The organism is Lysinibacillus sp. OL1, assembly GCF_004332175.1.
GTDB classification, from domain to species: Bacteria; Bacillota; Bacilli; order Bacillales_A; family Planococcaceae; genus Lysinibacillus; species Lysinibacillus capsici.
In genome coordinates this window covers 115,343-173,013 of record NZ_SJDS01000002.1, presented here as the reverse complement: position 1 = coordinate 173,013, position 57,671 = coordinate 115,343, and the positions used below count along the sequence as shown (strand labels likewise).

The 57,671-nt window shown below is 39.2% G+C and carries 54 protein-coding genes, 2 riboswitches and 1 other annotated feature (2 of these 57 running past the window's edge); of the genes, 15 read left to right on the top strand and 39 right to left on the bottom strand.

The genetic code is table 11. From position 1 onward, the window contains the following. From EW028_RS05230 to parE, 5 genes are all read right to left on the bottom strand, one after another. On the bottom strand, positions 1–689 hold the 5' portion of the coding sequence (locus EW028_RS05230) for an ABC transporter permease (RefSeq protein ID WP_131520155.1). 85 nt of this gene lie to the left of the window's left edge; 689 of the gene's 774 nt are visible here — the first part of the coding sequence; the start codon lies at positions 687–689; the stop codon falls past the left edge of the window. After that, a complete protein-coding gene (locus tag EW028_RS05225; protein ID WP_131520154.1) occupies positions 689–979 on the bottom strand; it encodes a thiamine-binding protein in 291 nt (96 codons plus the stop codon). The genes EW028_RS05230 and EW028_RS05225 overlap by 1 nt, the downstream gene beginning before the upstream one ends. 1 nt (position 980) lies before the next feature. Continuing rightward, complete coding sequence (locus EW028_RS05220; protein WP_131520153.1) at positions 981–1,976, bottom strand: ABC transporter substrate-binding protein; 996 nt, start codon at positions 1,974–1,976, stop codon at positions 981–983. Positions 1,977–2,128: 152 nt separating this feature from the next. Beyond that, positions 2,129–2,239: riboswitch (TPP riboswitch) on the bottom strand. Positions 2,240–2,347: 108 nt separating this feature from the next. Then, positions 2,348–4,786 carry a DNA topoisomerase IV subunit A gene (parC, locus tag EW028_RS05215; RefSeq protein WP_131520152.1) on the bottom strand — a complete coding sequence of 813 codons (2,439 nt, stop codon included), beginning with the start codon at positions 4,784–4,786 and terminating at the stop codon, positions 2,348–2,350. Continuing rightward, complete coding sequence (gene parE / locus EW028_RS05210) at positions 4,783–6,759, bottom strand: DNA topoisomerase IV subunit B (protein WP_131520151.1); 1,977 nt, start codon at positions 6,757–6,759, stop codon at positions 4,783–4,785. The genes parC and parE overlap by 4 nt, the downstream gene beginning before the upstream one ends. A gap of 551 nt (positions 6,760–7,310) precedes the next feature. Between parE and plsY the strand changes: the two genes are divergently transcribed. The 6 genes from plsY (at position 7,311) to EW028_RS05180 (ending at position 12,599) form a co-directional block, all read left to right on the top strand. Beyond that, entirely contained in the window at positions 7,311–7,913 is a 603-nt protein-coding gene (gene plsY / locus EW028_RS05205) for a glycerol-3-phosphate 1-O-acyltransferase PlsY (RefSeq protein WP_131520150.1), read from the top strand. A 19-nt stretch (positions 7,914–7,932) separates the two neighbouring features. Beyond that, positions 7,933–8,223 (top strand): HesB/YadR/YfhF family protein, encoded by a 291-nt coding sequence (locus EW028_RS05200; protein ID WP_004227919.1) that lies wholly within the window; start codon positions 7,933–7,935, stop codon positions 8,221–8,223. A gap of 188 nt (positions 8,224–8,411) precedes the next feature. Continuing rightward, positions 8,412–9,956: a spore germination protein gene (locus EW028_RS05195; RefSeq protein WP_131520149.1), complete on the top strand. Its 1,545-nt coding sequence runs from the start codon at positions 8,412–8,414 to the stop codon at positions 9,954–9,956. A gap of 25 nt (positions 9,957–9,981) precedes the next feature. Beyond that, on the top strand, positions 9,982–11,181 hold the full coding sequence (locus tag EW028_RS05190; protein ID WP_131520148.1) for a Ger(x)C family spore germination protein: 1,200 nt from the start codon (positions 9,982–9,984) through the stop codon (positions 11,179–11,181). A 4-nt stretch (positions 11,182–11,185) separates the two neighbouring features. Beyond that, the gene (locus tag EW028_RS05185; protein WP_131520147.1) at positions 11,186–11,419 is read left to right on the top strand and encodes a hypothetical protein; all 234 of its coding nucleotides are present in this window, start codon (positions 11,186–11,188) and stop codon (positions 11,417–11,419) included. 31 nt (positions 11,420–11,450) lie between these two features. Then, the gene (locus EW028_RS05180) at positions 11,451–12,599 is read left to right on the top strand and encodes a GerAB/ArcD/ProY family transporter (protein WP_131520146.1); all 1,149 of its coding nucleotides are present in this window, start codon (positions 11,451–11,453) and stop codon (positions 12,597–12,599) included. A gap of 39 nt (positions 12,600–12,638) precedes the next feature. Here the strand turns inward: EW028_RS05180 and metA are convergent, their stop codons facing one another. Further along, on the bottom strand, positions 12,639–13,574 hold the full coding sequence (gene metA, locus EW028_RS05175; protein WP_004227915.1) for a homoserine O-acetyltransferase MetA: 936 nt from the start codon (positions 13,572–13,574) through the stop codon (positions 12,639–12,641). Between the two features lie 123 nt (positions 13,575–13,697). Then, positions 13,698–13,809: riboswitch (SAM riboswitch) on the bottom strand. A gap of 203 nt (positions 13,810–14,012) precedes the next feature. Between metA and EW028_RS05170 the strand changes: the two genes are divergently transcribed. Further along, complete coding sequence (locus tag EW028_RS05170) at positions 14,013–14,384, top strand: nucleotide excision repair endonuclease (RefSeq protein WP_004227912.1); 372 nt, start codon at positions 14,013–14,015, stop codon at positions 14,382–14,384. A gap of 54 nt (positions 14,385–14,438) precedes the next feature. On the opposite strand, the gene EW028_RS05165 is transcribed toward EW028_RS05170, so the two are convergent. Together EW028_RS05165 and EW028_RS05160 are read right to left on the bottom strand one after the other, a co-directional pair. After that, positions 14,439–14,825: a hypothetical protein gene (locus tag EW028_RS05165; protein ID WP_112118567.1), complete on the bottom strand. Its 387-nt coding sequence runs from the start codon at positions 14,823–14,825 to the stop codon at positions 14,439–14,441. Between the two features lie 22 nt (positions 14,826–14,847). Then, positions 14,848–15,630 (bottom strand): TrmB family transcriptional regulator, encoded by a 783-nt coding sequence (locus tag EW028_RS05160; protein ID WP_054550238.1) that lies wholly within the window; start codon positions 15,628–15,630, stop codon positions 14,848–14,850. A 125-nt stretch (positions 15,631–15,755) separates the two neighbouring features. Between EW028_RS05160 and EW028_RS05155 the strand changes: the two genes are divergently transcribed. Continuing rightward, positions 15,756–16,526: a TSUP family transporter gene (locus EW028_RS05155; protein WP_048393079.1), complete on the top strand. Its 771-nt coding sequence runs from the start codon at positions 15,756–15,758 to the stop codon at positions 16,524–16,526. A gap of 40 nt (positions 16,527–16,566) precedes the next feature. Here the strand turns inward: EW028_RS05155 and panF are convergent, their stop codons facing one another. The 15 genes from panF to EW028_RS05080 all read right to left on the bottom strand — a co-directional run bounded on the left by panF (position 16,567) and on the right by EW028_RS05080 (position 33,043). Then, positions 16,567–18,012, bottom strand: coding sequence for a sodium/pantothenate symporter (gene panF, locus EW028_RS05150; RefSeq protein WP_131520145.1), 1,446 nt, complete (start codon positions 18,010–18,012; stop codon positions 16,567–16,569). Continuing rightward, positions 18,012–18,275 (bottom strand): YhdT family protein, encoded by a 264-nt coding sequence (locus EW028_RS05145; RefSeq protein WP_131520144.1) that lies wholly within the window; start codon positions 18,273–18,275, stop codon positions 18,012–18,014. The genes panF and EW028_RS05145 overlap by 1 nt, the downstream gene beginning before the upstream one ends. Positions 18,276–18,529: 254 nt before the next feature. Beyond that, positions 18,530–19,084 carry a short-chain dehydrogenase gene (locus EW028_RS05140; protein WP_131520143.1) on the bottom strand — a complete coding sequence of 185 codons (555 nt, stop codon included), beginning with the start codon at positions 19,082–19,084 and terminating at the stop codon, positions 18,530–18,532. Between the two features lie 61 nt (positions 19,085–19,145). After that, positions 19,146–20,627: a class I adenylate-forming enzyme family protein gene (locus EW028_RS05135; RefSeq protein WP_131520142.1), complete on the bottom strand. Its 1,482-nt coding sequence runs from the start codon at positions 20,625–20,627 to the stop codon at positions 19,146–19,148. Between the two features lie 15 nt (positions 20,628–20,642). Next, entirely contained in the window at positions 20,643–21,374 is a 732-nt protein-coding gene (gene fabG, locus EW028_RS05130) for a 3-oxoacyl-ACP reductase FabG (protein WP_131520141.1), read from the bottom strand. Next, the gene (phaZ, locus tag EW028_RS05125) at positions 21,358–22,269 is read right to left on the bottom strand and encodes an intracellular short-chain-length polyhydroxyalkanoate depolymerase (protein ID WP_131520140.1); all 912 of its coding nucleotides are present in this window, start codon (positions 22,267–22,269) and stop codon (positions 21,358–21,360) included. The genes fabG and phaZ overlap by 17 nt, the downstream gene beginning before the upstream one ends. Positions 22,270–22,281: 12 nt before the next feature. Continuing rightward, the gene (locus tag EW028_RS05120) at positions 22,282–23,286 is read right to left on the bottom strand and encodes a 3-oxoacyl-ACP synthase (protein WP_131520139.1); all 1,005 of its coding nucleotides are present in this window, start codon (positions 23,284–23,286) and stop codon (positions 22,282–22,284) included. After that, a complete protein-coding gene (locus EW028_RS05115; RefSeq protein WP_131520138.1) occupies positions 23,283–24,299 on the bottom strand; it encodes a branched-chain amino acid ABC transporter permease in 1,017 nt (338 codons plus the stop codon). The genes EW028_RS05120 and EW028_RS05115 overlap by 4 nt, the downstream gene beginning before the upstream one ends. Next, a complete protein-coding gene (locus EW028_RS05110; RefSeq protein ID WP_004227888.1) occupies positions 24,296–25,168 on the bottom strand; it encodes a branched-chain amino acid ABC transporter permease in 873 nt (290 codons plus the stop codon). The genes EW028_RS05115 and EW028_RS05110 overlap by 4 nt, the downstream gene beginning before the upstream one ends. 16 nt (positions 25,169–25,184) lie before the next feature. Then, complete coding sequence (locus EW028_RS05105) at positions 25,185–25,892, bottom strand: ABC transporter ATP-binding protein (RefSeq protein ID WP_131520137.1); 708 nt, start codon at positions 25,890–25,892, stop codon at positions 25,185–25,187. Next, complete coding sequence (locus EW028_RS05100) at positions 25,867–26,643, bottom strand: ABC transporter ATP-binding protein (protein ID WP_131520136.1); 777 nt, start codon at positions 26,641–26,643, stop codon at positions 25,867–25,869. The genes EW028_RS05105 and EW028_RS05100 overlap by 26 nt, the downstream gene beginning before the upstream one ends. A 60-nt stretch (positions 26,644–26,703) precedes the next feature. Then, positions 26,704–27,939 (bottom strand): substrate-binding domain-containing protein, encoded by a 1,236-nt coding sequence (locus EW028_RS05095; RefSeq protein WP_131520135.1) that lies wholly within the window; start codon positions 27,937–27,939, stop codon positions 26,704–26,706. A gap of 356 nt (positions 27,940–28,295) precedes the next feature. Next, positions 28,296–28,829, bottom strand: a complete 534-nt coding sequence (locus EW028_RS05090; RefSeq protein ID WP_131520134.1) for a GNAT family N-acetyltransferase — start codon at positions 28,827–28,829, stop codon at positions 28,296–28,298. 1 nt (position 28,830) lies between these two features. After that, complete coding sequence (locus EW028_RS05085; protein ID WP_131520133.1) at positions 28,831–29,649, bottom strand: alpha/beta fold hydrolase; 819 nt, start codon at positions 29,647–29,649, stop codon at positions 28,831–28,833. A gap of 205 nt (positions 29,650–29,854) precedes the next feature. Beyond that, positions 29,855–33,043, bottom strand: coding sequence for a winged helix-turn-helix domain-containing protein (locus EW028_RS05080; RefSeq protein WP_131520132.1), 3,189 nt, complete (start codon positions 33,041–33,043; stop codon positions 29,855–29,857). Positions 33,044–33,329: 286 nt separating this feature from the next. Here EW028_RS05080 and EW028_RS05075 point away from each other — a divergent pair, with 286 nt between their 5' ends. After that, on the top strand, positions 33,330–33,554 hold the full coding sequence (locus EW028_RS05075) for a hypothetical protein (protein ID WP_131520131.1): 225 nt from the start codon (positions 33,330–33,332) through the stop codon (positions 33,552–33,554). 55 nt (positions 33,555–33,609) lie between these two features. On the opposite strand, the gene EW028_RS05070 is transcribed toward EW028_RS05075, so the two are convergent. Continuing rightward, positions 33,610–34,590: a diaminopimelate dehydrogenase gene (locus tag EW028_RS05070; RefSeq protein ID WP_009371727.1), complete on the bottom strand. Its 981-nt coding sequence runs from the start codon at positions 34,588–34,590 to the stop codon at positions 33,610–33,612. Positions 34,591–34,873: 283 nt separating this feature from the next. Between EW028_RS05070 and EW028_RS05065 the strand changes: the two genes are divergently transcribed. Then, the gene (locus EW028_RS05065) at positions 34,874–35,185 is read left to right on the top strand and encodes a hypothetical protein (RefSeq protein WP_131520130.1); all 312 of its coding nucleotides are present in this window, start codon (positions 34,874–34,876) and stop codon (positions 35,183–35,185) included. 95 nt (positions 35,186–35,280) lie between these two features. Here the strand turns inward: EW028_RS05065 and yeiL are convergent, their stop codons facing one another. Next, positions 35,281–35,943, bottom strand: coding sequence for a transcriptional regulator YeiL (gene yeiL, locus EW028_RS05060; RefSeq protein WP_131520129.1), 663 nt, complete (start codon positions 35,941–35,943; stop codon positions 35,281–35,283). A gap of 97 nt (positions 35,944–36,040) precedes the next feature. Here yeiL and EW028_RS05055 point away from each other — a divergent pair, with 97 nt between their 5' ends. Beyond that, a complete protein-coding gene (locus EW028_RS05055; protein ID WP_131520128.1) occupies positions 36,041–37,192 on the top strand; it encodes an MFS transporter in 1,152 nt (383 codons plus the stop codon). A 36-nt stretch (positions 37,193–37,228) separates the two neighbouring features. Here the strand turns inward: EW028_RS05055 and EW028_RS05050 are convergent, their stop codons facing one another. Next, positions 37,229–38,413 (bottom strand): oxalate decarboxylase family bicupin, encoded by a 1,185-nt coding sequence (locus EW028_RS05050; protein ID WP_131520127.1) that lies wholly within the window; start codon positions 38,411–38,413, stop codon positions 37,229–37,231. Positions 38,414–38,667: 254 nt separating this feature from the next. Then, positions 38,668–40,110: an aminotransferase-like domain-containing protein gene (locus EW028_RS05045; protein ID WP_131520126.1), complete on the bottom strand. Its 1,443-nt coding sequence runs from the start codon at positions 40,108–40,110 to the stop codon at positions 38,668–38,670. A gap of 110 nt (positions 40,111–40,220) precedes the next feature. Between EW028_RS05045 and EW028_RS05040 the strand changes: the two genes are divergently transcribed. Beyond that, entirely contained in the window at positions 40,221–40,823 is a 603-nt protein-coding gene (locus EW028_RS05040; RefSeq protein WP_054550253.1) for a LysE/ArgO family amino acid transporter, read from the top strand. A 42-nt stretch (positions 40,824–40,865) separates the two neighbouring features. On the opposite strand, the gene ileS is transcribed toward EW028_RS05040, so the two are convergent. The 4 genes from ileS to EW028_RS05020 form a co-directional block, all read right to left on the bottom strand. Continuing rightward, the gene (gene ileS / locus EW028_RS05035) at positions 40,866–43,958 is read right to left on the bottom strand and encodes an isoleucine--tRNA ligase (protein ID WP_131520125.1); all 3,093 of its coding nucleotides are present in this window, start codon (positions 43,956–43,958) and stop codon (positions 40,866–40,868) included. A 61-nt stretch (positions 43,959–44,019) separates the two neighbouring features. Then, positions 44,020–44,258, bottom strand: a binding site (T-box leader). A gap of 165 nt (positions 44,259–44,423) precedes the next feature. Next, positions 44,424–45,398 carry a DUF3221 domain-containing protein gene (locus tag EW028_RS05030; RefSeq protein ID WP_131520124.1) on the bottom strand — a complete coding sequence of 325 codons (975 nt, stop codon included), beginning with the start codon at positions 45,396–45,398 and terminating at the stop codon, positions 44,424–44,426. Continuing rightward, the gene (locus tag EW028_RS05025) at positions 45,391–45,909 is read right to left on the bottom strand and encodes a sigma-70 family RNA polymerase sigma factor (RefSeq protein ID WP_227744868.1); all 519 of its coding nucleotides are present in this window, start codon (positions 45,907–45,909) and stop codon (positions 45,391–45,393) included. Before EW028_RS05025 ends, EW028_RS05030 begins: the two co-directional genes overlap by 8 nt. 61 nt (positions 45,910–45,970) lie before the next feature. Next, the gene (locus EW028_RS05020) at positions 45,971–46,414 is read right to left on the bottom strand and encodes an Lrp/AsnC family transcriptional regulator (RefSeq protein WP_004227844.1); all 444 of its coding nucleotides are present in this window, start codon (positions 46,412–46,414) and stop codon (positions 45,971–45,973) included. A gap of 141 nt (positions 46,415–46,555) precedes the next feature. On the opposite strand from EW028_RS05020, the gene EW028_RS05015 reads away from it, so the two are divergent. Continuing rightward, positions 46,556–47,140 carry a DJ-1/PfpI family protein gene (locus tag EW028_RS05015; RefSeq protein ID WP_131520122.1) on the top strand — a complete coding sequence of 195 codons (585 nt, stop codon included), beginning with the start codon at positions 46,556–46,558 and terminating at the stop codon, positions 47,138–47,140. A 55-nt stretch (positions 47,141–47,195) separates the two neighbouring features. Here EW028_RS05015 and EW028_RS05010 read toward each other — a convergent pair whose 3' ends face one another. From EW028_RS05010 to EW028_RS05000, 3 genes are all read right to left on the bottom strand, one after another. After that, entirely contained in the window at positions 47,196–48,686 is a 1,491-nt protein-coding gene (locus EW028_RS05010; protein WP_131520121.1) for an S-layer homology domain-containing protein, read from the bottom strand. A 214-nt stretch (positions 48,687–48,900) separates the two neighbouring features. After that, positions 48,901–51,606 (bottom strand): aconitate hydratase AcnA, encoded by a 2,706-nt coding sequence (gene acnA / locus EW028_RS05005; RefSeq protein WP_048393126.1) that lies wholly within the window; start codon positions 51,604–51,606, stop codon positions 48,901–48,903. Positions 51,607–52,180: 574 nt separating this feature from the next. Next, the gene (locus tag EW028_RS05000; RefSeq protein ID WP_131520120.1) at positions 52,181–52,774 is read right to left on the bottom strand and encodes a hypothetical protein; all 594 of its coding nucleotides are present in this window, start codon (positions 52,772–52,774) and stop codon (positions 52,181–52,183) included. A 244-nt stretch (positions 52,775–53,018) separates the two neighbouring features. Between EW028_RS05000 and EW028_RS04995 the strand changes: the two genes are divergently transcribed. Then, entirely contained in the window at positions 53,019–53,918 is a 900-nt protein-coding gene (locus tag EW028_RS04995) for an AlbA family DNA-binding domain-containing protein (RefSeq protein WP_193767323.1), read from the top strand. 544 nt (positions 53,919–54,462) lie between these two features. On the opposite strand, the gene EW028_RS04990 is transcribed toward EW028_RS04995, so the two are convergent. Then, on the bottom strand, positions 54,463–54,696 hold the full coding sequence (locus EW028_RS04990; RefSeq protein WP_131520118.1) for a hypothetical protein: 234 nt from the start codon (positions 54,694–54,696) through the stop codon (positions 54,463–54,465). Between the two features lie 640 nt (positions 54,697–55,336). On the opposite strand from EW028_RS04990, the gene EW028_RS04980 reads away from it, so the two are divergent. Next, a complete protein-coding gene (locus tag EW028_RS04980) occupies positions 55,337–55,666 on the top strand; it encodes a hypothetical protein (RefSeq protein WP_131520117.1) in 330 nt (109 codons plus the stop codon). Between the two features lie 40 nt (positions 55,667–55,706). Here EW028_RS04980 and EW028_RS04975 read toward each other — a convergent pair whose 3' ends face one another. The 4 genes from EW028_RS04975 to EW028_RS04960 form a co-directional block, all read right to left on the bottom strand. Next, complete coding sequence (locus tag EW028_RS04975; protein ID WP_131520396.1) at positions 55,707–55,844, bottom strand: XkdX family protein; 138 nt, start codon at positions 55,842–55,844, stop codon at positions 55,707–55,709. Positions 55,845–56,437: 593 nt separating this feature from the next. Further along, positions 56,438–56,617 carry a DUF2213 domain-containing protein gene (locus tag EW028_RS26040; protein WP_373565028.1) on the bottom strand — a complete coding sequence of 60 codons (180 nt, stop codon included), beginning with the start codon at positions 56,615–56,617 and terminating at the stop codon, positions 56,438–56,440. A gap of 293 nt (positions 56,618–56,910) precedes the next feature. Further along, complete coding sequence (locus EW028_RS04965; RefSeq protein WP_131520116.1) at positions 56,911–57,378, bottom strand: hypothetical protein; 468 nt, start codon at positions 57,376–57,378, stop codon at positions 56,911–56,913. Positions 57,379–57,425: 47 nt separating this feature from the next. Then, positions 57,426–57,671, bottom strand: partial view of a minor capsid protein gene (locus EW028_RS04960; protein WP_131520115.1) — the end only. 549 nt of this gene lie beyond the right edge of the window; 246 of the gene's 795 nt are visible here — the last part of the coding sequence; the start codon falls outside the window, past its right edge — the gene reads right to left on this strand; its stop codon occupies positions 57,426–57,428.

Sequence of the window (57,671 nt, the reverse complement as noted above, 5' to 3'; positions counted from 1 at the left end):
AAGCTCAAGAGAACAATCGCAAAAATTGCCACAAATACGCGATCCGTACGGAAGGAGGATTGGGCTAGGGTCATGTAAACACCAATACCCTTTTTTGCACCAAGCCACTCCGCAATCACAGCCCCCATCACACTATATGTAGCCGCAATTTTAATGCCTGAAAAAATAGCAGGATAGGCATAAGGCCATTCCAGCTTCCAAAAGGTTTGTGCCCTTGTAGCACCAACCATGGCAAAATAATGCTTTAATTCTGGAGCTGTTTGTCTAAATCCATCCATCGCTGCAATGACAATCGGGAAAAAGCACACAAGACAGATAATGATAAGCTTCGGTAATAAGCCAAAGCCAAACCAAATAATAAGGAGCGGTGCCAAGACTAGAATAGGAACATTCTGCGACATAATAAGAATTGGATAAAACAGTTCTCGAATAAATGTAAATCGATGCAACACTATTGCCACCGTTAGCCCACAAGCGATGCCAATGGCCAAACCTAGTAGAGCTAATTGTACTGTAGCGAATGCATGTGGTAGAAAGGTTTGATACGACTGGATGGCTTCTGACAAAATACTACTTGGTGTGGGTACTAACCAATGAGGAACTTCAGCAAACCGCACGATTAGTTCCCATATGAACAAGAGGAAGGCGATAAAAATTATCGTCCTTCCCTTCTGTAATGCACGTTTCATTACTGATATTTCTCCGTTAATGTATCCATCGTAATACCTGTTGGCTGATATAAAATTTTCACTTGTGTAATGACATTAATGGCACCAAGTTCAATCATTTTCTCATTCATTTTTTCAATGATTTGGAGCAATGTTGAAAGCTCACCCTCCAGCGTTGTTTCCAATGGATGTACCTCATATTTCACCCCAGAAGCATCGATCACCGCAATTGCTGCATCGACATATGGTATAACATCTTCATATTTCTCTGTCTTCGGAATGATTTGTACACTGATTAATGAATTTGCCATCTTATTTGGCCTCCTTTTTAGGTAAGAAATCATTAGTAAAGGCTTTTTTCGCATCAAATTCGCCCTCTAGTACTTGATTGCTTGACATCCATTTCGCATAATTTTCCCACACAGAAAGCTTTTGCTCTCCCCATTGCTTGGCATCATCCTGATATTTATCAGCCAGCCATTCCTGACTTTTATGCACTAACGCTTTATCTAAATCAGGAGCCGCTTCGATTAAAATATCAGCCGCTTCACTTGGGTTTTTAATTGCGTATTCATAGCCCTTCGATGCAGCTGCCACAAAGGCTTTGACTACATCGGGGTTGTCCTGTATCATTTTTTCATTTGTAGCTAAAACCGGCGTATAATAATCCAATTGATCACTATAGTCTGTAAGATATAGCATATTAATCTTTTCCCCACGCAGCTCAGCCTCAATACCAGTCCATGCATAATAAATCCAAGCAAAATCTATATCTTTTTCCATCATTGTGAAGAAATCTAAATCCCCTGCATTGACGATATCTAGCTTATTAATATCTGCCTTTTCTTTTTGCATGAGTGATTGTAAAACGGCTTGCTCTAATGGCGCGCCCCAACCACCATAGGTTTTACCTTCAAAATCCTTTGGCGATGTAATGCCCTTCGAAGCAATAGAAGCAAAGCCAGATGTATTATGCTGTATAATTGCTGCGATGGAGACCAGCGGCACACCCTGTACTCGTGCCTGTGTTATGCCTTCCTGATAGCTCACGCCAAAATCCGCCTTTCCAGAAGCAACAAGCTGATCTGCGCCCGCCTCGCCAGGCATAATAATATCAACATCTAAGCCCTGTTCCTCAAAATAACCGAGTTTTTTTGCAGCATATAGTCCTGTATGATTTGTATTCGGCGTCCAATCCAGTACCACAGACACCTTTTTCAGCTTGTCAGCAGCCTGCTTGTCATCCTTGTCACTACAGCCTACTAATGTCAATAGTGCTGCCAATAAAATAAAAAACCATTTTTTCATGCGAAAGCCTCCCAGTTTGTAATATGAAAGTGTTCATGCATGAATGTTGTCACCAGAAGAAAGCGTATACAATGTTGGCAAGCTGTTGCTTGAAAACATAAAAAACGCCTAGGATTCCTCCCAGACGTATTGCAATCAATCTTCAAAACTTTGCTTTTTGATTAGATGTTCCCTACGCTGGTACGAGCCAAATCAGGTTCAAAGGGTCAGCGTCTACCGGACACAATCTCAGCTAGCAATTACTAGCCCCCCTACATTCTTTCGCTATGAACTTTTCGATGATTATTATACCCATAGTTTCACTTAAATGACAAGGTGCTATTTTTGAATAGAGCTTAAAGCCCAGCGCTCCTAAGAGGCTGGGCATGCTTTTAGCTTGGTTTCTGTTCTTTTTTGGCTGTTACAACATGAGAAATTGCTCCATCTGTTGCAATATCCACTTTAAATGAACCATTGGAATGTCGATCCGCACGAGACAATGCTTGTACGTCAATCATCTCTTGAACACCTTTTTCAGTTTCAATCACAACCTGCTCCTCGTCTGTTGCTTGAACAACTGCCACAATTCGGTGAGGGTTTGCTTTTAACTCTGTTAATACTTTTAGTCCACGTTTTGCACGACTTGCTACTTCAACTTCAGCAACATTCATTTTCTTCACGGCCCCACGCTGTGTCACAATCACTACATAGTTGGTAACATCAGGCTGTAACACATTGACTCCAACTAAGGCTTCTCCATCTTTTAGTGTGATCCCTTTCACACCGCCTGTTTTCACACCTGTAACTGGTAACTCCTCCATAGGGAAACGAATCGCATAGGCTGTATCCGTTGTGAGCATCAGCTCCACGTCATCTGTTACAAATGATGCATAGATCATCGCATCACCAGCCTTGACGTTCATCGTTTTAATTGGCTTTGAATAACGTGTTACCGCATAGTCTGCGAGTGGTGAGCGCTTAATTTGGCCATCTTTTGTGGCTGTGAAGACATACGTATTTGGCTGGTCAAAGGTTTCGAAGCCATAAACCGCAATAATGGATTCATCTTCCCCTGTTGGCACAATACTTGAAATATGCTGGCCGAGATCCTTCCAGCGTATATCAGGCAGCTCATGAACAGGCTGATAAATATAATTGCCTCGATTTGTGAACAGCAATAGATGGTGCTGTGTATTTAAGTTTGCTTCATACAATAAATAATCTGAATCCTTCATGGCAAAATCTTGCCCGTTTGAAGCGGCATGGGAACGTGTGGATGTACGTTTAATATAACCATCCTTCGTTACTGTTACGACAACCTCTTCACTTGGCACAAGGACATCCAATGTAATTTTAATTTCTTCAATTTCTTGCTCAATCTTCGAGCGACGAGGCTCTGTAAAGCGCTTCTTAATATCTAGTAACTCTTGTTTAATAACACGCACTAGCTTTGCTTCACTTTGTAGAATCCCCTCTAGCTTCGCAATTAGCTTATTTAACTCGTCCTGTTCATGACGAAGCTCTGTAATATCCGTATTCGTTAAACGATATAATTGCAGGCTTACAATGGCCTCTGCCTGTACCTCTGTAAAATCAAACTTTGCTTGTAAATTAAGCTTCGCATCCTTCTTATCATTTGAAGAACGAATCGTCGCAATGACTTCATCTAAAATGGAAAGGGCTTTAATTAATCCATCTACAATATGAGAACGATCCTTTGCCTTTTGCAAATCATAAATGGAACGGTTTGTTACCACTTCTTTTTGGTGGGCAATATAGGCATCTAGCAATAAAGGCAATGTCATCATCGTTGGACGACGATTATGAATGGCAATCATATTAAAATTATAAGCTACCTGTAAATCCGTTGTTTTAAACAAGTACTGTAAAATTCCTTGTCCTGGTACATCCTTTTTCAGCTCAATTACGACACGTAACCCTGTACGGTCTGATTCATCACGAATTTCCGCAATGCCTTCTAGTCGTTTATCTACCCGTTGCTCATCAATTTTTTTCACAAGATTCGCTTTATTTACATCATATGGTAACTCAGTGATAACAATTTGCTCTTTACCACCCTTGATTGGTTCAACAACTGCTTGTGCACGGACGATGATTTTACCCCGACCTGTTTCATACGCCTTTTTAATGCCATCAACACCTTGAATGATTCCACCCGTTGGGAAATCAGGTCCTTTAATCACCGTCATCAATTCATCTACAGTAACATTAGGCTTGTCTAAGCGCATCAACACAGCATCCAGTACTTCATCTAAGGCATGTGGCGGAATATCTGTCGCATACCCAGCAGAAATTCCTGTAGAGCCATTGACTAAAAGGTTAGGAAAACGTGCTGGTAATACAGTTGGCTCCATATCCTGATCATCAAAGTTTGGCACAAATTCGACCGTTTTCTTGCCAATATCTCGTAGCATTTCAGCGGCAATAGCTGATAGTCTCGCCTCTGTATACCGCATTGCAGCTGGTGGATCGCCATCTACCGAGCCATTGTTCCCGTGCATCTCAATGAGCATATGACGTGCCTTCCAGTCCTGACTCATCCGTACCATCGCTTCATACACAGAGCTATCGCCGTGCGGATGATAGTTACCAATTACATTACCCACTGTTTTTGCGGATTTACGGAACGGCTTATCATGTGTGTTGCCTTCCGTAAACATCGCATATAAAATACGGCGCTGTACTGGTTTAAGACCGTCACGTGCATCAGGCAACGCGCGGTCTTGAATAATATATTTACTATAGCGACCAAAACGGTCACCCATTACTTCTTCTAACGGTAAATCTTGAAACTTTTCTGTACTACTCATGCTTGGTCCTCCTCTTGTTGGATGAATTCATTCTCTAAAATGTTAGAATCATCCTCCATACCGAAGTCTACATTGGCTTCGATCCATTTACGACGTGGTTCCACCTTATCACCCATTAACGTCGTGACACGTCTCTCCGCTCGTGCACCATCCTCGATTGTGACACGAATTAATGTCCGTGTTTCAGGGTTCATTGTTGTGTCCCATAGTTGGTCTGCATTCATCTCACCAAGACCTTTATAGCGCTGTAATATGTAACCCTTTCCAACCTTCTTGATGGCCTTTTGTAAGTCACTTTCTGTCCAAGCATATTCAATGACTTCTTTTTTTCCTGTACCTCTTGAGACTTTATAAAGCGGCGGTAGTGCGATATAGACCTTTCCAGACTCAATGAGCGGACGCATATAACGATAGAAGAATGTTAATAGCAAGACTTGAATATGTGCCCCATCCGTATCCGCATCGGTCATGATGACTACTTTATTGTAGGCAGAATCCTCCACCGCAAAATCCGTGCCAACACCTGCCCCAATCGCATGGATAATCGTTGAAATTTCTTCGTTTTTCATAATATCCTGTAGCTTGGCTTTTTCTGTGTTGATAACCTTCCCGCGCAATGGCAGAATCGCTTGGAATGTACGGTCACGTCCTTGTTTAGCAGAGCCACCCGCAGAATCACCCTCGACTAAATACAGCTCATTTTTTGCTGCATTACGTGACTGAGCTGGCGTTAATTTTCCAGATAAAATCGTACTACCCTTTTTATTTTTCTTGCCATTTCGTGCATCCTCACGCGCTTTACGAGCTGCTTCACGCACTTGCTGCGCTCGAATCGCTTTACGAACAAGTGAAGCTGATAACTCTGCATTTTCCTCTAGCACATACAAAATTTGCTCAGACACTACACTATCTACTGCAGAACGAGCCTCACTTGTCCCAAGCTTGCCCTTTGTTTGTCCTTCAAATTGCAGTAAATGCTCTGGGATACGAACAGACACGATCGCTGCTAAGCCCTCACGAATATCTGTCCCCTCAAGGTTTTTATCCTTGTCCTTTAACAGGCCAATTTTTCTTGCATATTCATTAAAGACACGCGTCAATGCTGCCTTTGCACCCGTTTCATGTGTACCACCATCACGTGTACGGACATTATTAACAAATGATAAAATCGTTTCTGAATAACCATCGTTATACTGGAAAGCGAACTCTACTTCGATTTCATCCTGTACGCCTTCTACATATTTTACTGGATGAAGAACATCTTTTTCCTCATTCAAATACGCAACGAAAGCCTCGATGCCATTCTCATAAAAGAACACATCGCTCTTGCCTTCCTCGCGCTCATCAATTAATTCAATTTTTAAGCCCTTTAATAAAAAGGCTGATTCACGTAATCGTTCTGCTAACGTATCATAATTGAATTTTGTGACAGAGAAGATCGTTTCATCTGGTAAGAAATGAACAAGCGTTCCTGTCTGCTTGGTCTGCCCAATGTTTTCAAGTGTTGTGACAGGCTGTCCACCATGCTCAAAGCGTTGACGATACTTTTTACCATCGCGATGGATTGTCACCTCTAAAAATGTTGAGAGCGCATTCACAACGGAAGAACCAACACCATGTAAACCTCCACTTGTTTTATAGCCACCTTGACCAAATTTACCACCAGCGTGTAGCACAGTAAAAATAATTTCTGATGTCGGTTTGCCCATTTTATGCATACCGGTTGGCATTCCACGTCCAAAGTCGCGCACACTCATACTTTGATCTTTATGAATTGTGACAATAATATGAGATCCAAAGCCAGCCAGTGCTTCATCCACCGCATTATCTACGATTTCATACACAAGGTGATGAAGTCCACGGCCATCCGTCGAACCGATATACATGCCAGGTCGTTTGCGTACCGCTTCTAATCCTTCTAATACTTGTATAGCGTCATCATTATAGACGCTAGGTGACTGTTTATTCGTCAAAAAAATTCCCCTCCAAAAAACAAACACATGTTCTATTTATGTTCTCATCCTAATAATAATAGCATTTCCTGTCAATAGCTAGCGACAGGTCCAATAAAATTTTAAAATTTGCTCACAGTTTTGATCTTTTTTATTAATAGTAAACATCTTCAACAGTTGCTTAAAATTGGTATTTGAGCAAGACAGACTGCTTCTAGCTTCCATCATCATTTGACGCATTGAAGCCTACTTAGTTGCAAAATAAAGTGGTGATGCTTGCACACTACCTCGTGCCTTGCGCTGAAACAGGATAAAGTTAGACTTCTATTCTACCAAAGGAATGAGCGATTGACAAAATTGCCATTTTGCCTATATTTTTATAAAGGTTTTAGTGCTTCCTGCAAATTTACGTCTAAAAGCCTAGTCCTCGCTAATAGATTCTCTTTTGTATTGATTCAAGACTTCGGATGAAATCTCCTTCATAACATTGTAGATTAGCAAGAAAAAGTGTAAAATACTTGTTACAAACTATTAGTACCAAGTGATGGACTATGAATGAAAGGAGTCCAACTATGATCAATGGACTTATTATTTTATGTGCTTATCTAATCGGCTCTATACCTTCTGGATTATGGATAGGCAAAATTTTTTATAATACCGATATTCGTGAACACGGGAGCGGTAATCTTGGTGCGACCAATACTTTTAGAACATTAGGGAAAAAGGCTGGTATTATTGTTACAGTGATGGATGTCTTAAAAGGGACTGCCGCTGTCTTACTCGTGACACTTCCTGTTTTCTCTGATACTACACTCCATTCTTTATTACTGGGCCTTGTCGCAGTAATCGGTCATATGTTCCCGATCTTTGCCAACTTCCGTGGTGGGAAAGCTGTGGCAACGTCAGCGGGTGTATTATTAGGCTATTCTTGGCTACTCTTTGTCCTACTATTTATTACCTTTATTGTGACTTTAAAAATCACAAAAATCGTCAGCTTAACATCAATGATAGCCGCTTTAGTAGCGCTTATCTATGCAATCGTTTATTATTTTATTACAGGTGACTTTGCATTAGGCATCTTGGTAGCCTTTTTATTTACCTTTATTATTTATCGTCACCGTGCCAATATTGCCCGTATTAAAAACGGCACCGAACCAAAGGTAAAATGGCTGTAGGAAGAGAGGAGCATTTGAAATGAATATTGCATTGACAGATGAGGCCCTACAATGGTTCAAACATGAAATGGAAGTTGAACCTGGTGATACAATTCGTTTTTATGCACGCTATGGTGGCTCAAGTCCGTTTCATGAAGGCTTTTCGCTAGGCATGACACGTGAGGAACCTATTGCCATAGGTGTACAGACAGAAATTGATGGTGTTATCTATTACATTGATGAGAAAGATCTTTGGTTCTTTAACGATCACAATTTACATGTAGATGTTGATACAAGTAAAGATGAATTACAATACGACTATCGTACATAAAACAGTCTGTCCTTTCCATACATGAAAGGACAGACTGTTTTTTTATTTATCACAAACAAGGACACACGAAAGTTGCAAGTGATGTAATATTGCTACAAATAGCTAGATTTTTCATATCTCTTTCGTTTATCTCTCAAAAAAATTGTCCATTCTAAAGGTAATGAACGACCTTTTGAGGAGGAAAACACATGTCCATGTCTAGCAATAACGAGACCTCCCCATCCCATACAACGAACGATTTATTGTATACTTCCCTATCTAAAAATATAAAAATCATTCAACAGTCACTAGGGCATAGTAATGATATTATCATACGTGAAATTGCGATTGGAGAAACTGATCCCCATAGCCTCGCCATTATTTCCATTGATGGCCTATCGGATAAAACGACTATTTCTGATTCTGTTATCGATAAACTGATGGCAAATATTGAAGAAGAACAAGATATTGAAATAACAACCATTAATCAATATGTTCGAAATTCCTATTTAACAGTAGGCGATGTGACGAATATTGAGCATTTCACAACACTCTACAATGCCATTCTCAATGGTGAAACGGTTATTTTATTAGATGGCTTTGCCGAAGGGATTGTGACAAGTACTAGAAGTGCCAAGGATCGAGCTGTCACGGAGCCATCGACGGAATCCGTTATTCGCGGACCGAGGGAGTCCTTTACGGAAACCTTGCGTACGAATACAGCGCTCATTCGTCGCAAAATTAAAAGTCCGAATCTCTGGATTAAGTCCCGTGTTATCGGAGATGTGACACAAACAGATGTAGCGGTGATGTATATAAATGGCATCGCCAGTGACAAAATCGTCGCAGAGGTATTGGCTCGACTAGATCGTATTAATATTGATGGCATTCTGGAAAGTGGCTATATTGAAGATTTTATTCAAGACTCAAAAAACTCGATGTTTCCAACCGTCTACAACTCCGAACGTCCTGATGTCATCGCAGGTGAATTATTAGATGGCAAAGTGGCGATTCTAGTTGATGGCACACCTTTTGTCTTAGTCGTACCAGCGCTATTTACATCCTTTTTACAATCAGCAGAAGATTATTATCAGCATTGGATGATTAGCTCACTCGTACGTATACTGCGTTTCTTTGGTATCAGTCTGGCATTAGTAGCACCATCCTTGTATGTGGCGATTACTACCTTTCACCAGGAAATGCTACCGACACCCATGTTAATTAGCATTGCTTCACAAAGGGAAGGCGTACCCTTTCCTGCAGTAGTAGAAGCGCTTATTATGGAGGTTGCCTTTGAGGTCTTAAGGGAAGCTGGACTTCGTATGCCTCGGACAATCGGTCCTGCGGTATCCATTGTAGGTACTTTAGTTATTGGACAGGCAGCAGTTGATGCAGGCGTCGTATCCGCTGTAATGGTAATTATTGTAGCCTTAACAGCGATTTGTAGCTTTCTCTTCCCTGCCTATGGCTTATCGAATACGATTCGTGTACTACGTTTCCCATTAATGATTTTAGCTGCTATGTTTGGTTTATTCGGTGTAATGTTTGGCATTATGCTAATTATTCTTCACCTATGTAGCATTCGTTCATTTGGTGTACCTTATTTAAGCCCATTCGCACCATTGGTATTACAGGATCAGAAGGATGCATTTTTGCTGTTCCCGCGTAGAAAATTACTTACACGACCTCGTTTAGTCAATCAAAAAAATATTGTTAGAGGACATAACTATATCAATCTAAAAGGCAGGAAATAACAACTGGATAAATGAGGAATGGAATATGGCAAAAATAAAATGGATTTGCTTACTATGTATCCTCACAATACTGTTAAGTGGCTGCTGGAGTAAGCGTGAATTAAATGAATTGGCCATTGTCGTAGCATTGGGCATTGACAAAATAGATGAGGAATATGAAATTACGGTTCAAATTGTTGATCCTAGTGAAATTTCAATGCGCCAAGCTTCCACTCAACGCTCTCCTGTCGTTAGCTATCATTCGAGAGGTGAGACCATCTTTGAGGCCATTCGCAAAATGACGACTATTGCAGCACGAAAACCTTATTTTGCCCACCTTCAAGTGGTTGTATTAGGGGAAGATCTCGCAAAAGAAGGCATTAGTGATGCACTTGATTTAATTGTAAGGGACCATGAATTTCGTAAGGATTTCGACGTCATTATGTCTCACGATGCAACAGCAAAGGATGTATTAAATGTACTAACACCCATTGAAAAAGTTCCTGCTAATAAAATGTTAAATTCCCTTGATGTCTCTGAGAAGGCTTGGGGCTCCACAATAGCTGTTAATATTGATGAATTAGTCAATACCTTAAGCAATAAGCATAAAGGGGCATTAATTTCTGCTATTGAAGTTATTGGGGATAAGAAATTAGGGGTAGATCAAACAAATGTGCAACGTGTTAAAACACCTGTGCTATTACGTTATACAGGTTTAGCAGTCTTTAAAGGCGATAAATATATAGGGCTACTGACTGAGAGCGAAAGCAAAAGTATTAGTTTTCTTAATGACAAAATTCAAAGTACGATAGAAATCATCGCCTGTCCTAATAAAGGGACCTTGTCTACTGAAATCACCCAATCCACTACAAAGGTGAAAGGATCATTTAAAAACGGGAAACCGAAAATCGATGTCCATATTAATGTAGAGCAGAATGTTGGAGAGGTCGAATGTGTTATCGATCTTACCAAAAATAAATCGATTGATTACGTTAATAAAAAAACAGCCCAGGGGATTGATGAACGCATTGAAAAAACTGTAGAGAAAATTCAACAGCAATATGAAGTCGATGTTTTTGGATTTGGGGATGCCCTACATCGGGCAGATCCAAAGCAGTGGAAAAAAATCAAGGATGACTGGACTTCCATTTTTCCAGATTTAGCAGTGGCTGTTCATGTAAAGGTAACAACCCAAGGTTCAGGTACGATGCAAAATTCATTATTAAACAAGCCAAAGGAGGAGTAATGAGATGGTACTAGCCGTAGCTATCTTGATCATCGCGATAATTATTGCGCTTATTTTTATTCCAAAGCTAAAAAAGCAACAGGATAGAAAAGCCATTATTGTATTCTCCTTTTTGCTACTTATTGGAACGGCTTTAAATATGGGGATTGCCCTTAAAATCCATATTCCTAGCCCATTAGATTTGATTACCTTTATCTTCACACCAATTAGGGATTACATTGTGTCATTCACAAAATAGAAAGATGGACTGAGAAACGGAGGGTAGCTTGATGGAAAAAGAGATAATTAGTTCAAGACAGTTTACAATCGTTACCTTTCTCTATTCTATCGGTACAGCGATTTTAATTATCCCTTCGAGTATTACTGGTGCCGCTAAGCAAGATGCTTGGATAGCGGCAAGCATTGGTGTTCTGCTTAGTTTACTGGTACTAAAATTATTTTTAACACTGGCCAATCAAACACCGTCCCTAAACTTTATCGAGGCCAATGAAAAAATACTTGGGCGTTTTTTTGGGAAAATCACAGCAATTTGTTTCCTAATTGTGACCTTTCTTTCGGCTGGAGAATTACTCTATTTTATCGGTATTTTCATGAAAACGGAAGTAATGCCAGAGACACCGACATTAGCATTTGCCCTACTGTTCAGCATCCTTATTATGTATGCCGCTTATTTAGGGATTGAGACCTTTGCCCGTTCGGCAGAAATCCTCTTCCCATTGTTTACCTTTATTTTTATTTTTTTCGTCCTTAGTATTACCCCTCAAATTACATTTGAGAATATTCAGCCTCTACTAGAAGCGACCAAAGCATCTATGTTTTATAGTATTGCACGCTTTATGAGTATCTTTTCCTTTCCATTAATTGTATTATTGATGCTCTATCCTACTGGCGTCAATGTACAGCCGTCTGCACAGAAAGGGCTATATATTGGGGCAATTTTTGGCGGAATCGTCTTAGTTACGTTGATTGTCCTATCGATTCTTGTATTAGGTCCTGAAAACACTGCATCAAGGACATTTCCTAGCTATGCCTTAGCACAAAGAATATCTATAGGGAATTTTTTGCAGCGCATAGAAATCATTATGGCATTTATGTGGATTTCGTCTATATATATTCGTACATTTATGTATTTCTATACGACCGTTGTTGGACTTGCACAAATATTGAAGATCAAGGATCATCGTCCACTCATTATACCGATGGGTATAATTGTTATTGGACTTTCTCAAATTGTTCATCCAGATATTGTGCATTCTACTAATTATAATAATGAAATTTGGCCAATCTTTTCCTTTATTTTCACCATTTTATTACCTATACTTTTGCTGATTGTAGTAGTTATTCGCAATCGTAAATCCAAGGCTCAAAATAACGAAACACCTCAGCAGGAAACAGAAAATGACAATCAAAAAGTCTAATTTCTTCTAAGCTAGAAAAGAAATTAGACTTTTTATTAATTAAATATGATATTCGATTTCATCTACAAAATCCCATTCATATGGTGTTTCTTGGTAAACATAGTAGTTCAACCAGTTAGAGAATAATAGATGCGTATGGGCACGCCATGTATTCATTGGCACTTGTGTAGGATCGTCATTCGGGAAGTAGTTCACAGGAACGGCGATATCTATGCCCTTCGCCACATCGCGACTGTACTCATCGGCTAGCGTTGTCGCATCATACTCTAGATGGCCCGTAATCATAATATTTTTATTATCTTTTGATTGTACAATAAATACCCCAGCATCCTCTGAATAGGATAATAATCGTAGATCTGGATGATTGCGAACCTCGTCAATCGAAACAGATGTATAGCGTGAATGGGGCGCAGTAAATAAATCACTAAAGCCACGTACCAAATCTACAGTTAAATCTGTAATCACATGGGAATAGACGCCTGAGCATTTAGCAGAAAGCTCAACCTTCCCAATGCCATAATGATGATACAATGCAGCCTGTGCCCCCCAACATATATGTAGCACGGATGTCACATTCTTTTTAGACCAATCCATAATTTCTGAAATTTCCTGCCAATAGTTGACCTCTTCAAAAGCCATTTTTTCTACTGGTGCACCAGTTATAATCATACCATCGTAGCGTCGGTGTCGAATCTGATTGAACGTTGTGTAGAAAAGCTGCAAATGGGATTTACTCACATTTTTAGACTCGTGAGTGGCTGTATTCAAAAAGGTAATATTCACCTGTAATGGTGTATTCCCCAATAAACGTAATAATTGGAGCTCAGTTTTTTCTTTTTCTGGCATTAGATTTAATATTAATATATTTAATGGACGGATTTGCTGTGTTTTCGCACGATCTTCTTCCATGACGAAGATTTTTTCCTCACGTAAATGTTCTCCAGCTGGTAAATTTTTCGGAATATTAATTGGCATCTTGCTTTCCCCTCTCTATAATCACTCTCTTTTAGCAAACCTAACTTGCGTACATTGCAACGAAATTAAAAAATCCCCCTCATTCCATACGAGATAGAATGAGAAGGATTTTTTTCACGTCCACTCTTATCTCTCAAAGGAAAAAATCCTTTGCTGGAATTAGCACCTTTCTAACAATTGTTAGAGGTTGCTGAAGCGTCATCGGGCCAAATCCCTCAGCTTCTCTTGATAAGATTATTTAATTATCTTGAATTGTAACACGAACTAGTTAGAATATCAATAATTCATCGAATATTTTGTGATTCATGTGCATGTTCCTTGCTCATTTGATGTACACTAAGCTTGCTATCTGTGGTGTTTCTACATTTAAAATTTATGGTAAACATGCCGTAATTATGTTACCATATACTTTTAGTAAGAGAGAGGAACGTGAATAGTTTGATTAAAATTGAATTTCCAAAACCAGATCTAGTAATCCGTCAACGTGAACAAGATTTAAAACCAGGTGATGTGCCAATCACACCTTACTTCGGTTTTATTGACTTCCATAAAATCACACGTGATAAAGGCGGCATTTTCTTATTCTATAATGACAAGAATGAGCTATTGTTTGTTGGGAAAGCACGTAAAATTCGTCAACGTATTAAAAAACATTTCGAGGATAATGTATCTCCGATGAAAAACCATCGAGATGAAGTGTTCAAAATTGAAGTCTATGAAGTAGAAGATCCAATGGAACGTGAAATTTACGAAACATATGCGATTAATACTTTCCGCTCTAAATATAACGTAGACAAAGTCTTTTATTAGACATCACGTAAAGAAACCGAAATCTCATTTCTAAAGGGATTTCGGTTTCTTTTATCACATAATGGTCATACGATCAATGGGCGTACTCTGACCGTTTATTCGCAAATCAATGGTATCCAGCTCAGGATTCTTGACGGTGACTTTAAAAACATAGGGTTGAGCCTCTTTCCTTTGCTCGCTGCCTTCCTCTAACTGGATAATAAGCCTATTTCCCTCAGCTGTAATACTTGCCAATACATTCCCTTTTGAATAATAAACAAGGTAATATGGAGCATCCTTTTCATGCAATAGTTGTATTCTGTCATTAGAAACGATATTTTTTTGGACATTATCTGGGACAACCGTTAGCTCATGAATCGTTGGTGGATCGGTAGGTGGTGTAGCATTACAGGCTCCTAGCATTAGTAGGCTTATTAAACCTAGCAACACGAATTTTTTCAAGTAACTCCCCTTCCTTATACGACTATTCTAAGAAAAAAGCTTTACGCTCCTTAGCAATCCAGTCTTCTAACTCCTGATCATCACGTTTTACTAACCGATTGATGAGCACATCATGCCATATATAATCCTCTAACAAATAAATATGAACCGGATCATTGGTGATAAAGGCCGTCTCTTGGGTAGATGGAGAATGACCATAAATCATTTCCTGACCATCTATCGATAAGATAAACCAATGCGGTGTAGACGCTTTTTTTGTATAATGTGTGGCTCTATGCTGGTCAATTGAGGCGAGATGCTCTCCTACATACAACGTAATGCCATGAACAGGAACATGCAGCGCCACCTCTTGCAAATCTTCACGTAAGGCATCATACATATCTTCCCACATCGACAGCATCACTTTTTTCTTCGCCTTCTTTAGAAGTGACTGACAATAGTTGATAATGGATTCCTTGCCCTTCAGCATGACCACTTTAGGCTCTGCTTCCTGTACTTTTTCCTCTAATTTCTCTAATTTCCCGCTTATAGACGTAAAATTCGACTCCCAGCGCTGTTGCATTTGCTGTAAGAACACAGACACAGGCATTGCCGAATAGGTCGTTTGTTCTGCGGTCTCTTCTTTTAACACGATGCCCTTTTCTACAAGGATATTTAAAATATCATACACTCTTGCACGTGGTATGCCAGAATTTTTACTTACCTGATAGGCACTGACATGACTTTGCTGAACAAGTGCCGTATAGGCCTTTGCTTCATATTCTGTAAAACCCATTTCTTTCAGCTGGGTGATTAATTCCTCCATGTAATCCCTCCATTATCTTTATTATAGGCTACCAATGTGAAGATTTGCCAATGAAAAAATGGGGTTTACAGCGCAAATAAATTTAGTTACTATTTCAGTAGTAACTAATTATAAAGAGGTGTCATATGTTGTTTGAAATCGATGTACATATTCTCATACTATTAATTTCTTTTGGATTTCTGGCGGCTTTTGTTGACTCAGTAGTGGGAGGGGGCGGTTTAATTTCACTACCAGCCTTACTATTTGTTGGGCTCAATCCAGCTGCTGCGGTTGCCACGAACAAACTAGCAGGAGCTATGGGCTCGCTCACTTCCTCTATTTCTTTCTATCGTTCTGGCCAGCTGGACATTCGCTCTGTCCTCAAATATTTTCCACTAGCATTTATCGGATCATTATGTGGTGCTTGGACTGTGCATCTGATTAATCCAGCATTACTAAAGCCATTAATGCTTGTTATGCTGGCGGCTGTTGGGGTATATACGATCTTTAAAAAGGATTGGGGTGCCGTCTCTACCGTAAAAAATCTATCTAAAAAACATTTGTTTTTATTTATGTTGCTATTATTTGCTATTGGTTTTTATGATGGATTTCTTGGTCCTGGGACAGGGTCGTTTTTAATCTTTAGCTTCTTACTGGTAGGCTTTGATTTTTTAAAGGCGGCTGGTAATGCGAAGTTTTTAAATTTGGCAAGTAATGTGGCTGGTGTTTGTATGTTTGCCTACTTAGGTCAAATTCATTATGTTTATGGTCTAGTCATGGGCATTGCGCAAATTGGTGGGGCTATGCTTGGCTCACGGATGGCAATCAAGAAAGGAAGTGGCTTTGTCCGCACGCTATTTATTGTCGTTACAATGACATTACTTGCGAAAAATGCCTATGATTTTATGATGCATTAAAATAAACGCCACAGAATTTGAAATCTGTGGCGTTTTGGCGTTAAATCATAAGCTTTTCGTTTTTAAATTTATGACTAGTGGACAAACTGACAATCACAAAAATAAAGAAGGATGCGACAATTGGTATCGTGACTGTATGCATACCAAAGACGGAAGGATAAAACCGATCAATCATAATATACAACAACATGCCTGAAATCATTGACGCAATCGCTCCGTATTTATTCGCTTTTTTCCAATACAATCCTAAAACGACTGTCCAAATAAAGACAGCCTCTAGTCCACCGAAGGCAAATAAGTTCAACCACACTAATAAATCAGGTGGATTGAGTGCAAAGATGACAACGGCTAGGCCAATGACTGTTGTTACAATAAAGCTTGCACGCTTTATCTCTGCATCACTAGCTTTCGGCTTCATATAATTTAAATAGATGTCTTTGACAACTGTAGAGCTGACAAGCATTAGTAAAGCATTAACCGTAGACATTGTCGCAGCCATTGGTGCAGCTAAAACGATTCCTGCTAAAAATGGCGGTAATACCTTCAATGTCAGGAGCGGCATGACTTTATCACCAATCTCAATGCCCGGTAAGACAGGTCGGGCTAACACCCCAATTAAATGCATGCCAAACATGATTGTCCCTATGGCAATCGTGCCAATAAGAATCGCTTGATGCATACTTTTGGAATCCTTATAGCTCATCGCACGAACCGCAATTTGCGGAAGTCCTACAACCCCTACACCAATGAGAATCCAAAATGTTGAGACATACAGAGGCGTTAAATCTCCTTGTGCGCCAAATGGTGACACAAAGTCAGGATTTTCTGCAACCAGTGAGGCCATTATATTGTCGATGCCTCCACCTGCCACAATGGTGCCGATTAATAAAATAACTGTACCAATCACCATAATTGAACCTTGGACCGTATCTGTAAGTGCAACCGCACGGAAGCCTCCAATAATCACATATACTAACACGGAAATCGCAAAAATAAACAGTGCTGCTGTGTAGCTTAAGCCAGTTAATGACTCAATTAAGCGTGCACCCCCAACCCATTGAGCCATCATAGCCGAAAATAAGAAAACAATGATGCTAATGGCTGATAAAATAACAATGACATGGCTTTTGTAGCGCTCACGTAAAAAGTCGATTAACGTAATGGCCTGGTAACGACGAGCAATAATGGCGAATTTTTTCCCTAAAATCATGAGTACAAAATAACCTGCTGGTAGCTGAGCCATTGCCAGTAATACCCACCCAAGTCCTTTTGTATAGGCTACACCCGGTCCTCCGATAAAACTACTCGCACTGCCATATGTAGCAATCATCGTCATCGCAAGGATAAAACCGCCCATTTCACGACCACCAAGGAAATACTCCTGCAGGAATGAATTAGAGGAGCGGACATGCTTATTGGCCCAAATACCGATTCCAAAAATAATAATTAAAAATAATAGCAATGGAAATACAACTTGCCAATGCATTAGCGATCCACCTCCTCATCATCGAATGGTACCTCTTTGAAAAAGAGTTTCATCACAATCCAGATAAGAAGGATCATAAAGCCTGTCCCAGCGATACAGCTATAGAAAAACCAGGCAGGAAAACCAAATACATACGTATAATTTCTTGGATCTCCTGAACCTAATCCATAGGCAAAGCCAAACCAAATCGTAAAGTTGACAAGGACGAGTCCAATTCCGATAAGCGCCTCTCGATGCGCTATTTTAAAGCGTTGATCTTTCACATGTAATCCCCCTAACCTACTCTATTTTACTGATATGTCGGTCTGATGGGAAGAGATGTGAGTAAATAAGGATAAGTTATATGGAAATGATTTTGTTATACTAAGTAAAAGGTAAGGAGAAAAAAAGGTGCTTGATCCTGACGTTTTTCACACAAACCTAACTATCCCTCACAATTATGTAGACATCTACAACAAACTGATAATGGAGATAAGTAAAAACCTTCGTCCATCTAGTTAGACGAAGGTTAGTTAGTTTATAATGGTCGCTTTTCCCAAGGTTGTAGCGTCCCGACAATATGGATAGGTTGATCCTGTTGAATAGCAACAACAACACCTTGCGATATTTCCTCATGCGTAAGCCATCTCGCATGACCTTCTTCCATCATAAAACCTAGCTGGATTTGCCTGTATTGCGAACGAGCAGGGAGCTTCAATTTCTCTTGGACTTCACTTAAATTCGCCTTACTCCCCAACACATGAAACAGTTTCCATTCCCCGTCATTCTCTCTTGAAATTACATTGGAGATGTTCTCTAATGTAGTATCCGCATAGGAATGAATCCAAGCAACGACCAATTCAATGGGCCCATTATGCGCGAGCGTTTCTGCTAGCTTCTCTTTTAATAAGGCTATATTACAATAATCAACTAAAATCGACGTTAGAAGGGCGGGTTTGGTTGTTCTATTTCGCAAATCTTCCATTCGATGGGCACTACGTCCAATTACTGAGACATGGTAGCCATCATTCACTAACCAAAGGGATGTGTCAGCCAACATCCCAGTTCCACCAATAACTAATGCGTGGGCCATTTATGTGTCCCTCTCTTATTTCGGATTTAGAAAGACGAGCGTTTCTTCCTTCTCATCATACTTAACAGATAGATGAGTCGACAAGCCTATACAATGCCTTTTTATCGATTTTACCAACGCTTGTTTTCGGTAGTTCGTCTAAGAAAATCATTTGTTTTGGAATCTTATAACGTCCTAATTGGTGATGACATAGCTCATTAAGATCATCTAATAGAGAGGCTACTTGGTGGGGACAAACAATAAAAGCTGTCACGATCTCACCCCAATAATCATCACCTACACCAATCACGGCCACCTCTCGCACATCTGGATGCCGTAGTAGACATTGTTCTACTTCCTGAGGATAGATATTTTCACCACCTGAAATTATCATTTCTTTTCTACGCCCAACAATATAAAAATCACCTTCCGCATCCATCATCGCTAAATCCCCTGTTTTCAACCAGCCATCTTGCAGGATATTGGCAGTTTCTTGCTTGTTATTCCAGTAAAAGCGAAACATATGCTTCCCTCTTACCAATAGCTCTCCTACTTCTCCAGGTGCACAACTTTTTCCTGTATGATTGATGATTTTAGCTTCATTGAATTGCATGCTTTTCCCGACAGCCCCCTTTTTTGCATAGGCACGCTCTCTGTCAATATAAAAATTATTGGGTCCTGCTTCTGTTAAACCATATCCCTCTTTAAAAAATAATCCCTTATTATAAAAAGCATCGTAAATAGGATGAGGGCACGGGGCACCGCCAGATAAAAATACCTTCATGGAAGGAAATTGATTTTCCAGAAAATACTTCGTAGCAATCATTGCTTGATACATAGTTGGCACAAAAAGAGAAATTGTCGTTTGATATTGGTTCGTTGCTTGTAGTGCCTCTTCTGCATCAAATTTATCGCCAATAATGACCGTTCCTCCCGCCATCAGTAAGGGAATGCATAAAGCATTTAAGCCACCAGTATGAAACATCGGCATATAATTTAATGTCCGATCTTGAGCATGTAAACCCCAGCTAATAATAGTATTCATGGCATTCCAATTGACCGACTGAAAGGATAGCACTACCCCCTTTGGCTGACCCGTCGTGCCTCCTGTATAAATCATTAACCATGGATCATCCACATCCACGTCCACGTCTTGCCTACTTGGTTGTATCTCCTTCTCATGCTGGCTAACATGAAGTGAAAACATTTTTTCTAAAACTAAGGGACAATGACTATCCTCTTCGTATAATAGGATAGCAGGAGTCGCATCCTCCAAAATTTGTGTTAGCTCCTCCTTGCTTAAGCGCCAATTTAACGGTACATAAATGAGCCCACGTAGCCCACAGGCAAATAAAACAGCAAACAATTGGATATGATTTTTCGCAAAAACAGCGACTCTACTTCCTTTTTGTAGCTGCTGCCGTTCGAAAAATTGACTCCATTTGCCGATTTCCTCAGATAATTGCTGGTAGGTCCATTGTTCCTTTGAAGTTAAATTAATCAAGGCGATGTGGTGAGGAGTTAAAGCTGCACGTTTTAAAATCCATTCTTGCTCAACAAACATCTTGACTACCCCCTATCACATCATAATTGCGCCATCCACATGCAGAGTATGCCCATGAACATAGGAGGCCTCATCAGATGCTAAAAATAAATAGGCATTGGCAATATCACGTGGTGTCCCTAGGCGTTGTAGGGGGACGATTGATCGCATTTGAGCCAAAATATTTTCAGGCATTTTTTTGACCATATCTGTTTCTGTAAAGCCAGGTGCCACTGCATTAACATTAATCCCCTTACGCCCTAATTCCTTCGCCCATGTTTTTGTCATACCTACAATCGCTGCTTTTGTCGCTGCATAATTGGTTTGACCAACATTGCCATATACTCCACTAACTGAGGATGTATTTATAATTTTGCCTCCACCTGCTGCCACCATATAGGGAATGACCTCCTGTGTACAATGGAAGACACCTGTCAAATTGACATCTAGCACCTGCTGAAATTGTTCCTCCGTCATTTTTGTCAGCATGGCGTCTTGTGTAATCCCCGCATTATTCACTAAAATATCAATCCGTCCTGCCTGTTCGATCACTGCCGTCACCAGCTGATTAACGCTCTCTCTACTTGCAACATCTACTTGTATAAATACAGCATTTTCGCCTAGTTGTTGTGCTGCTAGAATGCCTGCTTTATCGTCATAATCGGCGATAAATACCCATGCCCCCTCCTCGATAAAACGCTCAGCAGCCGCATAGCCAATACCATTTGCAGCGCCTGTAATGATAGCTACTTTATTGTTCAAACGCATACTGTCTTCCTCCAATTTCTAAAAAGGCTTCAATTTCAGCTGTCAATTGTGCTAAATCATCGATCAAAGGCGAATGCCCACAATCTTTTAGGCTTACAAACTGTGCTGTTTTGCCTAAATCATGTAATAACTCTGCATTCATTTCCTCTGTAATCACCAAATCACGATCCCCTCGTAGCACTAGAATTGGGATATGAAGCAACATGGCCTCCCGAGAGCCTTTTGTCACCTCATTGTCAACAGCGCTTATATTAAATGTATTGAGTGCATGATATACTTCTGCTAAATTGCGCTGTGTAAGCATATCCTCTACATATTCTCGATATTTTCCCTCGTTTGGTCGATGATGCGTATAAATTAATGCATTCCATATAGACTGTAAGCCCTCCGCATTTTTTTCATCGTAGAAGCCTTGAATAAGCTTTGTTTTGGATGTATCCACCAATACCTCCTCATAATGATAGGCTCGTTTAAAGGAGGCTGGATTACCTGTTCCTAAATCCGTGTAAAATGGATAGCCACGTGTAGAAGCAGACGCAAGTAAAATTAGCCGTTGACAGTGTCCAGGATAATTTGTTGCAAACTGCATACAGACAGCTCCACCTGTTGACCAGCCAATCATATCAAAGCTTTGCAGTTGCAGTGCATCCACAAATAGCTTGAGATCATCACTAAAATCTTTAATAGCAGTGATTGGCTTAAGATAGGATGATTCACCAAAACCACGTAAATCTATCGCGTAAATGGTGTATTTCTCGTCTAATGCATCCATCAGAATATCCCAATGCTTAGAAGATGTCATATTGCCATGTACCAACACTAAAGGATAATCTCCACCTGATCGCTTACGATAGGCCATTGTTTCTCCATTTGCTAGTTGAATCGTTTTTACCATGCCATTTCCCCCTTATCCCCAACGTATTGTGATAGCTCCCCATACATAGCCAATGCCAGCACTAACAAGGGTCACAATATCGCCTGCTTGAATTTGATTTTGCTCCTGCGCTAGCTGTAGAGACAAAATTTGATCAATCTGGCCAATATGTCCATAGTCTTGCAAATAAATAGACTGCTCCTGCTGTAAGCCAAGCTCCGTTAAAATATAATCATGTGCAGATCTTTTCATATGCAACATCGCTAAATAGTTTAGCTGATCGTCACTGTATCCACTTTTCGCTAAAGAACTGCGAATGACCTTCAAAAAATTGCTTAAAGATTTTTGTTCTAGCCGCTCCTTCATCCCAATGGGGTCCAAAACGTCAAGCTTATATAAATTTTCGGTTAAATGGGTTGGGGTTAATGGATTTTTCGTTCCCCCAACTGGCACAACTACATCCTCTGAGAAAGAACCATCCGTTATAATATCTGCCTCTAGTAGCAAATTTTTTTCATAGTTTTTTTGTAATAACATGGCCCCTCCACCAGCCGCTAAATTGTACATAAAGCGCGTTCGTGGATTGCTGTAATCGATAAAATCAACATTGCGATAACCACCTGCTAACAGAATGGTTCGTATCGTGTCATCTGAGGCCATTAGGCTTTTCGCCACTTTCAGCGCCATGATTGTAGTGCCGCAGCGTAATTGCACATCAAATGCCCATGCATTAACTGCACCAAGCTCCTCCTGCATTTTAATGGAGGCTGTCCAGAGTGGATATTCCTTATGTTCCTCCCCCATATAGATGACTACATCAATATCCTTAGGGTCTATATTCGCTTTTTGAATTGCCTCCTGTGCTGCCCATATACCCATTTGCACGGTATGATCAGACTTATCAGGGATTGGCTTTTCATGAATGCCCATTTTTTGACGGATAATGGCCTCAGGAATATTGGAAAGAGCCGCAATTTCCTGCGACGCCATCTTCTGTTGAGGTAGATAAATACCTGTACTAACAATACCAACTGTCATTCAAATCGCTCCTTTTCATGAGGCAAGGGACCTGTCGTTTTTCGTTGCTTTAGCCTTCCTCGCCACTTCCAATAGAGCAATCTTAATGAGCCAATAATACCTTTTGGGAAGAAGATAACGGCTAAAATATAGAGAATCCCGAAGAAGATAATCCAACGTTCGAAAATAGGATAATCTCGTGCAAGCCCCGACAGTGCATGTTGCGCATATTCAATGACCGCCGAGCCTAATAACGGCCCCACTAAAGTACCCACTCCACCGATAATCGTCATTAACAACGCATCCAGCGTAATATCCATGGCCATCACACTCGTGTTAACGAAGCGCAATGACACTGCATATAAGGAGCCAGCAAAACTTGCTACAATGCCTGCCACAACTGAGGCAATGACTTTATAGTGCAACGTATTAAAGCCTAATGATTTCGTCCGCTGTTCATTTTCACGAACGGCAATTAAAATACGGCCTGTTGGTGAATTAACAAAGCGGTAGAGCGCCAAAAAGATGACCACCAAGCTTGCTAGCACAAAGAAATAGAAGGTCATTCGATCTCTAAATAGATCAGGTGCTCTGAATGTAAAGCCATCATTGCCATACGTAACAGAGCGCCACTTTTCAGCTAAGACTAAAAATAACCCCGAAAAGGCTAGTGTCAGCATCGCAAAAAAATGACTTTTTAAGCGTAAGGTTAATAAACCTACTAAAAAGCTAATGATGCCTGCTAGTACCATACCAATCACGATGGACAGTACAAAGATCAAGAGTGTGTGATCCATCTGCTTAAGCATGACTGCTGTTGTGTAGGCACCAATGCCGAAGAACATGGCGTGCCCAAAGGAGACGATGCCTGTATAGCCTAGTAAAATATCATAGCTCATTGCCAATATCCCAAAAATAAAGATTTGTGTGAGTAAAATAAGTAGTGTCCTTGAATCATTGACAAAAGGAAGGATAATAAAAATGACAAGTAACAGGATAAAAGCGAAAGCGCGTAAAGATATTTTGTTGTTCATGATGTCCGCTCCTTTCGCATCGCAAACAGCCCCTGAGGACGGAAAATTAAAACGATGGCCATTAAAATCATATTGACCGCCAGTGACAGCACAGGGACATAATAAGCCATAAAGCTACCTGCTAGCCCTACTAAAATCGCTGCAAGCAAGGAGCCGGAAAAACTACCCATACCGCCAATTACCACAACAATAAAGCCTAATATGGCATACTCCATGCCCATTTCCGCATAAATCACACCTGAATAGGGAGCCATCAACATGCCACTAAGTGCCGCCAGAGCAGCGCCCACCATAAAGACGTATAAAAATACACGCTTAATATGAATACCGAGAGCCTGCGCCATTTCCTTATCCTGCACCCCAGCCCGAACGATCAAGCCAATCTTCGTGCGCTTCAGCATGTATTGGAAAATACCAAAAATCACAAACCCTATGACAATAATAAATAAACGATATTTAATGATGATCACATCACCAATTTCCCAGCTACCTGCTAAATAACTTGGTGTTTTTACTGCCACCCCATTTGGTCCAAAGACCACCTTAATAAGCTCCTGCAAAACGAGCATCAGCCCTAAGGTAATTAATATTTGCTGAATATGATTGCCGTAAACAGGCGTAATAATGAATTTCTCTGTCAGCAGTCCAAGCAACGCTCCAGTCACAATCGCGCCTATAATCCCAACGATAAAACTTTCTGTCAACATATAGGTAAAGATGCCCGCATAGGCCCCCCAAACAAATAGCCCACCATGCGCAAAATTCAATACATCCATTAAACCGAAAATTAATGTCAAACCAGCTGCTAGCAGAAAAATTAACATCCCAGTGGCCAAGCCATTAATGATTAAATTGACCAATAGCTCCAATGATAGTCACCCCCCTCTATCCAATGCCAAGATACTTGCGTTTTAGCTCTTCATCATCAATCAAATCCTGCATATTGCCCGAATTTACAGTTCTACCATCATCGATTAATGTATAGGTATCACCAATTCGACTAGCCATTATAAAGTTTTGCTCCACTAGCACAATGGACGTTTTCTTTTTCATTTCCACAATTGCTTCCATCACTTTTTCCACAACTATCGGAGCAAGTCCCTTGGAAGGCTCATCTATCAATATTAATTGGCTATCATGGATAAAGGCTCTAGCCATGGACAGCATTTGCTTTTGACCACCGGATAAATGCCCACCAGCCTTTTTCCAAAACTTCTTTAAGTCAGGAAACAGCTCTAGCACATATTGCTGTCGCTCTAATGTGGCTGTATCCTCCTTGCGCATCGCTACCTTCATGTTTTCCTCTACCGTTAAATCTGCAAAAATCCCTTGATTTTCAGGTACATAGCCGATTCCTAATTTCGCCACCTTATAGGTAGGACTTTTTTTAATCGATTGGGAGCAAAAGGCAATGTCACCCTTTGTTGCAGGCGTTAAACCCATTATTGTTTTCAGGGTGGTCGTTTTCCCTGCGCCATTGCGTCCGAGCAGTACAGTAACCTGCCCCTCCTTCGCTTCAAAATTAACGCCCTGCAAAATATGATATTGACCAATGTGCGTGTGAACCTCATTTAATGTCAGTAAGGTGGTCATCATACAGCCCTCCTAAATATGCATGTTGCACAGTATCATTATTCATAATTTCTTCTGGTGAGCCATCTGCCAATAGCTGACCATTGAACAACACCATAATAGAATCCGATAAATCCAAAATCATATCCATTTTGTGTTCAATGAGCAAAATGGTTTTATCCCCCTGCTGTTTTATGCTTCGAATAATTTCTAAAATCGTAGGTACTTCTTCTAATGACATCCCTGCAGTTGGTTCATCGAGCAGTAGAATTTCTGTATCTAACGCGAGTAGCATGGCAATCTCAAGCTTTCTTTTCTCTCCATGGGATAGCATTGTTGTCAGGGCATCTCGTTTATTGTCGAGTAACACAAGTGCCAATAACTCCTCCGCTTTGTCCGTCATCGCCTGATAGCTTTTGTAATGGCGGAATAGCTGATAACGAATTCTCTCCTTGGATTGAACAGCTAAACGAACATTTTCGAGAACCGTTAAGTTTGGAAAAACATTGGTAATCTGAAAAGATCGTCCCAATCCCATTCGAGTTCTTTCAATGGCCGACTTTTGTGCAAGTGATTGCCCTTTAAAATAAACATCACCCGCAGTTGGCTTTAGCTCACCACTAATCAAATTAAAGAAGGTTGTTTTCCCAGCACCATTCGGCCCAATAATGGACTTTAAATGCTTCTCAGGCATTTGAAAATTAACGCCATCTACAGCCGTATGTCCCCCAAAACGAATTGTTAAATTATCTGTATATAATATAGGCTCCATTCTCTACTCCCTTCCTTCTCACATTTATGTAGAGAGACAGCTATGCTGCCTCTCAATTCTTTAATTCATAACGGGAGGTGCTGTCTCTTCAGGACTAAGCTCCCGAATAAGTACTGGTACTGGATAATCCACACCATCTTGTTGCTCTAAGCGAATCGAATACATCGATTGGAGAGCCTGGTGATCCTCTTCACGGAATGTCATCGTCCCTTTTGGTGTTTCAAAGGACATACCTTCCATAACGTCAATTAACTTGTTGGCGTCTGCATCCCCATCCGATTGTTTCAATGCCTCCACAATAGCAATCGCCGCAGACATGCCGCCAGGCGTAAATAAGTCGGGCACTTCATTGAAACGTTTTTGATGTTCATCTACTAGCCATTTATTGACATCATTTTGAGGAAGTGTATGATAATACACCGAGAAGCCTTCCATCCCAACCAATGGGTTCATAAATTGAAGCGCAATAATATCCGGCGCACCCGTCGAAATTTTAATGCCCTTTTCTTGAATTTTAAGATCTGCAATTTGATTCCATGGTGAATTTGTCCCCGCCCAAACCACAAACAAATAGTCTGGCTTCGTATCAATCACTTTTTGCAAATTGGACGTAAAATCTGTTGCAGCAGGATCTGCATATTCCTCTAGTACAATTTCAGCCCCTAATTTCTCCGCTGCTGTTTTAAAGGCATTCACACCATCCCAGCCAAACGAATAATCTGGCGCAAATGTAGCAATCTTCACACCTTTGCCTGCAATAGCCGCTGCCGCTGCATAGGCATCCTGTGATGAATTACGACCTGTTCGGAAAATATACTCATTGAACTCTGAACCTGTAATACTGTCAGCCACTGCAGGCTCTACCACCATAATTTTTTCATACTCCTCGGCAAGCGGTAGAACAGCGAGCGTATCACCCGAGCTTGAAGAGCCGACTAAAAAATCAACCTGATCATCTTCTAAAAGCTTTGTCGCTTTTTGTACAGCCACCTCGGGCTTTGTTTCGGTATCCTCATATACAATTTCTATTTTCTTACCATTGACCTCCATCGTGCCGCCTGTTGCATACTCAATTCCTAAATCAAATCCTCGCTGCGTCTGCTTCCCATATGACTCAAGCGCCCCAGTTAACGATGCAAGCACACCAATCTTAATTGTGCCGCCTTCCGCAGTAACCGCCTTCGTCTCCCCATCAGAAGAATCCGCTTCCGTTGCGCCGTCTTTCGTATCCCCATTACAAGCCACCAACACCACAGCCAACATCACTAAAAGAAACCAATACCACTGCTTCCTCATCCCATATCCCCCTTCAAAATAAGCTCCCTAGAAAGCGCTTTCTTGCTATGACAACACTATATAAAAGTCCAGTTACAGATTAGTTACAAGCTAGATGGCTCAAATATGAGCCACCTAGCTCTGTCCCGAAAATGAAACGAAGCAGAATAGCAACTAAAACAACATTTCTTAAAACAAAAAGCAAGAATGTTTAGAAATCAACATTCTTGCTTTTTAGAGTCCACATCTATTTTTTCTTATAATTCATTTCTCATTCCCTACTGCATTTGATTGCATTGATACATCGGATTCTTATTGCTCTTTTCCTTCTGCATAGCTTTATACCCCTAAATAAAGATGACTTTTAATCGTACCCTTCATGATGACCATTCCTGTTTCAACATACTATACAATAATGAATCTCGCCAAACGCCATCTTTCATTAACATGTTTTCACGTAATATTCCTTCCTTTGACATTCCTATTTTCTCTAATACTTTGGATGATCCAATATTTCGAGGGTCGCAGGTTGCATAAATACGATGGAGCTTTAATGTTTCAAAGCCGAAAGTGATCAATAATTTAGCACTCAGCGTCGCTACTCCCTTACCCCAATAATCAGGGTTTACAATATAGCCAATTTCCCCGACTTTATTTGTAAAATCCTTAATCATTATTTCTACCGCACCTATTAATGTTTCTTGATGAATAATAGCAAAAACATATCGTTCTCTTGGTGTTTGTGTCGCTTCAGCGAGGGCATCCTGAATGAATTCTTTTGTATCCTCTTCTGAATTCGGACCCCATGTTTGATACCTACAAACAATCTCTTGGGAGGCATATTTATGCACATCAACCCAGTCTTGCTGCCTGAATTCTCTTAAAAATAATTTATCATTTGCAAGTATCACTTTAATCCATCGCTCCCTCTACACGATTCAACCATTCATTCATCAGCTCGGTAAACAATTCAGGTTGCTCGATCTGCAAATTGTGACCTGCTCTATCTAAAATGGCAAAGCTTGCTCTGGGAAACTTCCCTAGAAGTGAAAACGCGTCCTTGTAGCCAACCACAGAATCTTGTTTACCAAGCAAAAAGAGACTTGGCTTATCAAAGGGCTTTTCGTCAACGGCAAAGGAAAATCCGTAGCTTTGCTGAATTTTTTCTAAAAATGCCTGATCCGCTAGATTACACCCTGCCAACACCTCTGTTGAATAACGCTCCCAATTATAGGCATCTAAGACAACTTGATTAGCCATAAAATCATCTTGCTCCTGCTGACTTAATGTTGATAAAAAAGCCGTATCTGCTTGTACAATACAATGCGGTGGTACTGTACGTTGTTCTTTTTCAGGAATGATGAGAGGACAAATAAAGGCAGTACCTAAAAGTTGATCCACTGATTTCCTCATAATACCGCGCGCTAAATAGCCGCCATAAGATTCACCAACTAACAAGTATGACTCTTGCGGAATAATTGTGTGTATCAATTCGATAATCGCTTCTAGCATTTCATCCGAGTTCTGAATCGATGAATAGTCTGTTGTCTTCCCCATTCCGGGAAGATCCACATAAATACGTTTCCATCCTTCACGTTCTTTAAATACAGGCTCCATACAGCCCTTCATCAAACGATGATCAGGAGAAAAACCATGAAGCATGATGATAGGTACCCCTGTTCCAATCATTTCATAGTAAATATTCGCTTTACTTGTCTGACAAAATGGCATTGTTGTTCCTCCATATAGGTTACATTTTTTTCTAGTTTATATTAGACTACGCCACTGTTGGAGCGAGTTGACATGGTTTATGAGCGGCTATTCCCTTAATTAGAGCGCTTTGTCTACTCTTAGGAGCGGGCCTCCCCTCAATAGGAACACTTTCATATTACTTAGGAGCAGTTCGAATCACTTCGCTTAGCCTAAACAACACTGACTAACCCATTATCAAGTCATAGACCGTCATGGTGGATTCCATCGGGGTTGTGTTAAGCTCCTGTTGTAATTGCTGGACACATTTTTCATACCATTTTAAGGCCAGGGAACGATTTTGGAGCTGGTAGTGGCTGTACATGAGCAGGCGATACGCTTCTTCCCAGAGTGCATCCTCGCGTAGCATCTTTTCTGCGAAAAAAATGGCTTTTTTATATTGCTGTTGTCTTGTTGCATTTTGTGCCAATCGTTCCAAAACTTCTATATATAAAAATTGTAGCTTTTCACGGTCCTGTGTAAGCCAGTCGATTTGCTTTTTTTCCGCATAGAGCGCATCCGTATAGCTCGCTTCCGCTAATAAGAGCCACTCATTGGACAGCTGTGGATCAAATTCGTCGATTCCTAAGCTGTAATAATAGTGAAAACGTTCAACATCAATTTGGAGAAAAGCAATATTTTGTAACTGATACATATTATTTTTCCGCTGAATGAAAAAACTCTCTTGTCTTGCATGTCGTTGCGGCTCCAACACTTTAAGTAACGTATTTAACACCACCTTAAAATCACGATCCAAGGACTCGACACTACGATCTGGCCATAATGCCTGTGCTATTTCTTCCTTTGGTGTAAAGCGATGGCGATGGCAATAGAGATATACGAATAATTCCTTTGATTTATCACGTTGCCATTCTTTGTCTTCTAGCTTTCGTTGTGTACGAATTAAATTTAAACTCCCGAAAAGATTCATCTGTATTTCATCATGCGGATAACTAATACTATCCTCGACCTGAAAATGATTTTGCAATGCTAATATAGCTGGATGCTCCATCTGGCATTTTTGACTAAATTGCAATAGCTCGTAAAAAACCATTCGATTGCTCGGACCAAGTATCGTTGGCCTTTGTAAGAAGTATTCATAGCCATTTGAGACACATAGTTGTGCAAACTGTTGAAAATACTGTTGAAACGGCTTCTTATTACACTCTTTCAGGGCAATCATTGATTGATAAAATAAGACATGCATCAAGCCATTGCGATCACCGCACTCCTGAAATAGTTGCTGTGTCTTCTTTAATAATTGCTTCGCTCTCCCTATTTCTTGCTCAGAAAGTATTATTTTTACTTCTGCTAAAAGAATAAGCGCTGTCATCCAAGCATCTTGAACTTGCTCCGTTTCCTGTAAGCCCAGTGCTAAGTATTTCTTAGCCGCTACCATATCTCCTAACAAATGTTTGACAATGGCTAACCCCATATATGGCTCCGCCTTCACACGAGAAATATTAATGGCATTCATGAGGGTCAACGCTTTTTCATAGGCTTGACATGCCCCATAATGATCTGGGAAATCCATTAACAGCAGAGCATGAGCCTTTCTGATATAGCCAACCGCCTCTATGAAAATAGACTTCTCTTTTAATCCTCTTCGAATACCATGCTGGGCAGCATACCAGGCTTCTTTGCCTTGACCTAACAGTGCATAAACGAAAGCTGCCAGCAGTTCACTTTCTCGATGGGTTGAAACAAGCTGAGGCGGTAATTCAAGTCGCTGCGCTAATAACTCCTTGGCCTCCCGTAGTTGTCCTGTTCGTAGTAAAACACGTACATCAACATTTGCTCGCTGTATGACATCCTCTGGCAATGCGACGTCCTCCATAAAGAGCTGTGCACCCTTGGCCTTCCCTAGATTCACTAAATTTTCAGCGTATTGCCGTTGAAGTTCTAGTAATTCCTCTTTGCGCAATGGTGTATGTTTCGCTAGCTCTAATGCTTTCTCGAGATATGGCTCTGCTAAAGCAGGTTGAATGGTGTCTAAGTAAATATGGGCTATCCCAGCTTGTGACTTTGTCATAAATAGGTGATCCCGCTGCTGCTGTGCGAGGATTGCACATTTTTCATAGGATTGTTTCGCTTTCTCATAATAAGCTCGGTAGCGATGACATTCACCCTCAAAATAATTTAATTTATAAAATTTATCTTTTTCCTGTGCACTAAATCGATTGATTTTTTCGAGCAACCATTCAAATTGACCAGCCCGTACGATTGATTCTGCATGAAGCTGTAGGAGCTCTCCGCAAAAATGATGATCATTCGTTTTAAAGGCATGATACAGGACAGCTTGAATATTTTGAAGTTCTACATAATACAATGCTGCTTGTTTATGAAGGTCCGCATGTTGTGTTGGATACTGTCGCCATTTCATTTCTAAAAATCGACTAAACAATGCATGAAAACGATAGAAGCCATCTGTTGTCACAGGTTGGATAAATAAATGACGCTGAGTTAATACATTCAGCATTTGCGCAATCTCAGCGCCATAAAACGCTTTCAATAGCTCCGCAGAAAAGGTAGGAAAAATCGCTAATTTTAAGATCGTCTCCTGCTCAGTAGCAGTCATCCTACTATAAACTTCCTCTGATAAATATGTGAATAGCTCATTTGTGGGAATCGTCAGCCAATGATCTAGCGAAGCATGATGCCATTGCTCTGCCAATAAGGAAATGCTAATGACCCAGCCTTCAGTGATCTCTAATACTTTTTTCATTTCAGCCTCGGATAAATGTACATCTACATATTCTTCAAAAAACACCGCAATCTCCTCAGTTGAAAATGCCAGTTCGTCCTCTTTTATAACGAGCCATCTTTTTTGTAGCTTTAATTTCCTCATAATATCCCAATTGGGTAGTGTTCTGGAAGCCAAAATAAAATGAATGCTGGGTGGAGCAAATTCAATGATTTTTTCCATGAAATAATTAATAGGAAAAACATGATCTACTAGGTGAAAGTCGTCAATCACGATGAGAAGAGGCTCGTCTATATCGCAGAGGCAATTGACAAAAAGCTTATACCATCGATTGAGCTCATCCATTTTTGGAAAGCGCGATAATTGGTTCCACCCATCAAATGTATGACCAAACTTCGGTACGACGCGCTGTATACTAAAAAAGAGGTGCCTCAAAAAGGGTAATAAATTATCATCTTCATCAGAAATACTATACCAAGAAAACGTACTTGATTCGGTTGCAAGAAATTGAGTTAGAATGGTTGTTTTACCGTACCCTGCACCACTATGCAAGAAAGTACAAGTATGATGATGACTTTTCTTTAGCGTTCGCATTAGTGTTGCTCTATTAATACAATGCGTCGATGGATTGGGGGCCATACATTTTGATTGAATAATAATATCTGCTGTCATATAAACATAACCTCCATATTTTGTAAGGTTACAAAATTTCTACAAAAATTCAGATTATTAAATTATTGACAGTTTACCATATTTTTTATGTATTTTTATAGATTTTATCCCCATTTTTTGTTTGAGGGATGGAAGTAGAATTCAGTTGGTATTTTCTTCCCAATTTTAGTATCCTGTTATATTACTAAAATTTAGAAGGAAAGTGGCTAAATGAACCGCCTTTAAATATAGAGATTATACGAGTTCCGATTATAATGGAACTGCTTTACCGAGCGAAGGAATTTGAGTGAAGTATGGATATGTGGTTATTGCAATTCCAAAAGACTTAGTACCATTTATGAAAGAAAATTTAACAGTGGCAACTAGAAAGGCTATTCTTGCTATAAAGGAAGCATTACTTCATTTTCCCACACAATACGCCTCCATTTTTATTGATCAAGCAGTCTTAGAATTTGGCATTAGACATGTAGATGAATCGTTTCATTGGCAACCTACTTTAGCAAAAAATTAGGCTTAAAAAAATTCCCGATTATCAACTCAATGATAATCGGGATTATTAGCTACGTTTATAGTAATTCTTTACGTAATTCAGCAGCTGATTTTGGCGAAAGTAGGCTGAATGGGATATCAAATACTGTTTTCGCACCTTTATCACCCGCTTGACTTAAACGGTGTGCTGCACGTGCATAAGCCACTAATACGCTAGATGTAAAGTTTGGATTACTGTCCAGTTTTAATGAGAATTCGAGAATTTGTTTATCGTTTGCACCACTGTCACCACTGCGAATGACAAAACCACCATGTGGCATACCAGTATGATTTGCTTTAAATTCATCTTCAGAAATGAAGTTCACTGTTGTGTCATATTCATCGAAATAGTTAGGCATTGTGACAATTTCTTGTTCAACCTTTGTTGCATCTGCACCTTCTTCTAATACAACCCAACATTCACGTGCATGTTTTTCACGTGTTGTTAGTTCAGGGTTTTCACCGTTACGAACTCGTTCTACCGCTTCTTTAATCGGTAATGTGTATTGAACAGCATTTTTTACGCCTTCAATACGACGAACAGCATCTGAATGTCCCTGACTTAGGCCATCGCCCCAGAATGTATATGTTGTACCAACTGGTAATACCGATTCTCCAAGTAGACGATTTAAAGAGAATAGACCTGGATCCCAACCAACTGAGATAACAGATACTTTACCAGATTTTTGTGCCGCTGCATCTACAGCATCGAAAAATTCAGGAATTTTCGCATGTGTATCGAAGCTATCAATTGTATTAAACCATTGTGCAAAATGTGGACCTTGCTCTGGTAAATCTGTTGCAGAACCGCCACATAAAATCATAACATCAATGTCGTTTTGGAATTTTTCAGCGTCATCTACTAAATATACGCTTGCATTGCTTGCTACGTTTACTGTTGAAGGATCACGTCGTGTGAACACTGCTACTAATTCCATATCTGGATTTTGTGAAATGGCATACTCCACACCACGTCCTAAATTTCCATATCCTACAATACCTACTCGAATTGCACTCATTAAAAATTCCTCCTAACGATTTCGCGACTTTGTGAAAACTTTCACGTTAAATCTAATTACAATAATACTTCGTGTTAGAAAAATTCACAATAGTTTGAGTATGAGTTTTTAAAAAGAATTTATATCAGTTTTCTATGGTTTTTATCCCATAATGGTATGAATACGGTTACAAATCACTAAATTTTCCATGAACCTTAAAGTTATTGTAAAAGCCTTGTAAATAACGGCTATTTTCCCACCTAGTCTTGTACAATAACTGTAACGACAAAAGGGGGCATGTTGAATGAAAAGTACTGGTTACTCATCAAGGACAGCATTGGCACAAGGAGAACTACTTGCATTCCATATGACACAAAACTCAATGAACAAGCATAGTGAATCGATACAAAGTGGCAGTAAGCAACAAGGAGATTTTCCAACAAATAATCATTTATGTATCGGTGTTTTACCTTTTGACGTTTTAGAAAACATCCCTGACCTCTCCATCCAAAAAAACAAGGTAAATGAAGTGGACTTTTACCATAGTGGTAAGGATATCGCTCGCTGGTTAATTAAAAAAAGTGAATACAACAAAAAAGGATTTGACTTCATTTAAAGAAGTCAAATCCTTTTTAATTTATAACTTATAAAATTGAATTAATTCCCTCAGCTGATCTGCACTAATAGGCAACCTTTATGGAATGGTTGTTTTCATAGTATTTCCTGTGCAAGCTGTGCGAGACGGTTTTTATCAATAATTTGGTAGCCTGTCTTACGCTTTTCCAATATCTTCTCTTCACAAAACTGTGCCAAAACATATAGTAAATGGCGATAAGAGACCCCTAAATATTCGCAGATTTCCGTATGTTTTTCCTTGTAGACACCTTGGTCGGCTGATAATTGGATAAAGGCTGCTAAGCGATTTTCCAGCGGATAGGCCTGATTTTGTGTATATTTAGATGTCATTTTTGTCGCTTTTTCCCCTAAAAATACACAAAGTCTACGTAAAAACAAAGCATCCGCAAGTAACTTCTCCTTACATGACTGTGTAATCGAATAGCAAATTGTTTTGGTGACGGTTTGTATCCCCTTTGTATACCTAGCCTCATTTAACAATTCAATTTCCCCCATAAAAAGAGGAGCCTCTAGGTATTCAATAAGTGAAACCTTCCCATTTTTATGTGTCATATAGAGCTTCGCCTTTCCTTCTATCATGTAATACACGGTGTCTGGAAAGGAGCCTTCCTGGAAGATCCACTCCCCCTTGTCAAACTGGCGGACTTCTAAATAGGGATTGATATCAAATGAGAAAAAATCATCGATCGGATATTTTTCAAGATAATGGGTACGGGCTTCAGCTGTTAAAATATGCATTTTTTACTCTCTCCTATAAAAAATATGAGATATCTCACATTATTGTAGCGATGAACATGCTATTATTCAACATAGTTAATGGAGGTACGGAAATTATATGAACAATCAACGATGGCTTTCTCAGAATTTCTTTACATTTTTTATCACTTGGGGCATTTTCTTACCCTACTGGACAGGTTGGCTGGTGGATGCGAAACATCTAACCGTCTCGCAGGCAAGTGTAGTGATGGGCTGTGGGCTCCTAGCTCGTGCCACATCCAATCTCTTCTTCTTCCCAACACTTGCAAAATACGTACACAATAAACGACTCATTACAATTTTAGCAATAGGCTCGTTGCTAACTGCCTTGCTCTATATTCCAAGTTCAGGCTTTACAGCATTATTAATCGTGACCATTTTATTTAGTGTTTTTTACCCAGCGCTATTACCTGCTGTGGAAAGCAGTGCCGCTACGCTTGTGCAGTATGGCAATATTCATTATGGTAAAAGCCGTTCCTATGGTTCATTTGGCTTTGTCATCGCTGTTTTAATTATTAGTATGCTGACAGGCATTTTTGGAAAGAACATCATCTTTTGGAGCATGATTATAGGGTTGGTGGGCATGTTACTTATGCAACAATTAGCAACACCAAAGGAATTACTCGTAGTACCAACAAAAGAACAGCGTGCAAAATCATTGTCGATGAAAACACTATGGACTATCAAAGGCTTCCCGATTGTTTTATTCATCGTGATCTTGCTACAGGGTGCACATGCCTCCTATTATAGCTACGGTTATATTTATTTAGAAGATTTACAGGTTGATCCATTCTATATGGGTATGATTATTAATATCGCTGTTATTTGCGAAATTCTTTACTTTATGAAGGCTGATACGTTATTGACGAAATGGCGCTCATCGTCCTTATTACTCTTAGCAGCGAGCGGCTCTTCCCTACGTTGGTTACTTATCTTTATGTTCCCAAATGTCTGGGTATTTATCGCTTCCCAAACCTTGCACGCATTATCCTTTGCATTAGCCCATTTTGCCTTTATTCGCTACTTAACAAAAGCGCTACCAAAGGAACAAATCCCCAATGCACAAGGTTTATACTCTGCATTAGCTATGGGCTTAAGTACCGCCATCCTTACATTTTTAGGTGGCTATTTATACGAAATATCACCAGGTCTGTCCTTCGCAGCCATGCTTATTTGTACAATACCAGCTATCGCTATTTTGCTAATGACACGCAAAAAATATCAATATTAAACTAAAAGCAGGTGAAGAACTTCTCACCTGCTTTCTTTATTTCGGATAATAGGAAAAACCAGGATATTTTACAACTGGCCATTTTTCTTTTCTGAGCGCCTCAAGCAGCTCAGGACCGACCTGTAAATTACTTTGCACCAATTCTGTCGGCGTTAACGCCATCCATTGATTTAAGGATACATCCTGGAATCGATCACTTTTAAACATTTCTAAAAACCATAATGGCTCTGTTCCGGTGTTTTCAATATAATGCCCCGTGGCAAATGGGACATAGCCAACATCTCCCGCCCGATAATCAAATGTTCGAGCCGCTCCATTTCCTGTGAAAACTGTCATACGTCCTTTTCCTTGCAGATAATATTGCCATTCATCGTTGTTAGGATGCCAATGCAACTCCCGCATCGCCCCTGGCTCAATTTCCACCAGTGCAGCCGCGATATTTTTAGAAATTGGAAAATTAGTCGAATCGACAATGCGCACACTGCCTCCAGGTGTTTTTAATGGTGGCTGTGCCAACAGACGATGTTTAAAGGTTTGCGGAACCTCCCCATAAGGAGATTGCACTTTTTGAGAATCAATTGGCCCCGGAACCTGATCCTGATAAATATATACTTGTTCATTCGGGATGTGATCGAAAGCATTGATAGGAACCCCAAAATTCGCTGATAACACTTCTTTTGGCGTATGAGCAAACCAATCCGAAATTGACAGTGTATTCAGATCAGAGAAATGCCCATCATCAAATACTAATAAAAATTCACAGCCGTCCTCAAGTCCTTGAATGGAATGAGGAATGCCAGGTGGAAAATACCATAAATCACCAGGTCCCACATCCGCTATAAAGTTACAACCATTCTGATCAACAGCCGTAATGCGAGCATGACCAAGCAGCATATAAGACCACTCTGCCTGTTGATGCCAGTGCAGCTCACGTACGCCCCCTGGTGTCAAACTCATATTCACACCTGCCAAAGTCGTAGCAATCGGTAATTCACGAACCGTAATTTCCCGTGACCACCCACCTTGATTTAAGGTCATATGCGTGTCTGAAAACGAGAATCGTAAATTTGGAATCAAGCCCGCATCAGTCGTTGGTGGCACTAGCATATCAGGATTTTCGAGATCCCTCATAATATCCCGTGGCCCTTTATCCACCCCTCCAGCCCCATCACCTCGAATAGGCTGAGGCACCTGAAAATAACCCGGTGGCAAATTTTCCAATCATTCACCTCTTTATGTTTGTAATCAAAATAAAATACTTCTATTCTTCTAAAATGTATGGATACACGGCTTGGATTATTCACTTTCTTTTCTGTTAGTGGGTTGGCTGACTAAGCATAGATACTTTATTGAGAGAGGAGCTTGCTACATCGATCACTTTTCGCTAATTTTGGAGCGGGTTCTTCAGTTGTTTGATCACTTCTCAACCTATTTAGAGCAACCTCCTACCGTTTCCCTAACTTCAGGGCAAGTCCTTACTTACTCTTTCGTCCAATAGCCTCCACCGCACATTCATGTAGGATTTGTAAGCCTTCCTGTAATTCTTCATAGGTTGCATAGGCGTAGGATAGACGAATATGATGAAGATCTTGTGGATCGTAGATATAGCCGGGATTGATTAATACTTGCTGCTGCAACAGCTTCATAAAGAAGTCTTTATCTACAAGCGGCTCATGAAACTTGAACCAAATATAAAAGCCTCCTCTTGGTTTGCTCCAATTCGCCACATCTGTAAACTTCTCCTTTAAAAGCTGTTCTGTAAAATCGGCTCGCTCCTGTAATTGTTGACGTAATCCTGCGAGATGCTTTTCATATTTTCCTGATTGCAGCCAATGTAGGACAATTTCTTGAGAAATGGCACTTGAGCCATAGTCTGTTTGCATTTTTATATCGGCTAACCGCTCAATGACAGTGGTTGGACCAATGAGCCAGCCAATGCGTAGCCCAGGGCTTAAGGTTTTAGAGACGCTACCAATATAAAGAACTTGTCCGCTATTGTCCATGGCCTTTAGCGGTGGTGATGCCTCTTCAAAAAGCAATTCATGATAAACATCATCTTCTACAATCGGAATGCGTGATGCCTGACAGGCTTCATATAGCTGCTCTTTTTCTCGTGTTGTCCACACATGACCTGTTGGATTATGTAAAGTAGGTATGGCATAAAACACGGCTTGTTTCTTTCGTTTCCTTTGCGCCAATGTTTGAGCAAGCTGTTCATCACGATCAATGCTAATCATTTGCATGCCAACCGACTGAAAAGGGTGAACAGAATTTAAATAAGAGGTGGGCTCCTGAAACACAATAGACCCTTGCTCTAATAAGCCAACAGCAATCAATTGAAGTGCCTGAAGAGCACCTGAAACAATACAGACGTTTTGAGGCTCAGCGGGAATGCCTCTTTTTTGAACATATTTACAAATAGCTTTACGAAGCTGCTCATTGCCTTGTGGCGAAGAGTAGCCTAATGCTTTGGGTTGAAAGGATAGCTCTCGCAGTGAAGCTTCTATTTCCTCGGTAGGCAACAAGCTGGGTGCTAGCTCTCCTGTTCCTAAACGAATTACATCCTCACGCTGTTCGTATTCATTAATTAATTGGATGGTGTGGTAGTTTGGCTTGTGGATGCTTGTTTCGATATAAGTTTGCCAGTTCGGCTGTGTTTGTTGGATTAGTGCATGCCAGGAATTGTGCGTAACATAAACACCAGAGCCTACCTTTGCTTCAAGAATGCCCATTGCTTTTAATTCTTCCAAAGCCTGCTGAACTGTGCTACGATTCACATCGAACTGCATGGCCAGCTGTCTTTGGGTAGGTAGTTTTGTCCCTGCTGCCCAGTCTCCTCGCTCCACATTGGCTGTTATCCACTGTACAATCTGCTGCTGTAATGTATTATCACTTCTTCTATTCGGCTGCCAGCTCATGTTCCTTCTCCTTCCAAGCAATAAAATTGGGTGGATAAAAAACCATCCAATTGGTCGTTTTCTTTTAGTTATACCATATCTAAAATAAGTAAAGAAAGGAGGAATGGTCATTGGAAGCTTTTCTTCATGGGATCATTTTAGCATTTGGACTCATTTTGCCATTAGGCGTACAAAATGTTTTTGTTTTTTCACAAGGTGCTACACAACCAAGTTTATTACGTGCTTTGCCAGCAGGTGTGACAGCTGCGATCTGTGATACACTGCTTATTCTACTTGCGGTATTCGGTCTGTCATTAATAGTTCTACAGTTTGAGTGGTTGCGTATCACTTTAATGACTATTGGTATCATTTTTTTACTTTACATGGGCTATAGCATTTGGCGTTCAAATCCAGCAAACACTGAAAATAGCGAAGCATTGCCTATAAAAAAACAAATTCTCTTCGCACTCTCTGTATCACTTCTAAATCCACATGCTATTTTAGATACAATCGGTGTTATTGGTACAAGCGCATTAAAATATAGTGGAACCGAGCAAATAATGTTCACTGTTGCTTGTGTGTTCATTTCCTGGCTATGGTTTTTCGGTCTCACATTGACTGGCGCCTCGTTCAAAAAACTAGACGGCTCTGGAAAATTGATGCGACTATTTAATAAATGCTCCGCCGTCTTTATTTGGGCAACAGCATGTTATCTCGCAAGTGGCTTATTTTAACGTACATAGAAAAAGCTCAGGAGGTAACCCTGAGCTTTTCTTTTATAGAGTAACAAATAAAGTGAGCTTTTCATTAAACAATGACGTCTCAATGGATTTTGCATGAGGCCATTGCTCACCATAATGAATAGCTTTAACTAATACATTTTCTTGTAATAAAGCTTCGTGCTGCTGAATCATGAAAAGTACCCCTGCACTACCATTAAAGGCAATCGATACATATTGCGCCACTGGTAGCTGCCATTTTTTTCGTGCATCTTGTATAGTACGAATCAATTCTCGTATTTGCCCTTCTTGTAGTAAGCTCTCTGTAAGTTGAACATTCATCAAGACACGGCAAGTGCCATCCTCCGCTAAAATATAATGGTCCTTGACGATTGATTCAGCTATTACATGTTCTCTTAATAATGTTAGCTGTTGACCGTCCATCATGAGATCCACAGTTTCATGATGTTGTAGCCTTTGTTTCTCTTCCTCTGTTAATGCCAACACATACTCTTTTACTTGATGAACCTTTGGACCAAATGCCGCTCCCGCTGTTTTAAAATTCAATTTATAATGCACGCTTTCATAGGCTGAAAAATCATGTGTCCATCTACAAGCTTTGATGTTTAACTCATCCTGAATGAGTTCGCTATAGGCTTGGTAATCCGACAGTTCACCTTTTAGGGCAACAATGAGTTCACTTAAAGGCTGCTTGACCTTTATTCCCTGACTATTGCGAATGCTACGTCCAAGTTCCACAACTGTTAAGACCGTTGCCATTTCTTGTTCAAGCTTCACATCCACTAGCTGATCGTCGAATATTGGATATTCCTCAAGATGAACACTTTTTCCACATAGTTGACGGTAGATATCCTCTGCTATAAATGGTGTAAACGGTGCTATTAATTGACAAATGGATGTCAGTGCCTCGTAAAGTGTGCTAAATGCACCTCGTTTACCTGCTGTCATTCCATTTGCCCAAAATCTAGCACGTGAACGACGTATATACCAATTGCTTAATTCCTCCACCAATTGACCAATTTCTCTTGTAGCCTGTGTAAATTGATAATCATCCATAGAGGTTATGACAAGCTGGATAGTGTGATGTAAGCGGGACAATATCCAATGATCTAGCTGTGAACGTGTACCTGTATTTGTAGCATCATACGTAAAGTTATCGATCTGGGCATACATGTCATAAAATTTAAACGTATTGTCGAGTGTATCCACCAGCTTAGATTTCGCATCTAAGACAATTTTCTTCGAAAAACGCTTTGGATTCCATGGTGAGCTATCAACTAAAAATGCCCAACGTAGAGCATCTGCTCCATACTCCTGGATTAACTCAACAGGCTCTAATGCATTGCCTTTACTTTTGGACATCTTCTGTCCATGCTCATCGAGTACATGCCCTAACGATAGCACATTTTTATAAGGTGGTTTTCCTGTAAACAAGGTCGATACTGCTAATAAGCTATAGAAAAATCCTCGCGTTTGGTCGATGCCCTCAATGATCACATCTGCTGGAAACTGATGATGAAAGTTCGCTACGTCTTCAAAAGGATAATGCTGTTGGGCAAATGGCATCGAGCCACTGTCAAACCAAACATCGATAACTTCAGGTGTACGTTTCATGTCGCCCTGGCAGACAGGACAGGTACAGACAATGGCATCTATAAATGGCTTATGGAGCTCTAATTGTTCTTTGACAGCTCCTTTGGCTAATTGTTGTAGCGCTGCAACACTGTTAGGTGCCTCCTCATGATTGCAATCCTGACAAATCCACACATTGAGTGGTGTTCCCCAATAACGATTACGACTAATATTCCAATCCACTAAGTTTTCTAGGAAGTTGCCAAATCGTCCATCCTTAATATGGCTAGGGTACCATGTCACCTGCTGATTATTTTGTAAAAGCTGCTCTTTTAATGCCGACATTTTGATAAACCAGCTATCTGTTGCATAGTACAATAATGGTGAATCACAGCGCCAGCAATGCGGATAGCTATGCTCATATTTTTCTTTAGCAAATAAAAGCTCTTTTGCTGCAAGCATTTTAATGATATCGACATCACAATCTTTCACAAATCGTCCAACAAGCTCAGGTACTGCTTCTGTATAACAGCCTTTAAGATCAACTACATTGACAAAGGACAAGCCATGTTGCTGCACCGTTTTATAATCGTCCTCTCCATAAGCAGGTGCTATGTGTACAATTCCTGTTCCACTATGCTCTGTCACATAATCTGCCATGACAACTGCATGCCCTTTATCTACCTTTACATAAGAAAATGGTGGTTGATAGGAAACACCCGCAAACTCATGCCCATCATGCTCACTTACTATTTCTACAGACTCTGTAAAAACCTTTGATAACAACGATTTGGCTAGTATATAGATGTTGTTTGCATGCCTTACACGGACATATCGAAGAGCAGGATTCATAGCCAAGGCTACATTGGCTGGTAATGTCCAAGGCGTCGTTGTCCAGCCTAAGATATATTCGTCTCGATCCTCTAGCTTAAACATTGCAGTAACGGATAAATCCTTAACATCCTTATAGCCCTGTGCCACTTCATGAGAGCTTAAGGAAGTTTGACAGCTAGGGCAATAAGGTGAAACGCGATGTCCTTTGTATAACAGTTTTTCCTTGTGAACATGGCTTAAAATATGCCACACAGATTCAATATAGTCATTACTTAATGTTAAGTAAGGATCATCCATGTCAAGCCAGTAGCCAAGCTGCTCTGTAAAAGTACGCCATTTTTGCTCATAGGTAAAAACGCTCTTCTTACATGCTTGAATAAATTGCTCCACCCCATAGTTCTCAATCTCCTGCTTTCCTGAGATTCCTAATGCCTTTTCTACCCCTAATTCCACAGGCAACCCATGTGTATCCCAACCTGCTTTGCGTTCAACTAAATAGCCTTGCATTGTTTTATAACGTGCCACCACATCTTTTATGGTTCTACCAAATGCATGGCCGACATGTGGTAAACCATTCGCTGTTGGGGGTCCCTCATAAAATACAAAGGGCTGCTGTTCAGCACGATTAATTACGGATTTTGCAAAGGTCCCTTCTTGCGCCCATAATGTACGAATCCTTATTTCTCGTTCAACCGTTGTTTCTTTCTTTTGTTCTTTCTGCATATTAGTTCCTCCTATACAAGTAAATTTGTATAAAAGGCATACAAAAAACCCCGTCCCAAGGAAAAGGGACGGGGTTAACCGCGAATACCACCCTAATTCTATTGACACGATGGCCAATAGCACTCAGCAACGTACAATCATACGTGTTCTTTTTAACGGTAGACACCCGGATTAGCTTACTCCATTCAGCTAATCTTCTCAGAGAGGATTTTCATATAACACCTGCACACCGACTTCCACCAAATGTCGGCTCTCTGTAGAACAAAGTGAAACACTACTCTTTCTCATCAACGAATTTGTATGCTTTTATTGTCCTTCATCTTAGCAAATTACCAATTGTCTGTCAACGGTGGACAATCTTAAAGAATTTCGTTGAGACAAGTGGCAATACTTTGATGGAGATCAGCATATTGTGGCTGCTGAATGATTTGAATCAAAAATGTTTTACTATTGAATAGCTTCTTGTTAGTGAGATTCCTTTACTATTACTATTTTCATCTCTACGATATCCTTATAATCAATGAATGGCTGAGCATCATCGTTCCCAATCGACTGTCTATACTGAACTTCTACTCGATCACCAACTGATAGTGTTTTCGGGACATCCACTAGAGGGAACCATGTACCATTACTGTGTTTTTGCACTAATTCATCGACAGATTTTTGACCAACCTCGCTAGCCAAGACGCCTGAGACAACTAAAAATTCATGTTCCTTAATCGCTAAGACGGTTCCACTTCTGATGAGCTTCATTTGGCTGTCCTTTTCAGGGATTTTATATTTTTTTCGTAAGGCGGCAATGTCTTTATGATAATGTTGTTCTAAATAATTCATGGCTTCTTGCTCGACAAGCCATGTACGAATGGGATTACTTACATCCTTATAATCGGCTTGACTTGCCTCCCATAATAAGTCAAATGTAGCCATTTTATAGGCAATTGGCTTGCCATAGTTCTCGATAAACCCTTCGTTTGTGACTTGCAACATTTGCAGAAGCTTATCATAAGTTGGCCGAGTATCATCCTCATAGCTCCACTCTTGCATGAACTGTTCGAGTGCCTTATCTACTTGCTCTTGTGTAGGTACTAGTTTTTTCGATTGCGCATAAGCAAAGGTCGATTCAAAATATAAAAAATTATCAAAGCTTGCCTTATATAAACGATTCTTTCCGTTCATAAAAGAATCAAGTTGTAAATATAGCTCTAAAATCCGCTCATCTAATACGGGTGGAATAGTAGAAGCTTGCTGTTGTTGTTCATTATATTGCTGATATATAAACAGCCCTATGCAGACACTTAAAATCATAGCCAAAACACCATATGGCCAACGTTTTGCAGATTTTTTTTCTTGGCGTTGCTGTAAATGCTGAACCACATTTGCCATCACACGCTTTTTACTTTCTGATAAATCCCTTACTACACGAGCATCCATTTTACTCATGCAGGAGCACCTCCCATTCAACATGCTGTAATTGTAGCTTCAATAACTCTCGCCCACGACGTAGCCTTGTTTTGATGGTGCTTTCAGGAATCGTTAACAGCTCTGCAATGTCTACCACAGACATTTCTTCAAAATAAAAATGTATAATGACCTCTCGCTGTTTGAAAGGGAGAGCTAGAATCGCATTTTCAATCAAAGTACGTTCATCTTGCTGTACAAGCATATCTCTTCTCATAACGGTTTGCTGCGGAAAAATCTTCTGTTGCACTTGAATTTTCCGATAGGTCCAGCTACGTAAATAATCTTTACTTCGATTACTAACTAATTTTGATAAATACGCCTTTAGCTCCCCACGTTCCTCATAGTTTTGCTGATTATCATAGAACTTAATAAAGACATCCTGTACGATATCTTCAGCACTTTGTAAATCTCTAACATAGTAAAAGGCAAGACGAATAAGCCTCTCTGTATGCTGTTCCATTATTCTTTCCAGTTCATGAATTAGCAACATTCTTCCTCCTCTCTACCCTGTAAACGGTGCTCACGGCTTCGAGGTTTGCCTTTTTTGTCATTTACTCCAAATCATTGTCAGCAAATGGTGTAATCACCTGTTTTTCCGTTGAAGATAATACGATATTAGTAGAAGGTGTGCCATAGGGCATAGCCGCATCAATAAATTGTTCCAATGTTTCTACTGAATAGGTCGCTAATTTAACAATATAGCTAATTTCCCCAGCCACTCGATAACATGCCAAAACATCAGGATGAGCATTACAAAATGAAGAAAGACTTTTACAATCAATGGACTTAAATAAAATAATGGCTTCAATCGTACGCTCCATCTTTTTCAGATTTACCTTTGCATGATAGCCTTCAATTACACCCTGCTCCTCTAGCTTTTTGACTCTTTCAATAACGGCAGGAGAGGATAAATGAACGGTAGTGGCTAATTCCTTCATCGAGATTTTGGCATTTTGCTGTAACTGCTGTAAAATTTGTGTATCAATATGATCCATGGTCCATCACCTTTCTAAATAAATTATTTATGACATAATACCTTTTCAAATAAAGTTTTTCACCTAAAATCCATTATACAACGTATGTAATCTTTTCTCCCTTTTGTTTACAATAAAAGCAATAAAGGAGGCAAAATAAATATGAAAAAAATATTGTTACTATTAGCAAATGGCTTTGAAGCGGTGGAGGCAAGCGTATTTACCGATGTGCTCGGGTGGAATAAGTGGGAAGGTGATGGTACAACAGATGTGGTTACGGTCGGCCTGCATGAACAGCTGGAATGCACCTGGAATTTTAAAGTCACTCCTGAAAAATTGCTCCATGAAATTGTAGTAGAGGATTTTGATGCATTAGCGATTCCTGGAGGCTTTGAGGAAGCTGGTTTTTATGAGGATGCGTTTAGCGAGGAATTTCAGGCAGTCGTTCGCCACTTTGATGAACACAAAAAACCGATTGCAACAATCTGTGTAGCTTCTCTTATTTTAGGCCACAGTGGAATTCTTCAGCATCGTCAAGCAACAACCTATAATCATCCAACAAGTAAACGTTTAGCACAGCTAAAGGGCTATGGCGCAACAATTGTCAACAAGCGCATTGTGCAAACTGATCATATCATCACCTCCTCCAATCCAGGAACAGCCTTTGATGTTGCCTTTCGCTTACTAGAAACTCTAACATCTGCTCCAAACACAGCGAAAGTAAAAGAATTAATGGGCTTCCACTAAAGCATAAAAAAAGTAGGCTTACACCAATATACTTGGCATAAACCTACTTTTTGTATTATTTACTTACTGGTGCTGTTTCGGATGCACTCAAATCCATTTCCTTTGCATTGTCTAGCACATCTTTTGGAATCGTAATTGTCGTTACCGCATTGAAATCATGATATTTGATCGTTGTTTGCTGCCTTGTTTTGATCGAATTGCCTTCTACTTGCATCTTTAATGTCATATCCATAGCAATTTCTTCTACATCGAATGTTTCTTTATTAATCAATAATTTATATGTGAGACCATCAAAGGAAATATTGCCTAATTGTGCCTCTAGATCCGCTTCCATTCCTAAATCCATTGCGCCAAGTTGCTGCTTCACTAGCTCTGTGAATTTATCGCCAGAGCCTTTTAATGTTAATTCATAACGATTTGCTGATTCTACTATTGTAAAATCTTCGGCAAATGCTTGTAGCATCTCCAATTGTTCAGTTGCATCTGGCTGCATCCCTGTTTGGCTCAGTACATCTTCAAATAATTGTTTCGGGAACTTTACCCAGGCCTTTTGTTCTGCCTCATACATATACATACCATCTTTAGCCGTCATATACATTTTAATCGGCAAATTAATCGCTTCACCACTTGTTGGATCTGTTAAAGCCATTGAACCATCAGCAAAGAATTGCATTGGCTCTGTAACAATTTCCATCTTCATGTTGCCTTTAGAATCCATTTTCATAGTTTCCTTACCATCGTTTGCCTCTACTGTCTGAGAGATCGTCATGGTAGCCTTCATGCTTTTTAGCTCTTTTTGCTTGGCTAATGTTTTCGTAAATACTTCCTCTAACAAAGCACTATCCTTTGTTGTAGTAGGTTGTTCTTCTGTTACTTGCTCCTCTTTAGGCTCTTCCTCTTTTACTTCTGTTGTAGGCTGTGTATCCTCAGCTAAGCCTAATGCGTTCACAATAAATGTTGCTAACTGACCACGAGTAACATTTTTATCTACACCAAATTCTGTGGCAGTTACACCCTTCGCAATGCCCGCCTCATACAGAGCTGTTACTGCATCTGCAAATGGACTATCTGACTGTACATCTGTGAATGGACTTTTACCTTCTGCTGTTAAACCTGCAGCCTCTGCTACCATTACCGCCATTTGACCACGAGTAATTGTGTCATCTGGACGGAATGTATCATCCTCATAGCCTTGTACAACGCCAAGATTAACTAATGTAACAATCGCTTTATAGTATGGGCTAGATGAGTCAACATCCTTGAAATTCGGATTCTCGACAGCCGTATCCGTTGTAGTTAGATGAAAAGCACTTGCGATCATCTTTGCTGCCTGTCCACGTGTCACATCCTTTGAAGGCTTAAATGTACCATCTGGAAAACCATTAATGATGTCTGCTGCATGCAATGTAGAAATACTATTAAAATGCGCATAATCCTCACTCACATCTGAAAATGGACTAGCCGCCGATACAGGTACTACCGCAACAGCAGTAACCGCCATTGCCGCTGTTGCCGCCGTATAAAACTTATGTTTTTTCTTTGTCATAATCAATCGTCCCCCGTTTATGTAAATTTAATGCTTACCTATTAATTTTAGCGAAAGAATTGGAAAAATGCTAGGTTCATTGGAAATTAAATTATAATTATCCATTAAATCCGTCATTTGGTGCTATTTATACATATTTTGGTCACTTCTATCCATCACTCTCGTAATAAATAAAAAAACCGACCTCCAAAGAGATCGGTTTTTAGGGCAATGATTACTCAGCAGCTTTTGCGCGTAGAACCATTTGTAGGATACCACCATGGCGGTAGTAGTCTACCTCTACTTCTGAGTCGAAACGAGCTAAAGCTTGGAAAGTTTTAACTGTGCCGTCTTCAGATTTAGCAGTTACTGTTAAGATTTCACGTGGTTTTACGTTGTCAGTAATGTTAACAGAGATTTCTTCTTTACCAGTTAAGCCTAATGTATCAGCAGATTCACCTGGCATAAATTGAAGTGGAAGAACACCCATCATTACTAGGTTAGAACGGTGGATACGCTCGTAAGATTGTGCGATAACAGTTTTCACGCCAAGTAGGAATGTACCTTTCGCAGCCCAGTCACGAGAAGAACCCATACCGTAGTCGTTACCAGCAAGTACGACTAAGCCAGTACCTTGCTCTTGGTATTTCATACATGCGTCATAGATGTACTCTACTTCGCCTGTTGGCCAGTAAGTAGTGAATCCACCCTCTGTACCAGGAGCAACTTGGTTACGGATACGGATGTTTGCAAATGTACCACGCATCATTACTTCGTGGTTACCACGACGAGAACCGTAAGAGTTGAAGTCACGGATTGCAACACCGTTTTCAATTAAATATTTACCTGCAGGTGTATCTTTACCGATTGCACCAGCTGGAGAAATATGGTCAGTTGTGATTGAGTCACCGAACTTCGCCATAATGCGTAAGCCGTCTAAGCCTTTAATAGCTTCTGGCTCTTTTGCAAGACCTTGGAAGAATGGTGGGTTTTGGATGTAAGTTGATTTGTCATCAAATGTGTATAGAGACTCAGTTGATGTTTCAATTGCATTCCATTTTTCGTTCGCTGTGAATACAGTTTCGTATTCTTTTTGGAATAACTCACGGTTAACAACAGTACCTAATACTGCATTAACTTCTTCAGTTGAAGGCCAGATATCAGCGAAGAATACTTCGTTACCATCTTTGTCTTTACCGAATGAATCTTTTTGTAGATCGATATCCACTGTACCAGCAAGTGCATAAGCAACAACAAGTGGTGGAGAAGCTAAGTAGTTAGCTTTTACAAGTGGGTGTACACGACCTTCAAAGTTACGGTTACCAGAAAGAACTGAAGTTACGAATAAGTCATTTGCTTTAATTGCTTCTTCGATTTCAGGTAATAATGGACCTGAGTTACCGATACATGTTGTACAACCGTAACCTACAGTGTTGAAACCGATTTGGTCAAGGTATGTTTGTAAACCTGAATCTTCAAGGTAACCAGTTACAACTTTAGAACCTGGTGCTAAAGAAGTTTTTACCCATTTCGGCACTGTCAGACCTTTTTCTACAGCTTTTTTCGCCACTAAGCCCGCAGCAATTAATACGTATGGGTTAGAAGTATTTGTACAAGAAGTGATCGCAGCAATCGCAACAGCACCTGTTGGAATTTCTACATCGCCTTCAGCGAATTTCGCTACAGAAGTTTTTTCGAATTCATCTTCTGTTAAACCGAAACCTTGTGTACCTTGTGGTGCCACTACTGCTTCTTTGTAACGAGAACGCATTTGAGATAGTGGAATTAAGTCTTGTGGACGTTTAGGACCAGAAAGGTTTGGTTCGATTTCAGCTAAGTTTACTTCTAAAACGTCTGTGTAAACTGGCTCTAATGTTGGATCAAAGAACATGTGGTTCGCTTTTAAGTAAGCTTCTACAACCGCAATGTGCTCTTCGTCACGACCAGTTAAACGCATGTAGTTTAATGATTCTTCGTCGATTGCGAAGTAACCACATGTAGCACCATATTCAGGAGCCATGTTAGAGATTGTCGCACGGTCAGCTAGTGGTAATTTAGATACGCCAGGTCCGAAGAACTCAACGAATTTACCAACTACGCCACGTTGACGTAATACTTGTGTTACTTTTAATGCTAAGTCAGTAGCAGTTGTTCCGTTTGGAAGATCGCCCACTAATTTAACACCGATAACTTCTGGAATAGGGAAGTATGAAGGCTGACCAAGCATACCTGCTTCAGCTTCGATACCACCTACGCCCCATCCAAGAACGCCGATACCGTTGATCATTGTTGTATGAGAGTCAGTACCTACTACTGAATCTGGGAATGTTTCGAATGTGCCATCAGCATTTTCGTTTACGTGTACAACTGGAGCTAAGTACTCTAAGTTTACTTGGTGAACGATACCTGTTGCTGGTGGTACAGCACGGAAGTTATTGTAAGCAGTTTGAGCCCATTTTAAGAAGTTATAACGCTCAGCGTTACGTTCGAATTCTAGGTCCATGTTTGCTTGTAATGCAGATGCATTACCATATTTGTCAACTTGTACAGAGTGGTCAATTACAAGGTCAACTGGAATAGCAGGGTTGATTTTGCTTGGGTCTCCACCCATTTCTTTCATTGCAGAACGAAGAGATGCAAGGTCAACAACTACTGGTACACCAGTAAAGTCTTGTAATACAACGCGAGAAGGCTTGAATGGTACTTCAGCTTCTGGATCAGCACCATTGCCCCATTTTGCTAATTCGTTTACGTGCTCTTCTTTAATTACATACGCATCATATTGACGTAAAACAGATTCTAATAATACTTTGATTGAGTAAGGAAGGTTTGAAACTTTTGCAACGCCAGCTTTTTCAATCGCAGCTAAGTCATAGTAATTGTAAGTTTTACCATTCACTTCGAATGATGCACGGCTGTTGTGTAAATTACCTTGTGCCATTTGCGGATCCCCCTAATATATCTTTTTGAAAAGGCTTTAAAAATGTGTAGCATCTTTTCTCCAATACCCATGATAGCGCATTTATATTCATAAGTAAATTACATTAATATTATCTTTTTTGATAAGCATAACTTATGACCTTGGTTTCTATCCTGATGTTTTTAATTTTTTGATGTGCATAATATCAAGGTTTTGTATTAATGAAGGTTTCTATACCTGTCTAACGAAGTGTATCTAAGCGTATTTAACTGGGGTACGATGTGGGGTACAAACTGGGGTACATGAATTTTTCTTAAAAAACGTACCCCAGTAGAAACTTCACCTGGAAATATATATAATAATAGTAGAAATCATAACAAAAAACATATCTACAACAACTTCTACTTTAGAATTATCATTAGCTACTAGCAAACTATATAGAACCATATTTGTCTTGTAAAGGCAATAAAATATAAAGGGTGATACATATTAGTCATATATAATATGTATCACCTTTATCTTCTTGCTCAACAATGCGCCCGATGGTGGAAGATTTCAATAATTATTTATTATACGTTAGTCTAAGTTAAAAGTTCTATTTTAAACAAATGTACATCATTTTTTTTCTGAAATTCTCTCTTATATCACCTTTATTATTTTCAATCATTTTTAAGTATCTATTATAATAATTTCTAATTTCCGTTGTGAAATTTTTTACATCTACTTTGACATACTCTTTATTTTGATATTTCACTAGCTTTACTACATAATCTTCATTAAAAGTTAATTTACTTTTCCCTTTAGTTTGTGCAGAATGAAGTATTCCGCATCTTATATCTGAATAAAACTTGCCTGCCAAGCTTAAATTAAAGATACGGGGAAATTCGCTTACTAAAAAATCTGAATAACTTCTTTTATTTCCGCCCTCTGTCTCATCCCAACCATTTTTAAATTGAAGAAGCGTTTCAATTAATAAACAATTCAGAGCCATTATTATAAAACCATCTCTCATTAACTCTTCTCTTTGAATTAATTCATCTATTACATTAAAATATCTACCTTGAATTCTATCTTGAAAAATTTCTATAGCTGTATCCCAATTATCATCTGAATTCAAACAAAGCCTTAAATCTAAAAAATCATCCTTAGTATACCTTAATGAAATAAATGATTCATTATTGTACTCCATCAAATCACTCCTTCTATTTTATATTTACCAAAGTTATAATTAAGCGCTTTAAAAACATAATCTCCTTAAAATTATTCATAAAAACTTTATAATTTAATACAAAAAAAATTATACTATAATTTCCTCAAGTCTATTTATAACTAATAATAAATATACCCAAAAAATAATTTGGAACTTCTGTAAAACTTGTAATTTTAATCAAAATTATAAAAGTGGTAAAATTTGTAGAAGAGGGGGCATGAACATGAACGAAGTATTTTTAGAATCTTTACTTAATCAAACTGAACATGAGGGGCTGGACTTCAAAAAAGGCTTATATGTAAAACAAAGCTATGAAGAATTACTAAAAGATGTATTAGCAATGGCTAATGCAAAAATAAAAGGTTCAAGATATATTGTATTTGGTGTGAAAGAAAATGCACTGCAAATTAAAGAAATATTTGAGCTTAGCAATCCAGTTGATGCAGCTACTTATCAGGAGATTGTATTAGAAAATATTGAACCACAATTAATCTGCAATCTTACGTATATAAGCTACCAAGAAAAACGATTGGCTATACTTGAAATCACCGAGCCTAAAGAGCAGCCCTATTTAATGAAAAAAAAATACGGTTCTCTACATAAAGGCTTTTGTTATGTAAGAAAAGGTAGTAAAAATGAACATGCGACAAGAGCAGATTTCGATTATTTCTTTAAACAAGGGCAATTTGAAATACATATTCTTGATAAATATTTGGCCGCTGTTGATTCAGAAAGTGGGCATGCTAGTTTGGAGTGTTCGTTTAGAAACTGTACAGAATTTCCGATTTCTATTCGTTCTGCCTTTTTAGAAGTTTGGGACAATAAACAAGTAAGAACTATTCACCGTTTATATGGTTTCGACAAAAATCATATAGGTGCAGATTTCCGCCTTTCTATTCCTGCAATGACCGAGATTACGGATTACTTTGCCTTTGGTTTTACTTCAAATGATTGTTTAATCCTTGAGATGAACGAATATGGATATACCAATCTCCCTTTAAATTTTAAACTATATGTCTATGATACTCTTGATAACGAGTATTATGTTGAAGTTGAAAATTGTCGGGTGATGGCAAAAGGAAAATTCCTTTGGAAAATAAACTCAAAAAATAACTACTTCTAAAAAGAAAGTCCAATAAATTATTAAGGGATGAAACGATTGTAATTTAGGATATCAAATCGCAAAATTTGCAAAGGATGATTCGCACAATAATTCACATCAAAATGGCTTGGAGGAAAAATCCGAGCCATTTCTAGTGTTTACACTGTTATAATCGAAATCAACCATTTTATTTTCCAATTTATAAAACTACTTAGGTAAAACTCCAAAATAGAAGTATTATATTTACCTTTGTTGTTATTTACTGTATAATTGGAATAATTAAATGATAGCGTACTGGGAAAACCCCAATACTAGACTCATAATGAGCGGTATTGGGGTTTTTTCATACTTACCTGTTATTAGATTGGAGGTGAATGTATAGTGATAGCTGCAACAATTATATTTTGTATATTACTGATCATTTTTGCCATACAGACGGTAGCATTAACAATATGTGGGCGCATGTTGTACTTAAATTTGAAGCACAATACTAAGAGTTACAAGCATATAATAATCGCTTTAGCCTGCTTTTTATTTTTAGGTGAAGTATCTGATTGGGTAATGGCTATCCCATTATAATATTAAAGAAAGGCCAAAACGCGATATATAGCTGTCTTGGTCTTTTTATCATTCTACCTCGTACAATTTTGTTTTTTTTGCTATCATCATTATAGACTAGCTTCAAATTTAACATATCTGCTATTTCTCGTACTTGTACATAGGTCCTACCATCTACAATCTTTGCAGGAATCATCTTCGCATCATTCAACATGACTTTTGTTTCTAAAGGTTTACCCACGTTGACTATCTCCTTTTCAATTCCATTTTTTTATATCTAACTTAAATTGTGTCTCTGATATTCCCATACTCTCCAGATATGAATACGGTTCTCTATGTGTTGTACCTTATAAATTGTCAGTAATCCATCTATGGGACTTGATACCATTACCACTACCATCAAGTACAGGTATTCCAGCATCTTTATCAAGCTTTCTCAAAAGCCAAATATACTTATTTCACGCATTGCGTTAACTTGTTCACCTTGGGCTGCTGTTAACGTTTCTAAATTTTCCATTAGTTTTTGTTCACTTTTGGCAGAATTCCAAAAAACATAAACTACTAAACAAATACACATAATTGACCATACTACTTGTGAATTTACTACCTGACTTGCTGCTGTTACTGGATCCTTTACATCACCAATCCTTTGCCCTATTTAAAATAAAAAGCCATGAGAAGCATCGAGATTCCGTAACATGTACCGTTGCCCATCTCGATTGCTCTCATAACATAAAAAACACATTATTTATTAATTCATATTTAATGTAAATATTCACTCTTATTTCTCGTATTATGTTATCAACGAAAAATAAAAAAAACCACCATATTTAACCATTTTATTTTTCGAAATAAATTAAAGCGACGGAGGTCAATTTTTTATGAAAAAACCACCATATGGAATTACCGAACAAGATTTTTTTGCTGGACCATGCATCGATTTTTATCGACAAGTTTTATACAGTTTACCTAATCATCAAGCTATGATGAAGTGGACATATGATTATGCAGTTTTTCTAAAGAATAACTGTCCACTAATCCATAAAGATAGAACTATTCAAGCTATCTACATTCACCTTGTTTATATGGATAACCTTCTAGAAGGTGTTCAACCTAAATATTCTCAAAAGGACTCTGATTTTGCTGGTTGGAAACCAAGAAATGGGTATGTTGGACTTAATCCAATAACATCAAAAGTCCCTTATCTTTAAGTAGGTTAATAAGGTGTCAGTTAGTCAAATAACTGGCACCTTAAAATTCTAATTTTGTGATTTTTTCGTACTCTTCAGGTGTAATCTTACCATAAGGATTTGCATCTGTTTTAACTGCAATTCGTAGTTGTTCAGCTGTTACCCACTTAAACATGAAAGCGATTTGCCAAAACTTCATCATCCCCCACCACCTTTCATTGAAATGACATCTAATTTTAGTTGTGTAAGCTGAGAGCCAAGGTTATTGATCAGGAGGTCCTTTTAAATGCCTTTAATCTTATCCTGTATTAGTTGTTCACCTAATTCCATGACTTGCTCTTCGGTTGTGGGTATCGATCCAACCTTTTCTAGTGGACCTAATTCTCCGTTAGGTAGCCTTTTCTTCCTACTATTATTCCAACACTCCCCATACTAAATAGATTTTATCGTCTATATTTACAATAGCTCTAGAAGTAGTCAGTTTAAGAATGATATTATCCTTCGGTTCTACAGTTTCATGGTAATATTCATCTTCAACAATCCCCTCTCAGACCTCTACAATGTATTCGGGTTAGCTTCAAGTTATATATATATTGCTCCTGCTCGCCAGCCAATGTCATGGATAACTCAACCGTTAAATCAAGGTCTTCATCCCGTTGTATCCAAATTAAAACGCCTCTTGTGGAACCTTTAGGAGGGGAGATTTTATACCTCGCTACAGATTGCAAAATAGGCGTGTTTACAGTGTTTTTATTAAGTTTTATCGTCTTACTTGTTTTAGCATTATAATTATCAATTATGTATCCTTTTTATGAGAGTCCTATCTGTAACAGTTAACGAAATATAGAGTTTGAAGTCCTCTACACGAGAATCTGTATGGCTCATACCTTTTGCATAGGCTTGATAGTTATCAATTGTTACTGGCTCATTAGGATGACCGTCAGTAACGGGCTTAGAACGTGCAGAACGTATTGTACGGTCACTAAAGATTTCGTCAGGCTATTTTGCCTCCATCTGAACTTTCCATCTTGTCGTTGATACGAAACACCAGGGCGAGTAATCGGTACATTGACCGTTAAATACCCTTCTGGTGTTTCCATGTAATCTTTTATATATGATGTGTCATAGCGTTATAGTTTCAACGTTTCACCCCTTTCTAAAATTTAAAGTTCAAGCTTCTTCGAAGAGTTGCTAAAAAGAGGTATTTAAAAAAATTGTCAATTAACCTATTTCCAATAAATAAAAAAACCACTCAAAAGAGTAGTCTATTTATTTAAAACTTTATATAATTTCTTACATAATTTTAATGCTTTATACGCTTCTTTACTCGCTTCGGTTTTACCATCAAGCAGATAAGTTATTAACGGAGATACCATGTTATCAGCATTTGCTTGATGTGTGTTTATATTCTTCAAAGCTCTAGTATTATTAATTTTATCTATCAATTTTTCATCTAAAAGGTTATTTTCTTTACATACTTTTAAAAAATCATTCAAACTTAAACCTCTAACATATTGAGCCTTAAATTCTACTTTTAAAAGTTTTTCTATAAATGAAGCTGCCATAATTTGAGAAGAATGATTACTTCCTATAATGTAATTATCTATTGCTTCTGATAATGTTACTTTTAAATTATTATTAACACTTGAGTCTGTAACCAATCTTTTTGTTGTTAATTTATTTATATCCTTGACTTTTTTTCGTCGTACTTTTTGTGCTTTTTTATTTAACATATGTATCCCTCCACTCAGTATAAGGGATATTTTAACATACATTACAGTTAATCATCATCAAAAACTGGAATAGCCACACACCTACAACGATAATCCTCATCAGGCAATACCACTCTTCCATTTACAGTAGGTGGATCATCATATGAAAATACCTTTCCGCTAAGCCTTTTATGCGTATCTCGTACTCGTTCATCAGCTGAATCATACCATTCGAATTTTTCAATACCTATATTCTGATGACGTTGAGCTGTCATTTGCCCTAAGATAGAGCCTGCTTGGTCAACAGCTAAGAA

Coding starts and splice junctions, on each gene's coding strand:
- EW028_RS05015 (WP_131520122.1), top strand. CDS start 46,556: ATGAAAAAAATATTGTTACTATTAGCAAATGGCTTTGAAGCGGTGGAG.
- EW028_RS05010 (WP_131520121.1), bottom strand. CDS start 48,686: ATGACAAAGAAAAAACATAAGTTTTATACGGCGGCAACAGCGGCAATG.
- EW028_RS05085 (WP_131520133.1), bottom strand. CDS start 29,649: ATGCCATTTTGTCAGACAAGTAAAGCGAATATTTACTATGAAATGATT.
- phaZ (WP_131520140.1), bottom strand. CDS start 22,269: ATGGTAAAAACGATTCAACTAGCAAATGGAGAAACAATGGCCTATCGT.
- EW028_RS05100 (WP_131520136.1), bottom strand. CDS start 26,643: ATGGAGCCTATATTATATACAGATAATTTAACAATTCGTTTTGGGGGA.
- EW028_RS05095 (WP_131520135.1), bottom strand. CDS start 27,939: ATGAGGAAGCAGTGGTATTGGTTTCTTTTAGTGATGTTGGCTGTGGTG.
- plsY (WP_131520150.1), top strand. CDS start 7,311: ATGATCAATGGACTTATTATTTTATGTGCTTATCTAATCGGCTCTATA.
- EW028_RS05070 (WP_009371727.1), bottom strand. CDS start 34,590: ATGAGTGCAATTCGAGTAGGTATTGTAGGATATGGAAATTTAGGACGT.
- fabG (WP_131520141.1), bottom strand. CDS start 21,374: ATGCGTTTGAACAATAAAGTAGCTATCATTACAGGCGCTGCAAATGGT.
- EW028_RS05155 (WP_048393079.1), top strand. CDS start 15,756: ATGTTGTTTGAAATCGATGTACATATTCTCATACTATTAATTTCTTTT.
- EW028_RS04980 (WP_131520117.1), top strand. CDS start 55,337: ATGAAAAAACCACCATATGGAATTACCGAACAAGATTTTTTTGCTGGA.
- EW028_RS05105 (WP_131520137.1), bottom strand. CDS start 25,892: ATGACCACCTTACTGACATTAAATGAGGTTCACACGCACATTGGTCAA.
- EW028_RS04965 (WP_131520116.1), bottom strand. CDS start 57,378: ATGTTAAATAAAAAAGCACAAAAAGTACGACGAAAAAAAGTCAAGGAT.
- EW028_RS05045 (WP_131520126.1), bottom strand. CDS start 40,110: ATGAGCTGGCAGCCGAATAGAAGAAGTGATAATACATTACAGCAGCAG.
- acnA (WP_048393126.1), bottom strand. CDS start 51,606: ATGGCACAAGGTAATTTACACAACAGCCGTGCATCATTCGAAGTGAAT.
- EW028_RS05185 (WP_131520147.1), top strand. CDS start 11,186: ATGGTACTAGCCGTAGCTATCTTGATCATCGCGATAATTATTGCGCTT.
- EW028_RS05065 (WP_131520130.1), top strand. CDS start 34,874: ATGAAAAGTACTGGTTACTCATCAAGGACAGCATTGGCACAAGGAGAA.
- EW028_RS05200 (WP_004227919.1), top strand. CDS start 7,933: ATGAATATTGCATTGACAGATGAGGCCCTACAATGGTTCAAACATGAA.
- ileS (WP_131520125.1), bottom strand. CDS start 43,958: ATGCAGAAAGAACAAAAGAAAGAAACAACGGTTGAACGAGAAATAAGG.
- EW028_RS05135 (WP_131520142.1), bottom strand. CDS start 20,627: ATGTTTGTTGAGCAAGAATGGATTTTAAAACGTGCAGCTTTAACTCCT.
- EW028_RS05140 (WP_131520143.1), bottom strand. CDS start 19,084: ATGGCCCACGCATTAGTTATTGGTGGAACTGGGATGTTGGCTGACACA.
- EW028_RS05115 (WP_131520138.1), bottom strand. CDS start 24,299: ATGAACAACAAAATATCTTTACGCGCTTTCGCTTTTATCCTGTTACTT.
- EW028_RS05190 (WP_131520148.1), top strand. CDS start 9,982: ATGGCAAAAATAAAATGGATTTGCTTACTATGTATCCTCACAATACTG.
- EW028_RS05160 (WP_054550238.1), bottom strand. CDS start 15,630: ATGGAGGAATTAATCACCCAGCTGAAAGAAATGGGTTTTACAGAATAT.
- EW028_RS05020 (WP_004227844.1), bottom strand. CDS start 46,414: ATGGATCATATTGATACACAAATTTTACAGCAGTTACAGCAAAATGCC.
- EW028_RS05225 (WP_131520154.1), bottom strand. CDS start 979: ATGGCAAATTCATTAATCAGTGTACAAATCATTCCGAAGACAGAGAAA.
- EW028_RS05030 (WP_131520124.1), bottom strand. CDS start 45,398: ATGAGTAAAATGGATGCTCGTGTAGTAAGGGATTTATCAGAAAGTAAA.
- EW028_RS05000 (WP_131520120.1), bottom strand. CDS start 52,774: ATGGAGTACAATAATGAATCATTTATTTCATTAAGGTATACTAAGGAT.
- EW028_RS05220 (WP_131520153.1), bottom strand. CDS start 1,976: ATGAAAAAATGGTTTTTTATTTTATTGGCAGCACTATTGACATTAGTA.
- yeiL (WP_131520129.1), bottom strand. CDS start 35,943: ATGCATATTTTAACAGCTGAAGCCCGTACCCATTATCTTGAAAAATAT.
- EW028_RS05080 (WP_131520132.1), bottom strand. CDS start 33,043: ATGACAGCAGATATTATTATTCAATCAAAATGTATGGCCCCCAATCCA.
- EW028_RS04975 (WP_131520396.1), bottom strand. CDS start 55,844: ATGAAGTTTTGGCAAATCGCTTTCATGTTTAAGTGGGTAACAGCTGAA.
- EW028_RS04995 (WP_193767323.1), top strand. CDS start 53,019: ATGAACGAAGTATTTTTAGAATCTTTACTTAATCAAACTGAACATGAG.
- parC (WP_131520152.1), bottom strand. CDS start 4,786: ATGAGTAGTACAGAAAAGTTTCAAGATTTACCGTTAGAAGAAGTAATG.
- EW028_RS05055 (WP_131520128.1), top strand. CDS start 36,041: ATGAACAATCAACGATGGCTTTCTCAGAATTTCTTTACATTTTTTATC.
- EW028_RS05195 (WP_131520149.1), top strand. CDS start 8,412: ATGTCCATGTCTAGCAATAACGAGACCTCCCCATCCCATACAACGAAC.
- EW028_RS05025 (WP_227744868.1), bottom strand. CDS start 45,909: ATGTTGCTAATTCATGAACTGGAAAGAATAATGGAACAGCATACAGAG.
- EW028_RS05120 (WP_131520139.1), bottom strand. CDS start 23,286: ATGACAGTTGGTATTGTTAGTACAGGTATTTATCTACCTCAACAGAAG.
- metA (WP_004227915.1), bottom strand. CDS start 13,574: ATGCCAATTAATATTCCGAAAAATTTACCAGCTGGAGAACATTTACGT.
- EW028_RS05180 (WP_131520146.1), top strand. CDS start 11,451: ATGGAAAAAGAGATAATTAGTTCAAGACAGTTTACAATCGTTACCTTT.
- panF (WP_131520145.1), bottom strand. CDS start 18,012: ATGCATTGGCAAGTTGTATTTCCATTGCTATTATTTTTAATTATTATT.